The sequence below is a fragment of the Herbidospora yilanensis genome, from assembly GCF_001570565.1.
Lineage (GTDB): Bacteria > Actinomycetota > Actinomycetes > Streptosporangiales > Streptosporangiaceae > Herbidospora > Herbidospora yilanensis.
Window position 1 is genome coordinate 54,433 of sequence record NZ_BBXE01000021.1, and the last position, 57,671, is coordinate 112,103.

Here is a 57,671-nt window from a genome sequence, read left to right on the forward strand (position 1 = left end):
CGGCCGCGTTGCGGGCCGCCCATTCCGGGCCGGGCATGGTGTGGGAGAGGCGTAGCCGGGTGCCCGACTCCGTCGGTTCCAGCTCCCAGCGCAGGAGGTCGCCGCCCCACGTGTATTCGAGCAGGCGGGGGCGGTCGGCCTTGAGGATGGTCTCCTCGGTGCCGGCTCCGTCCATCACCAGGGTGGCGGCGCCGGGTGTGGCGAGGTCGCGGTCGGGCTCGAAGGGGGCCCACTGCTTGAGCCGGCCCGGTTCGGTCAGCGCGGCCCAGACCTTCTCGGGCGGGTGGCGGAGGTCGCGGGTGAAGACGAGGGTCCAGCGGCCGTCGTCCGCCGGATGGGCCGTGACGTCTGCGAGTTCCATGGCCTACTCCTGCCGGTCGAGGTGGGTTTCGAGGGCGTCGAGGCGGTCGTCCCAGAGGCGGCGGTAGGGCGCCAGCCATTCGTCCAGGGCGGCCAGCGGACGCGACTCGACGCGGTAGATGCGCTGCTGCGCCGCCGTACGCGACGAGACCAGCCCGGCCTCCCGGAGCACCTTGAGGTGCTTGGAGACGGCGGGCTGGCCCATCGACAACTCCCGCACGAGCTCTCCGACGCTGCTCTCCGACCGGCGCAACCGGTCGAGTATGCGACGCCGGGCCGGCTCGGCGAGTACGGCGAACACGTCCACCCTCTTATATTCCCCTTCAGGAATATAAGACGTCAATCACAGAGGCAGAAAAGGTGGCCGGCCGGGTCGAGGTAGACGACGAAACCCTGCTCGTTCCCCGGCTGGTGGTGGTGCTTGACGGCCCCGAGGGCGACGACCTTCTCCCCGGCCTCGACCAGGTCGTCGACGACGACGTCGAGGTGGGCCTGCTGCGGATGGTCGGCCTGCGGCCAGACCGGGGGAACGTAGTTGGGGGCGTGCTGGAACGCCAGCTGCACCGGCCCGCCGTCACCGATGGTGACCCAGTCGGTGTCGTTCTTCACGATCTCCCAGCCGAGGAGTTCCGCGTAGAAGCCGGCGAGGGCCTTGGGGTCGGGGCAGTCGTACACGAACGAATGGAGGGTGGCGATGGCCATGGACGTCTCCTGCTTTCCCAGAACGATGTAACCGGCTAAGAACCTATACCGGTGTCGCCGGATAAGCCAGGCAATTACCCCACCCCGCCGAGGCCCCCGCCTCCCCGCCCCTAGCCAGACGTCGGCTCGCCAAACCGACACCCTGGCCGCCTCCGCTCCGGACCGGTTCGGCCCCTTCTCCAGGCGGCCCCGACAACGTCTCCCCGGCCGCCGCGCGCGTGACGTGTTACCTCGCCAAGGCCTCCAGGAGCCGCGCCGGGTCGCCGCCCGCCCAGTCGGCCAGCACCTGCGATTCGCGGTCGCCCGGCTCGAACGCGTCCGGCTTCAGCATCCCGGTCTCACACAGGGCCACGATCAACGGGTCGTCTTCCGGCAGCGTGTCCACATAACAGGCCGCGTCGATGAGCGCGAGGGCCAGGCGGGCGTTGCGGCCCTCGTCAGACGGCTCCACACGGTCGAGGCGGTGCCGGGCGCGGGCGCGGAGATGGTCGGACAGGGGCGCGGTGGTGCTCATGCTCTCGGGTCTCCTCAGACGGTCGGCGACTTTACGTCACGGATAATTACCTAGGGTGACACGAGTTCGGGGGTGCTTCATCGCATTGGTAGACCCCGGGAAAGGTCACGAATGCGGTCTGCGGGAACATTCCGTACATGAACGGTGCCTTCGATGATCTGCTCTCGGCCAACGAGACCTACTCCGCCACGTTCACGGGTTCCGGCCTGACCGGCACGGCGGCCCGCGGACTGGCCGTCGTCACCTGTATGGACTCCCGTATCGACCCCCTCGGCCTGCTGGGCCTCAAGCCCGGCGACGCCAAGATCCTCCGCAACGCGGGCGCCCGCGTGACCGACGACGTGCTGCGTACCCTCGTCGTCGCCGTGTTCGTCCTCGGGGTCAACCGGGTCCTCGTGATGCCGCACACCGACTGCGGCATGACGAAGGTCACCGACGACGACATCCACGACCTGGCCATGGCCCAGGGTGTCGACACCCGGAGCCTCGACTTCCACACGGTGCCCGACCAGAACGCCGCCCTGCGGCACGACCTCATCCGCATCCGCACCAGCCCGTTCCTCGACGGCGTGGTGTCCGTCGGCGGGGCGATCTACGACGTCCGGACCGGCAAGCTGACGCCGATCGAGGAACTCCGCCGGAACGCCGCCGCGTAGATGACCGAGCTCGACCGGATCCTCCGGTTCAAAGAGGATCACATCCGCTCCCAGGCCGACGACGTCCAGGAGCACCTCTTCGGGTTCGCGGTCCGCAATCGCCGGTACGCCGCCTCGCACCACCACAACAAGGTCGTGATCACCGGCCCGGCGGACGCACAGGAGATCCTGGCCTTGGCCGACCACGCCCTCGGCGGGTCGGCCCACCGCCTGGTGGAGATCCACCACGAGCCCACGGCGCGGGCCGTGACCGGCGCGCTGACCGAGGCCGGCTACGACCACGAGTGCAACCTGCTGATGCTCCACCAGGGCGCCCCACCGCCTCCGGCGCCCGGTGTGGTCACCGTGACCCTGGCCGACCTCCACGAGCCCGTACGGGCGAGCTGGGCGGCCGAACTGCCCCATCTCAGCCCGGAGGAGCTCGACCAGCTCACCGAACGCCGCGCCACCCTCCTCCAGGACGGCTACGAGACCACCTTCCTGGCCGTGAAGGACGCGGGGGCCTCCATCGTCTGCCACGGCGACCTCTACATCCACCGGCCCTCGGGCATGGCCCAGTTCGAAGACCTGTCGACCCACCCCGACCACCGGCGCCGGGGCCACGCCCGCGCCGTGGTGACGGAGGCGATCCACCGAGCGGGCGAGCTGACCCTGTTCCTGGAAGCCGACGGGGCCGACTGGCCGAAGGACTTCTACGGCCGCCTGGGCTTCACCCCGGTCGGCCGGACCCACCACTTCCGCAGAATGCTCTGACCCGGGCAGGCCGCCCACCCCGTGGCATCCCCTGAAGGCCTGCCCTACAGGCGACCACGACGGGTGGGCACGCGACTCACACCTCTGCTCAAACATCCGCCCACTTCGGCGCAGGCCCGGTCACCTCGGCACGCCTGATCAGCCCGCCGCCGACCAAGCCACCCCGACGCCGGTCTCTTCTTCGACGCAGGCCCCCTGACATCAGGCAGCGGCCATTCAAAACGAAACCTGGCCGCCGACACAGGCGGCGCCCAATTGGTCAGGCGTCGATGTGGTCGCGGTCGATGTCGGAGGCCGAGCTCACGATGAACTCTCGCCGGGGCGCCACATCGCTGCCCATCAGCAGATCGAAGATGCGCTCACCCTCTTCCACGTCTTCGATCCGGATCCGCCGCAGCACCCGGTGACGCGGGTCCATGGTCGTCTCCGCCAACTGGTCGGCGTCCATCTCGCCGAGACCCTTGTAGCGCTGGGGCGGTTCCTTCCACTTCTTGTTCCGCTTGCGCAGCCCGGCCAGCACCTTGTGCAACTCGGCGTCGGAGTAGCAGTAGATGTACTTCTCCTGGCCCCGCCCCGGATTGGTGAGCTCCACCCGGTGCAGCGGCGGCACGGCCGCGAACACCCGCCCGGCCTCCACCATCGGCCGCATGTAGCGGTGGAACAGGGTCAGCAGCAGGCACCGGATGTGGGCCCCGTCGACGTCGGCGTCGGCCATCAGGATGATCTTGCCGTACCGCGCCTGCTCGATGTCGAACGAGCGGCCCGACCCGGCGCCCACGACCTGGATGATCGCCGCGCACTCGGCGTTCTTCAGCATGTCGCTGACCGACGCCTTCTGCACGTTGAGGATCTTGCCCCGGATGGGCAGCAGCGCCTGGAACTCCGAGTCGCGGGCCAGTTTGGCGGTGCCCAGCGCCGAGTCGCCCTCGACGATGAACAACTCGCTGCGGTCGACGCCGTCGCTGCGGCAGTCGACCAGCTTCGCCGGCAGCGCCGAGCTCTCCAGGGCGGTCTTGCGGCGCTGGTTGTCGCGGTGTTCCCGGGCCGCGATGCGGGCCTTGGCCGCCGCGACGATCTTCTCCAGGACGGCCCTGAGCTGCTGCTTGGCCCCGCGCGGCGGGTTGGTGAAGGTCTCGCGGAGCTCCCGCGAGACGACCGTCGAGACGATGCGGGTCGCCGCGGAGGTGCCGAGCACCTCCTTGGTCTGGCCCTCGAACTGCGGCTCGGCCACCCGCACGGTCACCACGCCGGTCAGACCTTCGAGGATGTCCTCCTTGGTCACACCATCGTCGTTGGCCCTGAGCAGCCGGGACTCACGCAGTAACTCGTTCATGGTCCGGACCAGCGCCCGCTCGAAGCCGAGCACGTGGGTGCCGCCCTTGGGCGTGGCGATCACGTTGACGAACGACCGCACGGTCGAGTCGTAGCCCTTGCCCCAGCGCACCGCGACGTCGACGACCATCTCGCGCTCGACCTTGGTCGGCGTCATGTGGCCCTGCTCGTCGAGCACCGGCACGGTCTCGTGGAAGTGGCCCTGGCCCTGCATGCGCAGCACGTCGCAGACGCCCTCGTCGCGGGCCAGGAACTCGGTGAACTCGCTGATGCCGCCGTCGAACCGGAAGGTCTCCTCGGAGCCCTCCTCAGTGCGGCTGTCGCGCACCGACAACGTCAGGCCGGGCACCAGGAACGCGGTCTGCCGCAGCCGGACGTGGATCTCGTCGAGCGAGACCTCGGCCTCGGGCAGGAAGATCTGCCGGTCGGCCCAGAACCGCACGCGCGTGCCGGTGACACGGGAGCCGAGCGGCCCGCCGTCGCGGAGGCCGGACTTCTTCTTGAACTTGGCCGCGGGGCCCGCGCCGTCGAAGATCCCGGGCACGCCGCGCCGGAAGCTGATCTCGTGGACCCGCCCGTCGCGGTCGACCTCGACGTCGAGCCGGGACGACAGGGCGTTCACCACCGAGGCGCCCACGCCGTGGAGGCCGCCGGAGGCGCCGTAGGACCCGCCGCCGAACTTCCCGCCCGCGTGGAGCTTGGTGTAGACCAGCTCGACGCCCGCGAGCCCGCTCTTGGGCTCGACGTCGACCGGAATGCCGCGGCCGTCGTCACGCACCTCGATCGAACCGTCTGGATGGAGCTCCACCTCGATGAGGGAGCAGTATCCGGCCAGCGCCTCGTCGACACAGTTGTCGACGATCTCCCACAGGCAGTGCATGAGCCCGCGGCTGTCGGTCGACCCGATGTACATACCTGGGCGCTTGCGGACGGCTTCGAGACCTTCCAGAACCGACAGATGACGAGCCGTGTAACCCGTCTCCGCTACCGTCACTCCAGCTCCCACGCTCAACAGTCGAACACGCGTACGCAGCTTAGCGCTAGGCGTGGTTTTACGCCTACCAGCTTGCCAGTTGTCGAGGGCTTCTCGTTACCTGCGGTGTGATCCACGTCACCTTTCGGAACATTCCGCTCTCGGCGTAGTCAGGAGGTGATTGGGAACGCCCTCATCCGGTTAGATGTTGTCCCAAGTGACTGTGACGCCAACATCCCCGGTCAACGGGGTGACCCGAAAGGCGATACGTGACTGGAGCTCTCGCCCCCACCAAGCCGCTGACCGCCCTAGACCGCTGCGACCGATGCGGCGCTCAGGCCTACATTCGCGCGACTCTTCCGGTAGGCGCCGAACTCCTGTTCTGCGCACACCACGGCCGACAGCACGTGGCCGCATTGCGCGACAAGGGCGCTGAGATCCAGGACGAGTCGGCCCGACTCAGTTCAACCCCCGCCTCCGCCGCTCCCGACGAGCGGTGATCCGGCGGCCGAAATCGACGACGACGGCGTGACCAGGCTCTCCCTGGTCACGCCGTCGTCTTTTCCGTCACGGCTCCGCCCACCCCGAGAACCGTCGGCCTGAGAGCAGATGTTCCCCGGCACCGCGTGCCACTGGCCTGGGGTTTCGCCCTAGGCTAGGCGCGTGCTGATCCTCCTGCCGCCCTCGGAGGGCAAGGCGGCCTCCGGCCGGGGTCGTCCCGTCGATCTCGACTCGCTGAGCTTCCCGGAGCTGACCTCCTCCCGCGAGAAGGTCCTCGACGCGCTCATCGACCTCTGCCACACCCCCGAGCAGGCCCGCCAGGTTCTCGGCCTGCCTCCCGGCCTGGCCGGCGAGATCGGCCGCAACCAGGGGCTGCGATCAGCCCGCACCGTCAAGGTCTCCGATCTCTACACCGGCGTCCTCTACGACGCCCTCAGCCTCGCCACGCTCGATTCCAAGGCCAGGGCCCGCGCCACGAAACGGCTCGTCGTGTTCTCGGGGCTCTGGGGGGCGCTCAGGCTCGGCGACCGGGTCCCGCCCTACCGGCTCTCGATGGGGGTCCGCCTGCCGCCGGTCGGCGGCCTGGCCGCGTTCTGGAAGCCGGGCCTCGCCCAGGTCCTCGACGGGGGCGCGGGGCTCGTGGTCGATCTCCGGTCGTCGACCTACGCCGCGGCCTGGAAACCCAGGAGGGAGACGGTCGCGGTCAGGGTTTTGCGGCACGACGGCACCGTCGTCAGCCACATGGCCAAGCTCACCCGGGGTCTGATCGCCCGGTCGCTGGTGGAGAGCCCCGCCCCGGCGAAGGACGCCGGCGAGCTCGCCCACCTGCTGACCAGGCTCGGTCATGCCGTCGAGCTCCACCCCGGCAGGCTCGACGTGGTGCTCAGTTCGTGATGACGTTCAGTTTGTGGCAGGCCCGCTGAAACTGGTTCTCCGGTTCCCCGCCGAGGTGTGACCACGGCAGTCTGCTGAACCGGCCGCCCGTCCGCGTGAGATGTCCCCTCGCCGGACGTCGCAGGTCGGACAGGAAGAAGGCGGCTCCGAAGGCGTTGTGGGCCTCGATGGATCGCGGATGGGCGGGGCCGATCCGGCGCTGCGACCACCGGCCGGCCGCGGCGACGATCTCTCGCTGGGCGTCGAAGCCGAACCAGCCGCCACGTGACATGGGAGTGCGTTCGGCGGCGACGTTCTCGAAGTGGGCCAGGGGGATCAGGGCCGGCAGGGGGCTGCCCTCGGGGGCGTTGGCGACCACCGTACGGGCGAATTCCAGCATTTCGGTCGCGGTGCCGCCCCAGCCGGGCGACAGGGTGATCAGCCGGGCCACGTTGGCCGGATAGAGCGTCGGCCAGCGGCGGGCGCATTCGTACCAGACGGAGTCCTTGTCGCTCCGCGGCCGTTCGAGGCCGACGGCGAGCCAGAGCATCGACTCCCACGGGACCGGGTCGGCGGGCATCAGGCCGGCCGCGGTCACGAGCGGCTGGCGGGCCGACTCCATGGCGGAGTGGTAGGCCTCCAACCGGCGGGCCTGCACGGCCCGCGCCTTCACTTCGGGTTTTATCTCGAAGGCCTCCTCGATTCTGGTCCTGCCGAGCCACAACCATAAATCGGGATTCGACTGATCTCTGGCGATGAGGCTCTCGATGCCGCGGCTCATTCCGATCGCGGCGCGGGAGAGGGCCTCGATACGCAGCGCGCGCACTTCGGGATCGCCTCTGGTGGCGGCCAGGATCGGGACGGCCGCCTCGACGTTACGGCGCTGAACGGCCAGAACCGCCTCGTCCAGCATGATGTCCGCCCATGGGCGGTCCGGGATCACTCGTGGCCCCCGAGCACGTGCTCGATCCACTTCGATTACTCCCATGGGGCGGCAGCATAGAAGTGACGAGTTGGTCACACGCAACTTTCGTGTTACGCCCAAGTAAAACAAGCACGTTAATACGGCCCGGTACGCAATATTGCGTGCCGGGCCGTATTAACGGACATCCGTTAGTCGAGGTAGTCGCGCAGGACCTGCGAACGCGACGGGTGACGCAGCTTGGACATCGTCTTCGACTCGATCTGGCGGATGCGCTCGCGCGTCACGCCGTAGACCTTGCCGATCTCGTCGAGGGTCTTGGGCTGACCGTCGGTCAGACCGAACCGCATCGAGACGACGCCCGCCTCGCGCTCGGACAGGGTGTCCAGAACGCTGTGGAGCTGCTCCTGGAGGAGCGTGAAGCTGACGGCGTCGGCCGGGACGATGGCCTCGGAGTCTTCGATCAGGTCACCGAACTCGCTGTCGCCCTCCTCTCCGAGGGGGGTGTGGAGCGAGATCGGCTCGCGGCCGTACTTCTGGACCTCGATGACCTTCTCGGGGGTCATGTCGAGCTCGCGGGCCAGCTCCTCCGGGGTGGGCTCGCGGCCCAGGTCCTGGAGCATCTGGCGCTGCACGCGGGCCAGCTTGTTGATCACTTCGACCATGTGGACCGGGATGCGGATGGTCCGCGCCTGGTCGGCCATGGCCCGGGTGATCGCCTGCCGGATCCACCACGTGGCGTAGGTCGAGAACTTGTAGCCCTTGGTGTAGTCGAACTTCTCGACGGCGCGGATCAGACCGAGGTTGCCCTCCTGGATCAGGTCCAGGAACAACATGCCGCGGCCGGTGTAGCGCTTGGCCAGCGAGACCACCAGGCGGAGGTTGGCCTCCAGCAGGTGGTTCTTGGCCCGGCGGCCGTCTTCGGCGATCCACTCCAGCTCGGCGCGGACGTCGACGGGGAGCTGGTCACCGTCGGTGCCGAGCTGCTCCTCGGCGAACAGGCCGGCCTCGATGCGCTTGGCGAGCTCGACCTCCTGCTCGGCGTTGAGCAGGGGGACCTTGCCGATCTGCTTCAGATAGTCCTTCACCGGGTCGGCGGTGGCGCCGGCGGCGGCGACCTGCGCCACGGGCGCGTCGTCGTCGTCGTCGGTGAGGATCAGGACCTCTTCTTCGACCTTGGCCACGACCTCGGCGCCCTTGGGCTCGTCGGTCGTCTCCTCTTCGGAGTCGCCCTCGCCCTCGGACTCGTCGGTCTCGACGTCGACCTCGACGTCTTCGATGTCCTCGATGTCGAAGTCTTCGATGTCGACGTCTTCGATGTCGTCGTCGTCTTCGGACAGCTCGGCCGACTTGGGCTTCGGCTCGGCCTTACCCGCGGGGGTGGCGGGACCGGTGGCCGGCGCCTCGCCGGCCTTGGGCTTCGCGGCGGGGACGGTCTTCTTCGCGGACGCGGCGGGCTTCGCAGCCGGGGCGGCCTTCTTGGCGGCCGGCTTCTTCGCGGCCGGAGCGGGCGCCGGATCGGTCACCACGGCGGTGACGGTCTCGGGCTGCGACTCCTTGGCGGCGGCGGCCTTGGTGGACGTCTTCTTGACGGGCGCGGCCTTGGTACGGCTCTTCGCGGGGGGCTTCGCCTTCTTCGGCCCCGCGGAGTCTTCGGCGGTGAGCCTGACGATGATGCCCTCTTTGCTGAGGCTGCGCAGGATTCCAGCGACTTGCGGTACCGGAATGTCCGCTTCCTCGACCGCCCGGCGGACATCCTCGGCTTCGAGGAAACCCTGCGAGCGCCCACGCTCGAGGAGCTGCTGAATCACTGGCTCGTTCAGCTCCGACGGCTTCGAGCGAGTCGAACTTGCAGGCGACACGAACACCTCTCGAACGAACGCATGGCGAGAATGGACCCAGGTGGTTGCTTCTTTTCCGATGGCGAGGCCGCGCGGAGGGCGACAAACCATTCTGGCACGCCGCCACACCCCGTACGGCCACCTCCGGCCGGTTGCCCTCCACCCTAGGCCGACCGAGACACTGGTGCGTACGGAAGCCGGTCACCGATACCCGAAAGCAACCGTTATGACTGATTCATTCAGTCACTCTTCGTGGCAGCGGGGACATGGACCGCAAGCACCGTGACGTCATCATCCTGTTCATACCCGGACAACATCCGGTCCACCAGGAAATCAAGCAACATATGGGGACTTGTCAAGATCTCCTCAGGGGCTTCGGCGACGACCGCGGAGAGCTCCCGCAGACCCGCGTCCAGGCCCCGCTTGCGGTTTTCGACGAGACCGTCGGAGTAGAGCACCGCCGTGTGGCCGGGCGGCACGGCGAACCGGAACTGCTTGCGGCTGGTGGCCCAGCCGAGCGGGGTGCCGGGCTGGTCGCTCTCCTGGAGGATCGCGGTGCCCTGCGGGGAGACCAGCAGGGGCGGCGGGTGACCGGCCAGCGCGAGGGTGCCCTCACCCGTGGTCGGCTCGACGACCATGTAGGCCAGCGTCGTGACCTGCTCTTCTTCTTCGGTCGCCTCGAAGACGCGGTCGAGTCCGGTGAGCACCGCCGCGGGCGGCGGGTTGGTCAGCGCCAGGGCGCGCATCGCGTTGCGGATGCGGCCCATTCCGGCGGCGGCCTTGACACCCTTGCCCATGACGTCGCCGACCACGGCGGCCACCCGGCCGTCTTGGAGCACGAAGGCGTCGTACCAGTCGCCGCCGACCTGGACGTGGCGGGAGCCCGAGCGGAAACGCTGGGCCAGCACGAGGCCGCGCACGACCGGCAGCCGCTCGGGGAGCAGGCTGCGCTGGAGCGTCTCGGCGGTGCGGTGCTCGCGCTCGAACAGGGTGGCCCGCTCGACGGCCAGCGCGCACTGACCGGCCAGGGCCTCCAGGAACACCCCGTCTTCCTGGGAGATCTTCTGGGGGCGGGTGAAGGAGAAGCGGAGCGCTCCCAGCGCGCGTCCCGCGGCCAGCAGCGGGAGGCCCACCCAGGCCCGCTCCTGGGTGTGGGCGAGGAAGCCGTTGATCTGGTCGGTCTCGCCGCCGGCGTCGGTGAGCTGGGCGCGCAGGCTCTCGGGCGACTCGGCGAAGACCGGGCGGCGGCTGTTGACGGCCATGGTCATCACGCTGGAGCGCGACAGTGAGATGTCTTCGCCGGGGGCGCCGCCCGCGTCGGGGATCGCGCCGGAGTTGATCACCTTGAGGGTGCCGCGGTCGGGGTCGAGCAGCGCGACGGCGGAGTGGTCGGCGGCCAGGGCGGTGCGGCCGACGTCGATGATGACCTGGACGACCTGCTCGACCGTGAGCGCCTCGGCCAGTATGGCCGTCGCGCCCTGGAGCCGGGCGGTGCGCAGTGCGGCGGCGCCGAGCTGGTCGGTCAGCCGGCCGCGCATCTCCTCGGCCTCACGCTGGGCGGTGACGTCGGAGTTGGCGCCGACCCACTCGACCACGCGGCCGTGGCGGATGATCGGGACGGCCCGCACCTCGAAGTCGCGGTAGCCGCTGGCGCGGGTGCGGACGCGGTAGCTCCACTCGAACATGGTCCGGCCGCGCAGGGCCTCGCGCCAGGCCTCCTCGGCGGCCGGGCGGTCGTCGGGGTGGACGGCGTCGAGCCAGCCGTGGGCGAGGTATTCCTCCAGGCCCTGGCCGGTGATGGCGCGCCACTGCGGGGCGTCTTCGACGACGGCGCCGCTGGGCGAGGTGATCCAGACGAGCTGCTGCTGCGACTCCACGAGCGAGCGGTAGCGCTCCTCGCTGCGGCGCAGGTCTTCTTCGGTGGTCTGGCGCTCGGTGAGGTCGACGCCGAACAGGGAGGTGCCGATGGCGGCGCCCTCGTCGTCGTGGAGCGGGAAGAACGAGATGGTCCAGTGGCGGGCGTCGCCGTTCTCGGCGCGGGTGCGCAGCCGCTGGTCGGTGACGGGAAGACGGTCGTCGTTGATCCTGCGCAGGGCGGAGTCGATCACGGTGGCCAGGTCGGCCGACAGGATGTCGGCGGGGAGGCGGTCGATATGCCGGTCGACAGCGATCCCGGTCAGCTCGGTAAAGGTGGAGTTGACACGGACAAAACGGCCAGTGGTGTCAAAGAAGGCGAAGGCGTAGGGCGCCTCCGACATGAGGCCCTTGAACAGGGCAGAGTCTGAGATGTCCAAACCCGACTCCCGGGGACGGGGCACGGAGGTTTCGGCGCTCATGGTCGGCACCTCCGTCGCGTGCCAGGGTCTCCCACGAGGCACATCTCCATAACTGTATTGAGTAGCGCAGTTCTGCCCTACATCATCGGCGATGGGCACGCGCGGACGGAAGCCCCGCCCGGCATGCGGTCAACGCATCCTGTCAAAAAAGCGCCACCTCGCGCAGCAAGATCTGACTTACTTTTTGGCGGCCTTCTTCGCTTCCTGCTTGGTCGCCCGCACTTTGGCGAGGCTGCCGGCGTCGACCACGTCGGCGACCGACCGGAACGCCCCCTCCTCGCCGTAAGCCCCCGCGGCCTCGCGCCAGCCCGGCGGCTGCACGCCGAGCTGTTTGCCCAGCAGCGCCAGGAAGATCTGCGCCTTCTGTTTGCCGAACCCCGGAAGGCCGGTCAGGCGGCGCAACAATTCGGCTCCGCTGCCCGCGTCGGCCCAGACCCGCTCGGCGTCGCCATCGTAGTGGTCCACCAGATGGGCCGCCAGTTGCCTGATCCGCCCGGCCATCGAGCCGGGATAACGGTGCACGGCCGGTTTCGCCGAAAGTATCGCGGCGAAGGCCTCCGGGTCCATCGCGGCGATCTCGTGGGCGTCGAGGTCGTGGCCCAGCCGCTCGGAGATCGTGTGGGGACCCTGGAAGGCCCACTCCATCGGGATCTGCTGGTCGAGCAGCATGCCGACGAGCAGGGCCAGGCCACTGCGCCCGAGGAGTTCGTCGGCCTCGGGACGCTGTGTTAGCCGGATGTACATGTTTCCAGCTTCGCACGCGTCACCCTGGTGTGTTTGGCTCATGTAACAAAACCACGCGGAGGGTTGACACCAGCGCGGAAAGTTATGGAATGAGAGACGGCACTTTCGCCCGACAACCGGTGCCCCACCGAGCACCGGAATTCCCACATTCAGCGAGGATGCCTGCCTCTATGCCTACACTCGCCACGAGCTCCACAGCCGCCGGAACACGCGCTGGAACACGTGCGGCCGTCACCGCGCGGCTCGCCGAGGAATTCCTCACCGTCCCCCTGGTCACCGTCGAACGGTGCGTCGACGACGTCCGCGCCTGCACCGAGCATCTCGGCGTCGACGTCACTCCCGCGGGCATCGAACGCATCGCCCGGGAGCACCTTCTCGCCCTGGTCAACTCCGCGCCTCCGAGCAGGAGATAAATAACGGGGTAGTCACCGGGCCGCGTTACGGTGCCTTTTGGCGTCGTAATGCGAGAAGGTAGAACAGTGAGTCGAAGACGGAGACGAGATCCCCGGGAAAATCCGCCGGACGACGTCTTCGCGGAGATGCTCCTCGCGGCCCGTGAACTCCTCGCCGTCAGGAGTCCGCTGGACGCCGAGCTGATGGTGTCCGACATGCTGGGCGCCTGGTGGGGGAAGCGGCTTCGCGGCGGCGACGTGGAGCAGATCCTCGGAGAGGGCCTCGTCGACTACGCCGCCAAGGCGGGCACCCCCGCCGCGCTCACGCTGCTGATCTCGGTCGCCTACCTCGGCACCGCCCGGCAGGCCGCCAAGGCCGAGGGGGCCGCGCTGGCCCTCATGGAGTCCGACGTCGCCCGCCCCGGCTGGGCCGACCGCGTCGGCGCGGTCAAGCCGCAGGGCTGCTACGTCTCCCGCGACGTCTACGGCGACCAGGACACGGTGGTCAGCACCTTCGCCTACAACGGCGACGACACCCACGCGCTGGTGCTGGTGGTCGACTACAACATGCGCGGCATGGCCCGCGACGCCTGGGTCTCCACGCAGGTCGACAAGCTGCTGGAGCAGGCCGGTCTGGAGGCGGCGGGCAACCCGATGTTGCTGTTCGAGGAGATCGAGCCGCAGCAGGCGCGGGCGCTGCTGGAGTTCGCCATGAAGGCGGCCAGGGAAGAGGCCTACGACCGCAAGGCGCCCAAGGTCGTCAGCGACAGCTACTCCGCCTACCACGCCTTCGCGCGCTCCCGGATCAAGGCGCTGCCGCCCGGCCGCAAGCGGCCGGCCCCGGCCCACAGCGAGGCGCCCTACACGAGGGAGCGGCGGGCCATGCTCGCGGCCGAGTTCCTGGCCAGCGACGCCGCCGAGAACCTGAGCGACCCGTCGGCGGCCTCGCGCTGCGCCGACCACATCATCGACTACGGCTGCGACCAGGATTTCGGCCGTCCCCATCGGGTCAGCCCGGCCAAGTGCGAGACGTTCCTGCTCGACTGGCTGCCCCGCAAGATCATGCTGACCCCGGCGCAGCAGGACGCCATGCCCCACGTGCTGGCCGCCTGGGTGCGCTTCGCGGGGTCGCGCATCGGCCTGCCCGACCAGGCGATCCGGGCGACGCTCGACGCGGTCTGGGAGGCGACCGCCCGCTTCGGCGTGGCCTACCGCGACCCGACGTCGTTCGGGCTCGACCGCGAGCTGGTCGAGCGGCTCCTCCCCGACGGCGACCTCTCCGCGCTGGCGCGGCGGGCGTTCGTGTTCCCGGTCCTCCAGGGCACGTACGGCGACGTCGAGCTCGACCGCCTCGATCCGGCCGACGAGGCCGACCGGCGGATCCTGCTGGAGATGGACCACGCCGGGGAGTTGTCGCGCCCCGACTTCGCCGAGCACCTGGCCTGGCACGAGGAGATCGCCAAGCGCCTGTGGGACGGCGACCCGCCCCAGATGTGGGAGGCGGCCCAGCGCCTGATCGACCTCGGCCACGACCGTCACGACGTGTTACACGTGCTGATCGAGATCGCCGAACGCATCGGCGACCACCCCGACGAACTCGCCGCCGCCCTCGACGACATCGCCGACATCCCCGACGAGCCGCCCCTCTAGGCTGGGGATCATGAGGATCGACCTGAACGCCGACCTCGGCGAGGGATTCGGGGCCTGGAAGCTCGGCGACGACGCCGCTCTCCTGGAGATCGTGACCAGCGCCAACGTGGCCTGCGGCTTCCACGCGGGCGACCCGCTGACGATCCGCCGGGTGTGCGAGGCGGCGGTCGCCCGGGGTGTGGCGATCGGCGCGCAGGTCTCCTACCGCGACCTGGCGGGGTTCGGGCGGCGCGAGATGGACGTGCCGGCCGAGGAGCTGCGGGCCGAGGTCCTCTACCAACTGGCGGCGGTCGACGGGATCGCGCGGGCCGTCGGCGGGCGGGTCGCCTATGTGAAGCCGCATGGAGCGCTCTACAACCGGATCGTCTGGGACGAGGTGCAGGCGCGCGCCGTGGCCGACGCGGTCGCCGACTACGGCACGCTGCCGGTGCTGACGGTGCCGGGGTCGGCGTTACAGGAGCTGGGCACGCCGACCGTGACCGAGTACTTCGCCGACCGGGCCTACACCCCCGAGGGCACCCTGGTGTCGCGGCGCGAGCCCGGTTCGGTGCTCCACGACCCCGTCGAGGTGGCCGCGCGGGCGATCCGGATGGCCCGCGAAGGCGTCGTGACCGCCGTCGACGGATCGCAGGTGCGGGTGACGGCGCGGTCGATCTGCGTCCACGGCGACACCCCCGGTGCGGTGCGCCTCGCGCGCGCCGTCCACGACGCGCTGGTCGGCGTGGGTGTGGCAGTGGAGGCGTTCACGTGATCCGGCGGGTGGGCGAGAACGCGCTGCTCGTCGAGACCGGCTCGCTGGCCGCCTCCCACCGGCTCGACGCCCGGCTGCGGCTGCTCACCGACGTGGAGGAGATCGTGCCGGGGCCCGAGACGGTGCTGGTGGTGGGCGGCCGGGCCGATCGGCTCATCCCCCTGATCGAGCAGCTCGACCACGCTCCCCTGCGCGAGGCGGGCGGGGAGACGGTCGAGATCCCGGTCGTGTACGACGGCGCCGACCTCGCCGACGTCGCGGCGCTGGCGGGCATCTCCGTCGACGAGGTGATCGCCCGCCACACGGGCTCGGAGTTCGTGGCCGGGTGGCTCGGCTTCGCGCCGGGGTTCGCCTATCTGGTGGGCCTTGATCCTTCTCTGCACGTCTCCCGGCTGGACCGGCCCCGGACCGCCGTGCCGGCAGGGGCGGTGGCCATCGCCGGGGCCTACTCGGCGGTGTATCCCGCCGCCTCACCCGGGGGTTGGCGTCTGCTGGGACACACCACCCTCTCGGTGTGGGACGTGACGAGCGACTCCCCCGCCTTGCTCAAGCCGGGCACGAGGGTCCGGATGGTCGCCGCATGACGGTGGAGATCATCGCCCCGGGTCCCTACGCCACCGTCCAGGACTTCGGCCGGCGTGGTTACGCCCACCTCGGCGTGCCCCGGTCGGGGGCGGCCGACCTGCCGAGCCTGCGGCTGGCCAACCGGCTGGTGGGGAACGCGGAGGACGCCGCCGCGATCGAGCTCACGTTCGGCGGGGCCACGCTCAGGTTCGGGCGGGGCGGGTGGGTGGCGCTCACCGGAGCGCCGGCGCCCGCGTCGCCCGGCGGGATGTGGGCACCCTTCTGGGTGGCTCCCGGGCGGTCGCTGGAGATCGGCGCGCCCTATGAGGGGTTGCGCACCTATGTGGCGGTCCGGGGCGGGATCCGGGTGCCGCCGGTGCTGGGCAGCATGTCGACCGACTCGCTCTCGGGGCTCGGGCCGCCGCCGCTGACGGCGGGAACGGTCCTGGACCTGGGCGAGCCGATGTTCGGGCTGCACGCCGACGTCGCGCCCCAGCGCCCGATCTCGGCCGGTCCGGTCGTCGAGGTCGTGCGCGGGCCCCGCGACGACTGGTTCACCGACGACGGTTTCGCCACGTTGTGCGCGGGGGCGTACAGGGTGAGCCAGGACAGCAACCGGGTCGGGGTGCGGCTGACCGGGACGGCGCTCAGGCGGGCGCGGGCCGGGGAACTGCCCAGTGAGGGCATGGTCGCGGGCGCGATCCAGGTCCCACCGGACGGGCAGCCCATCGTCTTCCTCGCCGACCACCCGCCGACCGGCGGTTATCCGGTCATCGGCGTCGTCACCACGGCGGACCTGCCGAAGGTCGCCCAGCTCAGGCCGGGCGACCGGCTCGGCTTCCGGCCGCGCCGGGGCGGCTGACCACCACGTCGAGGGGTCTGCCCAGGGCGCCGGCGACCTTCTCGGCCGCCTTCTCCACGCCGGGCGCCTCTTCCAGCATGGTCGCGGTGAGCACGCCGTCGCGGGCGTCCCAGGTGCCGACCACGCGGCCCCGGTGGACCACGACCGGGGAGATCCAGCCGGCCGTTCTGCTGACCGCGGCCTTCGCCGCCGCCGGCAGCAGGGGCTCCAGATCGCGGGGGGCGCCCATCACGTACTGGTCGAAGCCGGGCAGCAGGAAGGTCTCCTCCGACGGGCGGGCCGCCCTCAGGTCGTCGGCGTGTTCGGGCAGGACGAAGAGTTCCTCGCCCTCGACGGTGATCGTCGCGGGCGCCAGGTCGGCGAACCAGCGGCGGAGGACAGCGCGCCGGGTCAGCCCCCGGAACAACCACCCGTCGAAGGCGGCCATGCTCGCCGGGCCGTGGGCGCCCAGGAAGGCCCGCAGCAGTTCGACGCCGCCCTCTTCCGGCGACATCTCCCCCACCCTGGGTGGCGCCGTGAACGTCACCTTGCCGCCGCGCGGCACCCCGTGGCAGAGCTCGCCGAGGAAGCTCAGCGGTTTGAAGAGCTGGCCCCAGCCGGAGGCCAGCTTCTCGCGCAGGTGTTCGTCGCCGGTCACCGCGATCACCGCGTCGACCAGCTCCTCCCTGGTCAGCGGCCCGTTGGCGAGCGCCTCTGGCACCGCGCCGATGATGGCGTCGAGTTCCGCCGCCGACACGCCGCTGCCGCGGTGCCAGGAGGGTTTGTCCCAGTAGCGGAGGGTGCCCAGCACCGCGCGGTAGACCGGCCAGGAGGCGGTCGGCAGCAGGTGCAGGGTGCCCCGGATCGACCACGTCTTGATGAGGGTCTGGTCGGTCCAGAGCGCCTGCTCGATCTCCGCCCCGGCCGCCCGGCCGAGCCGGAGCGAGATCGCCAGCTCGGCCGAGGACGCGACCTGGGCCTGCACCCCGCAGAGCCGTTCGGCCACGGCCACCGCGCCGGGGCCGGGAGCGGTCACGAACTGGCGGCCGAGCCGCCAGGCCAGCACTTGGGGCCATGTCAGGTCCATGGCCCGCACGCTATCGGACGGCTACGACACGAATCCGATGTCGGCGTAGTCGAGGTCGCGGAACCCGCGGGCCCCGACGTTGGCCAGCTTCCCGTCGACGGCCACGGTCTGCGGCCGCTGGTAGAGGGGCAGGACGTTGACCTCGCGCCACACCAGCCGGTCGGCCTCGTTGATCAGCTTCAGCGCCTTGGCGGGGTCGAGTTCGGCCATGGCCGCCCTCAGCTTCGCGTCGATCTCGGCGTTGCCGCTGCGGCCGAGGTTGGCGTTCCACGAGACCTCGTCGCCCTGGGAGCGCACACCGTCGGCGTAGGTGCCGTAGGAGGCCGAGACCGGGAACGGGGTGCCGACGTAGGAGAAGGGCGCGATGTCGTAGTTGCCGGGAATGACGTACTTGGTGAAGAAGTCGTTGCTCGGGACGGTCTCGATGGTCAGCTTGATCCCCAGCTTGGCCAGCATGGCCTGGGTGATCTCGCCCTCCGAACGGGCGAGCTGGAGGCCCGAGGGGATGACGAAGCGCAGGTCGAGCTGCTTGCCGGCCTTCTGGCGGACCGCCCCGTTCAGGCGCCACCCGGCCGCGTCGAGCAGCGCGCCGGCGCGGGCGGCGTCGGGGCCGGCGAGTTCGCCCGCGTTGGGGCGGTAACCCTGCTGGCTGTTCATCAGGAAGTGGTTGTCGAGCAGCGTGACCGGCCAGTTGAGGCCCTTCAGGTCGCTCTTGGCGATGACCGCGCGGTCGACGCCCAGGGCGACGGCCTGGCGGACCCGGATGTCGGACAGGATCGGGCTCTCGCCGTTGAAGGTGAAGTGGCGGAAGTCGGGGCCGGCCGCCTGGCGCACCACCGCGCCCTCGGCCGACTTGACGCGGGAGAGGTCGGCGGCCGACGGGCCGATGTCGAACACGTCGAGCTCGCCGTTGGCGAAGGCGGCGACGCGGGCGTCGGACTCCAGGCCGCGGAACACGATCGAATCGAGCTTGGCGGGCTCGCCCCACCACTTCTCGTCACGGTTCAGGGTGATCGTCTTGGCCCGGGTGTCGAAGGCGCCGAACCGGAACGGGCCGGCCGTGACGGGGATCTTGCCGACCCAGCCCCCGTTGAACGCCTGCGGCGAGGCGGTCGCGCCCTTCGGGTAGAGCGGCGCGAACAACGACCGCCAGTCGCCGAACGGCCGCGCGAAGGTGACCACGACCTGGAAGTCGTTCTTTCCCCTGGCCACCGAGGCGATGTCCTGGTAGCCGGTCACGTTGGCGACGTGGAAGGCCGGGTCCTTGCCGCGCAGCGCCCTCCACTGGGCGTCGTAGTCGGCCCAGGTGATCGGCTGGCCGTTCGACCAGCGGGCCTTCGGGTTCAGCGTGTACGTCACCACCTGCTTCGGCGAGGTCGCCGTCACGTCGGCCGCGGCCACGTAGTCGGGGTCGAGCGCGAGCACCCCGTGTTCGTCGGCGCGGAACGGGCGGGGCATGAGGGCGTCCATGACGGTCTTGACGTTGGTGTGGTTGCCGTCGATGTGGTTCTGGTTCCACTGGGCCGGATATTCGGTCAGACCCCAGCGGAGGGTGCCACCGGTCTTGATCTCGGCGCGCGGTGTCAGGTTGAGGTCGGCGGCGGTGACCGGGGCGGCCTGCTCGCCGGGCGCCCCCGGCTGGGCCGCGCAGGCGGCGGTGGTCAGGGCCAGTAGCAGGGCGCATGCGCGTTTCACGGTGCTTCTCCTGGATGGTGGTGGCAGGCGGCTCCCGAGTCACCGCTGATCTCGGGTTCCTCGGTGACGCAGCGGGATCTCGGGGCGGCGGGGAGCTCGGCGTACAGGGGACAGCGGGGGCGGAAACGGCAGCCCGTGGTGGTCGTCGGCTCGCCGTCGCGCAGGGCGGAGGCGCGCAGCAACGCCCTCGTGTAGGGATGGCCGGGGGTGGTGAAGACCTGGCGGGCCGGGCCGATCTCGGCGATCCGGCCCCGGTACATGACCGCGACGCGGTCGGCGATACGCCGGATCAGCGGCAGGTCGTGGGCGACGAACAGGTAGGACAGGCCGCGTTCCGCGCGCAGGTTCTCCAGCAGCTCGACGATCTCGGCGCGGATGGTCGGATCGAGGGCCGAGACGGGTTCGTCGAGCACCAGCACCTCGGGGTCGAGCGCGATGGCCCTGGCGATGGCCACCCGCTGGCGCTGGCCGCCGGAGAGGTGGACGGGGTGGCGGGCGGCGTAGGAGACCGGCAGCCCGACCTGCGCCAGCAGTTCGGGCACCCGTCCCGGTGAGCGGCCGTGGGTGGTGAGCGGCTCGGCGACGATCGCCCCGACGGTCATGCGCGGGTCGAGCGAGGCCGACGGGTCCTGGAAGACGATCTGGAGGTCGCGCCGGACCCGGCGGCGGTCGCGCCGCGACAGGCGGGCGGTGTCGCGGCCGAGCACGGTGATGCGGCCCCGCTGCGGCCGGGCCAGCGCCATGATCTCCATGAGCAGGGTGGTCTTGCCCGACCCCGACTCGCCGACGAGCCCGAGGGTCTCGCCCGCCCGCAGGTCGAAGCTGACCCCGTCGACCGCCTTGACGCCGGGGTGGTGCCGGACCAGGTCCCGCACTTCGAGGACGGTCCGGACCGGCCGCGCGGCCGCGGGCCGGTCGCCGGCCCGCGTCGCCGCGATCAGGGTCTTCGTGTACGCCTCCCGCGGCGCCCGCAGCACCTCCTCGGCCGTCCCGGTCTCGACGGTCAGGCCGTGCCGCATGACGTGGACGCGGTCGGCGGTCTCGGCCACCACGGACAGGTCGTGGGTGATGAGCAGCAGCGCCGCGCCGGTCTCGCGCCGCGCGGTCGTCAGCACGTCGAGGACCTGGGCCTGGACGGTCACGTCGAGCGCGGTGGTCGGCTCGTCGGCGATGAGCAGGTCGGGGCCGTTGGCGATGGCCATCGCGATGAGCGCGCGCTGCCGCATGCCGCCGGAGAACTCGTGGGGGTAGGACCTGGCCCGCTGGTGGGGGTCGTGGATGCCGACCAAATCGAGCAGTTCCACCGCCCGCCGCGCGGCCACCTTGCGGGACACCCGCTGGTGGGCCCTGATCGCCTCGGCGATCTGCGCCCCGACGCGGTGGACGGGCGTGAACGCCTGCAGCGGATCCTGAAACACGATGGCCATCGCCCGCCCGCGCAGCGTGGTCAGCCGCTTCTCGGAGGCGGTGGTGAGCTCCTCGCCGTTGAGCCTGATCGACCCGGTCGTGGACGCGGTGCGCGGCAGCAGCCCCATGACGGCCAGCGCGGTCGCCGACTTCCCGGAGCCCGACTCCCCGATGAGCCCGAGGACCTCGCCCCGCGCGACGGAGAAGCTCAGGTTCCGCACGGCCGGCGTCGTGCCGAACGAGACGGACAGGTCGGTGACCTCGATCATTCGCACGCTCGCAGGGCCGGGTCGAACCGGTCGCGCAGGTCGTCGCCGACCAGGTTGACCGCGACGATCAGGGCGATGAGCAGCCCGGCCGCCCACCAGAACGTCCAGGGGGCGTAGAGCGCGGTCGGCGCGCCGTCGGCGATCAACGACCCGAGCGACACGTCGGGCGGCACCACCCCGAACCCGAAGTAGGACAACGACGTCTCGGCGAGGATCGCCGCGCCGACGTTCACGGTGGCGTCGGCGACCAGCAGCGACGCCAGGTTCGGCACGACGTGGCGCAGCACGATGCGATGGGACGGCACGCCCATGAACCGGGCCGCCTTCACGTATTCGCGGTCGCGCGTCACGATGGTGACCCCGCGCACCGCCTTCGCCGTCACCATCCACATGAACGCCGTCAGCAGCACGACGAGGGCGATCCAGTCGTCGTGCCCCGACGAGACGACGGCGACGACGAGGAAGGCCGGGATGACGAGCAGCAGGTCGGTGACCCACATCAGGGTGCGGTCGACCCAGCCGAGGAAGTAGCCGGCGAACGCCCCCACGAGCGCCGCCACGGTCGTCGCCGCGACCGCCACGACGAGCCCGATGAGCAGCGACCTGCGCAACCCCAGCAGCGTGAGGACGAGGATGTCGCCGCCGGAGGGCGTCGTGCCGAAGGGGTGGTCGGCCGACGGCGGCTGGAGGAAGGCCTCGAAGTCGCGGTCGGCGGGCGTCCAAGGCACCAGGATCGGGCCGAGGACGGCGAGCGCGGCGAGGAAGCTCAGCATCGCGAGCCCGGCGATGCCGGTGGCCGAGAACATCCTCGGCCGGGTGTGCGGCGGCGCCCCGACCGGGGTGGCGAGGTGGGGCAGCGTCACGCTCATCGGGTCCTCCCGGGGTTGAGCACCCGCTGGAGCACGTCTGCCGCGACGGCCGACAGCAGCAGCGCCGCGGCGGCCACGGCGGTGATCCCGGCGACGGTGTTGACGTCGCCGGTCTGGATGGCGGTGATGAGGCGCTGCCCGAGGCCGTGCCAGCCGAAGACCGTCTCGGTCACGGTCGAGCCGACCAGGAGCGCGCCGAAGGTGAAGGTCAGATAGGTGGTCGTGGGGATCAGCGCGGTCCGCAGGGCGTGCCGGACGACGACCGTGCGCCGGGGCAGCCCCTTGGCGCGGGCGGTGCGGACGTAGTCGGCGTTCAGCACGTCGAGCATCGCGTTGCGCTGGTAGCGGCTGAAGACGGCGGCCAGCGGCAGGGCGAGGGTGAGCGCGGGCAGCACCAGATGCCGGAGCCGGTCGAGCGGGCCTCCGGTGGTGGTCTCGCCGCTGACCATGAGGAACCGGGTTCCGGTCGTGTCGTTGAACCAGATCGCGCCGACGATCAGCACGTTGGCCAGCACGACCGCCGGCACCGCCAGCAGCAGGAACACCACCCCGCCCGACAACCGGTCGAACCAGCGGCGGTGGTGGACGGCGGCGAGCGTGCCCACGGTGAGCCCGAGCAGCGCTCCGGCGACGAGGCCCGCCGTCACCAGCCGGAGCGTCACCCCGGCGCGGTCGGCCAGGTCGGCCCCGACGCTGAGGCCGTCCCAGGTGCGGCCGAAGTCGCCCCGCGCGAGGCCGGAGACCCAGGTGAGGTAGCGGTCGAGCAGCGGGTCGTGGTCGTTGAGGTTCACCTCGGACAGGGCGGCGTCGACCACGGCGACCGGCGGCGCGGGGGTGCGGCCGGCGTAGTTGGCCCGGGGATCGAGGGTCACGGCGGCCAGCAGCCACGCCAGGCTGGAGGCGACGACGATCAACGCCGCGTAGTTCACCAGTCGCACCATGATTCCCACCACCACCTCGTGTCACAGAGTAGTGGCAGAGCGTGATCAAATCAGGCGAGCCGAACGCGTGGATCGAGGAACGAGTACGCCACGTCCACGAGAATGTTGGCGATCACGATGAACGCGGCGGCCAGGATGGCCGCGCCGATGATGACGGGCAGGTCGCCGTCGCGCACCGACCGGATCATGAGCTGCCCGATCCCCTGGAGACCGAAGACCGACTCGGTGACGACGACGCCGCCGAGGAGGGTCCCGACGTCCACGCCGAACTGGGTGATCACCGGCGTCAGCGCGGCCCGCAGGCCGTGCCGGTAGGTGACCGACCGCTCGGGCACGCCCTTGGCCCGCGCCGTACGGATGAAGTCCTCGCCCAGCGTGTCGAGCATCGACCCCCGGGTCAGCCGCACGTAGACCGCCGCCTGGACCACGGCCAGGCAGACCCACGGCATGACCATCGTCGACAGGAACGCCCCGACGTCGATGAACGGCGAGATGTAGGGTCCGGGTTGCAGCCCCGACCCCGGGAACACCGACAGGGCCAGATAGATCATCAGGATGCCGAGCACGAAGGTCGGCAACGAGATCCCGGCCAGGACGAGCACGGTGAGCGTGCGGTCGCGCAGGCTGCGCGGCTTGGTCGCCGAGATCACCCCGCCGCCCACTCCCATGATCATCCACAGCACGGCCGCCCCGAAGACCAGCCACAACGTGCCGGGGAGGCTCTGGAGGATGAGCGTGGAGACGGGCGTCCGGCTGATGAACGAGGTGCCGAGGTCACCGCGCAGCAGGCCGCCGAGGAAGCCGACGTACTGGGTGAACAGCGGCCGGTCGAGCCCGAGTGTGTCCTTGATCTGCTCGACGACCTCGATGGGCGCGCGGGGCCCGGCCAGCCGCCGCGCCACGCTGTCGGCCGGGCCGGCGAAGAACAGCAGGAACACCGTGGTGGCGACCAGCCACAACACGACGATCCCGAAGACGATCCGCCGGATGAGAAAGCGCCACACAGGTCACCTCCTGGGGTCGAGCGCGTCGCGGATGCCGTCCCCGAGGAGGTTGAACGCGAGCGTGGTGAGCAGCAGCAGCACGGCCGGGAAGATCAGCAACCCGGGGGCCACCCGGTAGAAGTCGGTCGAGTCGGCCAGGATCGCGCCCCAGCTCGGGGTGCGGGGGTCGACCCCGAGCCCCAGGAAGCTGAGCGTGGCCTCGAAGACGATCGAGGTCGGGATGAGCAGCGAGGCGAGCACGGTGACCGGCGCGACCAGGTTCGGCAGCACGTCGATGACCATGATCCGCAGCGGCGAGGCGCCGAGCGACCTGACGGCCTCGGTGAACTCCCGCTCCCGGAACCCGATCGTCTGCCCCCGCACCACCCGCGCCATCGCCGCGAACGAGAAGAACGCGATGACGAAGATCGTCAGCGGCACCGACGCCCCCACCGCGGCGACCAGCACGATCGCGACCAGCAGATAGGGAAAACTCAGCACCACGTCGAGCACCCGCGCGAGCACCCCGTCGACCCACCCGCCGTAGAACCCGGCGAGCAGCCCGACGACCACCCCGAACACCGTGGCCAGCACGGTGGCGCTCAGGCCCACGAGCAGCGAGATCCGCGCCCCGTAGGCGAGCCGGACGAACAGGTCCCGCCCGAGGCTGTCGGCCCCGAGCCAGAACTCCGCGCCCGGCCCGACGGGGAGCCCTTCGGGCGTCAGCGCGGTCGACGGATACTGCGTCAGCGGGTCGTGCCCGGTGATCAGCGCGAACAGCGGCGCGAAGATCGCCAGCAGCGCCACCAGCACGATCACGACCATGGACACGACCGCGGCCCTGTCCCGGCGCAGCCGCTCCCAGGCCAGCCGCCACGGCCCCTTGCCGTGCACGACCTCGACGTGCACGGGCTCCGCCTCGAAGGCGGCATCGGTGAGGCTCACCCGGCCCTCCCCTCAACCTTCGGCCGGGCCGGCCGCCCGGATGGACCCGCGCCGCTGCCGCCACGCGAGACCGCCCACCCACCCGGGGCCGCTCCAGCATTCCCCGCCCGGCCGACAGGCGCGGTGCGGGCAACTGCGTGTTGTGGACAACCGTGGCGGCTCATCGGCCCGCCTCCCGGATCTGCGGACGTTCACGACCGGAGACCGCCCACCCACCCGGGGCCGCTCCAGCGTCGCCCGCGCGGCCGACATACCTGGCGACCGCACGCTGTGGAAAACCGTCGCGGCTCATCGGCCCGGCTCCCGGTTCTGCAGGCGTTCGCCCGGTTCCATCGGGAAGTGGCAGGCCCACTTGTGGCCGTCTCCCAGCAGCAGCGGCTCCTCCACGGTGCATCTCTCCTGGGCCTTCGGGCAGCGGGGATGGAAGCGGCAGGCCGGCGGCGGGGAGATCGGCGAAGGCACGTCGCCGCGCAGGACCACCCGGTCCCTCGGCCGGTCGGGGTCGGCGACCGAGGCGGCCGACAGCAGGGCCGCCGTGTAGGGGTGCCGGGGGCGCTCGTAGAGCTCCTCGCCGGGGGCGATCTCAACGATCTTGCCGAGGTACATGACGGCCACGCGGTCGCTCACGTACCGGACGACGGACAGGTCGTGGGCGATGAAGACGTAGGTCAGGCCGAGTTCGGTCTGCAGGTCCTTGAGCAGGTTCACGACCTGGGCCTGGATGGAGACGTCCAGGGCCGAGACGGGCTCGTCGCAGACGACCAGGCGCGGGTTGAGGGCCAGCGCCCGCGCGATGCCCACGCGCTGCCGCTGGCCGCCGGAGAACTCGGCCGGGAAACGGTTGTAGTGCTCGGGGTTGAGGCCCACGAGCGCCATCAGCTCCCTGACCCGTTCGCGCCTGGACGCGGGGGTGCCCTCGCGGTGGATGACCAGCGGGTCGGCGATGATCGACCCGATCCGGCGGCGGGGGTTCAGCGAGCCGTAGGGGTCCTGGAAGACCATCTGCACGTCACGCCGCATGTCGCCGTCGAAGGTGATGGTGCCGGAGGTCACCTCGTACAGGCCGGTGATGCAGCGCGCCAGCGTCGACTTGCCGCAGCCCGACTCCCCCACCACGCCGAGCGTCTCGCCGGCCTCCACCGACAGGCTCACGCCGTCGACTGCGTGCACCCGGCCGACCTCGCGCCGGAAGAAGATCCCCGACTTGATCGGAAAGTACTTCCGCACGTCGGAGACGTCGAGGAGGCTCATCGGCCCTCCTCAAGCCAGCAGGCGTCGGGGTGGTCTTCGGGGCCGAGCATCGGCGGCTCCTCGATCGGGCAGCGTGGGATGCGGACCGGGCAGCGGGGGTGGAAGGGGCAGCCGGTCGGCGGGCTGAGCAGGCTCGGGGGGCGGCCCTCGATGGGCTTCAGGCGTTCCTTGCCCTGGGGCAGCGAGTTGAGCAGGCCTCTGGTGTACGGGTGGCGCGGGTCGCGGAACAACGCCCGGCGGCCGGCCTTCTCGACGAGCTTGCCGGCGTACATGACCATGACCTCGTCGGCCATGTCGGCGATGACGCCCAGGTCGTGGGTGATGACGATCAGCGCGCAGCCCAGCCGCCCGAGGAGTTCGAGGATCTGCGCGCGGACCGTCGCGTCCAGGGCCGTGGTCGGCTCGTCGGCGATGATCAGCTCGGGGTCGAGGGCCATCGCCATGGCGATCATCACCCGCTGGCGCATGCCGCCGGAGAACTGGTGCGGGTAGTCGCGGGCCCGCGCGCCGGGGATGCCGACCTGTTCGAGCCGCTCCCGGGCCACCGACCAGGCCCGCTCCTTGCTGACGCGGCGGTGGACCAGGACCGCCTCGGCGATCTGCCGGCCGACCGGGTACATCGGGTGCAGGCTCGACAGCGGGTCCTGGAAGACCATCCCGATCCGGGCGCCGCGGATGCGCCGCAGCCGCTCGGCCGGCATGCCGATCAACTGCTCGCCGTCGAACAGGGCCGAGCCCTCGACGCGCGCCCCGGGGACCAGCCCCAGGAGGGCCTGGACGCTGACGCTCTTGCCCGAGCCCGACTCGCCGACGACCCCGAGCGTCTGCCCGGCCTGGACCTCGAACGACACGCCGCGCACCGCCCGCAGGTCGCCGTCGGGGGTGGTGAACGTCACGCGCAGGTCCGAGACCTCCAGAAGGCTCATGAGGCCAGCCAGAGCTGGGTGTAGTCGAACTGCTGGGTGAGGGGCGTGTAGAGGGCGTTGCGCACCCGCGCCGAATGGAAGATCGGCACGTTCTGCGAGGTCAGCGGCACGATCGGCGCGTCGGCCATGATGCGGGCGTTGGTCTGCCGCCACAGGCCCTCGGCCTCGCCGACGCCGGGGGCGGTCAGCGCCCGCGAGATGAGGTCGTTGACGGCGGGATCGTTGTAGGCGCCGTAGTTGGTCGAGCCCTCGGTGTAGTTCCGGCCGTCGAACAGGGGCACCACGATCGAGCGGGCGTTGTTGCCGTACCAGTCGGGGATCCAGCCGGGCGCGCCGATGTCCCATTTGCCCTCGCGGCTCTTCTGGACGCTCGACAGGTAGCGGCCGTAGAAGTCGTCGGGGGCCGTCGGGATGAGCTGGGTGGTGATGCCGCACTTGGTCAGGTCGCCGGCGATCGACTGGGCGACCTTCGGGTGGTTGCCGTTGGTGCGGTAGGGGAACTGCAGGTTCAGGTCGGCGACCCCGGCCTCGGCCAGCAGCGCCTTGCACTTGTTCACGTCGCCGCGGCCACCTGGGGTGGCGTAGGGGCGGACCGCGCTGTCGTACCCGATGGAACCCGGCGGGATCGCCCCGTCGAGCACGGTGTTGATCTTCTGGCCGCCGTAGATCTGGGCGATGGCCGCCTTGTTGACGACGTAGTTGATCGCCTGCCGGACCTTCACGTTGGCCAGGGCGCGGTTGTTGTTGGGGCTCTGCATGTTGAACGCCAGGAACGGGTTCAGGGTCGAGCCCTCGTAGACCTTGTAGTCCGGGTTGCCGGTCAGGCGCGGGATGGCCGAGGTGGGCACCGGCTGGTCCCACGACAGGTCGGCGACGCCCGCCTCCAACTGCTGCTGGACGACGTCGGGGCTGTCCTGGCCCAGGGTGACGAGGATGCGGTCGACCCAGCGGTGCCGGACCGGATCACTCGACTGCTTCCACACGGGATTGTGCTCCAGCATGATCTGCCGGCCCGCGAAATAGGTCGTGATCTGGTAGGGGCCGGCGGAAATGGTGTTCTGCCGGAAGTCCGGCCCGTCGGGCACGTATTTCTCGTATTCGACCGGCGCGGCCGAGGCGAAACCGAGCGCCATGATGTTGAGGAAGTCGCTGGCGGGCGCGGTGAGCTGGATCTTCAGCGTGGTCGGGTTCACCGCCTGCACGCCCTTGATGCGGGTGGAATTCATGAACTTCGCCATTCCCGCGGCCGTCTTCGGCTGCTTCTGGAAGGCGGTGAAGAATTCCTGGAAACCCTCGATGGTCTGCGTGTAATAGGAGATGCCGCCCGACGGCTGCACGGGGTTGGCCAGCCGCTTCAGCCCCCGCTCGAAGTCTGCGGCCACGATCGGGCGCGGCGGGCTGGTGTTCCACATGACGTCGGGCCGGAGCGTGAAGGTGTACGTCTTCCCGTCGTCGCTCACCTTCGGCAGCGCGGCGGCGACGTCGGCTACCACCGTCCCGGCGACCGAGATGTCGCTCCCGGCCGGATAGGTGACCAGTTGCCGGGTCCAGGTGCGGCCGAGGTTGTAGGCGACGACCGTGTAGGACGACGACGGGTCGAGGTGGTCGACGTCGCCGGAGCCGACGACCCTGAGCATGCCGCCCCTCTGCGGCCCGCTCCCCGTCGCGGTGGTCTGACCGCCCCCACAGGCCGCGAGAACCATGGCGAGGGCCGGGACCAGCAGACCGGCACGTTTCCTCATGGGACCCCATCATGTGATCACGCCACCGATGGGGCCGCAAAACCCGTGCCAGGTGTCGGTCAGGACAACTCGTCGACCGCCGACCGCACGTCGTCGCCGGTGATGGTGGTCAGCTCGGCCGAGGTCGCGCTGCCCTGCGCGGCCAGCCGGACGTCGCGCCGCATGGCCGCCCGCTCGTAGAGGGACCGGGCGAACCGCCCGTTGCCGAGGCCGTCGATGAGGCGCTCCTGGCAGACGTAGCCGAACACGTCGTTGAGGTCGCGCGTGGCGGCGGCGTCGAACCGGTCTCCGGCGTCGGCGGCGGTCATCTCGGCGATCGCCGAGAGCTCCTCCGGCGAGTAGCTCGGGAACACGACCCGGCTGTTGAACCGGCTGCCCAGCCCGGGGTTGGTGGCCAGCAGCGCGTCCATCTCGCGCTCATAACCCGCCAGGATGATGACGAGCCGGTCGCGGTCGTCCTCGGCCCTCTTCAGAAGGGTCTGTACGGCTTCCGCCCCGAACGCGTCACCACCCGAGTAGCCCGAGTTGATCAGCCCGTAGGCCTCGTCGATGAACAACACCCCGCCGAGGGCCCGGTCGACCAGCTCGTTCGTCTTGATCGCGGTCGCGCCCAGGTGTTGCCCCACGAGATCGGGCCGGGACGCCTCGACCACGTCGGGCCGGGCCAGCAGGCCGAGCGCCGAGAAGATGCGGCCGAGGATGCGGGCCACGCTCGTCTTACCGGTGCCGGGAGGCCCGACGAACACGAAGTGGCGTGTCTGCGACTGCACCGGGAGCCCCTGCTCCTCGCGCATCCGGGCCACCCGTAGCTGCGCGGTGATGGCTCTGACCTGCCGCTTCACCGGTTCGAGCCCGGCCATGCGGTCGAGGTCGGCCAGAGCGTCCTCCAGCGTGGGGGTCGCCTGGTAGCCGCGGAACCGCGCGGTGATCTCGCCGAACGCCTTGGAGACGTCGGAGGCCGTCGTCGTCACCAGGTCTTCGCCCCGGGGCGCTCCCCCGACGCTGATCACCCGCACGTCGCGGGCCTGCGCCGCGGCCTCCACGACGCTGCGCGCGAACCGCGCGTTGCCCAGTTCGTCGACCAGGCCGCGCCGGTGGACGTCGTCGAACAGCCCCAGCAGCACCGGCCGCGCGGCCGGGTCGAGCCGGTCGCCGCGTTTGACCTGGAGCGCCTCGGTGATCTCCAGCAGCTCGGCCGGCTGGTAGCTGGGGAACCGGACGCGGGTGGAGAACCGGCTCGACAGGCCCGGGTTGGAGGCCAGGAACGCGGTCGTCTCCTTCTCGTATCCGGCCAGGATGATGATGAGCCGCTCGCGGTCGTCTTCGGCCCGTTTCAGCAGCGTCTGCACGGCCTCGTGGCCGAACCGGTCGGTCTGCCCGTCGCCGGAGTTGATGAGCGCGTAGGCCTCGTCGATGAACAACACGCCGCCGAGGGCGCGGTCGATGAGCTCGTTGGTCTTGATGGCGGTCGCGCCCAGGAACTCGCCGACCAGGTCGGCCCGCTGCGCCTCGACGACGTAGGGGGTCTCCAGCAGGCCGAAGGCGTAGAAGATCGAGGCGAGGCTGCGGGCGACGCTGGTCTTGCCGGTGCCGGGCGGGCCGACGAAGACGAAGTGGCGCATCGGCGCGTCGGAGGTCAGCCCGGCCTCGCGGCGGAGCCGGGCCGCCTCGATGGAGGCCGCTATCGAACGGACCTGCTCCTTGACGGGTTCGAGGCCGATCATGCCTTCGAGCTGTGCGAGGGCCTGCTCGACCGTTATCTGCGGAGGGCGGGCCTGGTTGTCGCCGTGGGCATGAGGGTGGGGCGGCGTGCCGCCCGCGCGCACCCGCTGCTGGGCGGGCACCTCGGGCGGGGCCTGGCGGGCCTTGGCCTGGCGGGCCAGCACGAACCGCCAGACGAGTACGACGGCGGCGGCGCCGTAGGCGCCGTAGAGCGCGGCCGGGTCGCTGACCAGGCGTAGCAGCATGCCGGTGATCGCGGCCGCGCCCAGCGCGAGGGCGGTCGTCAGCCACGGCGGCACCCAGCGGATCAGGTGGGCGATCCCGGCGACCACGAGGCCGAGCAGCCACAGGGGGAACAGCAGGAAGGTGCCGATCGCCTGGCTGTTGGCCACGACCATGATGAACGGGCAGATCACCGACCAGGCCGCGACCACCAGGAGCGTCGCCGCGCCGCGCGGGAAATGCAGGGCCAGGACCGTGAACGCCAGGATCGTCAACGTGGCGAAAAAGGTATAGAGCATATCCCAGCCGAGTCCGGCGGCCAGTGCCACCGAAGCGACCAGTAACCCGATGAAAACGGCTCTTCGGGCGACCGGAGGAAGAGCGAAATAGCGCTGTCGCGCCTGCTCGAAAGCGTTTCTCGCAGCCACTCGCCCCGTGGGGCGGGCTCGGCCGTCCTCCCGCATCCTGCCTCCCCGGTCCGCCCCCGGTTATACCGCACGGGAAAGACGAATGGGTGGACCTAGCGCGTGCGAGCCTGGTGGCGGCCGGGATATTCCCGGACCAGAACCTCACGTGGGGTGATCCGCAGAACGTCGTTGTCGGCGATCGCCACTCCGCGCACCTCGGCCCAGAAACGGGGGTCGCCGACGAACACCGCCACACGTGGGTCGCGCTCGACGGCCTCCCACGCCTCGTCTCCGGCGATGACCCGCATCTCGCCCGACGGGCTGACCGACGTCACGGCGCTGACCGCGACGGAACGGGGGCCGCCCGGACCGGCGTAGGAGAGGACGACGCTGCGGGAATAGGTGGCGGCGTGGCGCACCTCTTCGGTGAGGCCCGACGAGGGGCCGAGGTCGGCGGGCGGGTGGTCGCGCGGCACGAGCGAGGCGCGGGTCGGCCCCGGGGCCCCGCGCCACCAGGCCGTCGCGGCCCTGATCGCGAACGCGGCGGCGGCCAGGCCGAGCGCGGCCCAGCCGCCCTGCCAGGCCCGCGTCCAGCCGGGGACGGCCCCGGCGGCGACCAGGCAGCCGCCCGCGGCGGCGAGCAGCACGAAGGCGGCGGCCAGCCAGCGGTCACGGCGCAGCACCGGCCCCAGCACCGGCCCCAGCACCGGCCTCGACACCGCCACCGGCCTTACCACCGACCTCGCGCCGTCACCCGGCCCCGCCACCGGCCCCGCACCGTCACCCCGCCCTACCACCGGCCCCGCACCGTCACCCCGCCCTACCACCGGCCCCGCACCGTCACCCCGCCCCGCCACCGGCCCTGCCACCGGTCCCGCGCCGCGGTCCGGCCGGGACCATCGGCCGGCGAGGGCGAACCACAACGGCACAGCGAGTGCGGCGAGCGCCATGCGGGGCCATGGCAGCGCCGCGAGGGTGAGGATCGTCCACCAGGCCCGTCCGGCGATCACCCACAGCGTGACGTCGGTGTCGCGGCAGGCGACCGCGTCGCCGGGCACCTGGGCGAACTCGGCGAGGGCCCGCACCGGGCGGCCCCGCCACGCCTCCACCAGCAGCCGCAGCACGAGAACGGCGGGGGCGTTGAACAACACGAACCCGAGCGCGCCGGCCCACTCTCCCCCGGCGGCCGGGGCGAGGAACGAGCCGGTCAGGGTGATCTCCAGCGCGGGCATCCCGGCCACGCCGATCACGTAGGCGGCCACCGTCATCACCGCGACGGTCACCGAGACGCTCAGCCACAGGTCGCGCCCGAGCATGGCCGGGACCAGCGGCCACACCGTGATCCGGGCGGCCTGCCGCCAGGTGATCACCGGAACCGCCGCCAAAACGGCGTATCCGGCGATTCTGGCCTCCTGATAGAGGTCGAAGCCGAGCCCCGCGACCGAGACGGCCGTCAGGGCGAGGGCCAGGAGCAGCCGGATCCGGCGCGACCAGGTCTCCAGGGCGCGGCGGGCCCGGCCGGTGTCGCGCGGGTCGGCCTCCCAGGCGGGGTCGTGGTGGTCGCGGTGCCGGTCCCAGCGCAGCAGGGTGAGGCCCAGGTTGACGCGGGCCCCCGGCTGGCCGGGGTCGCGGCGCAGCGCCGCGCGGTAGCTCGCGGCCGCGGCGTCGTGCTCTCCCCTGATCAGGGCCAGGTCGCCGGACAGAGCGTGGGGGCCGGGCTCGTCGGGGGCGTAGCGGACCGCGCGGCGGGCCTCCTCCCACGCCTCGCGCCAGCGGGCCGGGAACCGTCGGAGCGCCCCGGCCAGCCGGAGTCGCGCGGCCCAGGAGCCCGGCGCGAGCCGGACGGCCTCCTGGGCCGACGCGACCGCCTCGGAGTCGCGGCCGAGACGTTCCAGAGCGAGGCTCGCCAGGCGATGCCCCCACTCGCCGTGCGGATCACGATCCACCGCCTGACGAGCGGCCTCCAGCGCCTCCTCGGGCCGGTCACGGCGTAGTAGTGCCGCCGCGACCCCACACCAGGCCCGTGGATCGGCGCGGTCGCTCGGGGGCGGCACCTCGGGCCCGGGTTCCCGCCGGGCACGGGAAGGGTGATCCTCGGCGTCGCTCCCCACCCCCGAATGATCTGGTGCCGGGCAGGGCGTGGCTAGGGTCCGGAATACACCTCTATCTCTCTAGAGAGGTCGCCCTGGAGTCAAGCGCGGCGCCAGCCACTTGACCGCCATGACGTAGCGGTGTTCAAGGTTGGCGTGGGTTCCGTCGAAGAGCTCGAAGAACACGTTCGCGGCGGGCACCCCGGCCCTCCGTACCTCCTCGTGGAAGGCGATGGCGCCCATGTCGAGGAAGTATTCGTCGTTTCGCCCGGCGTCGATCCAGACGCTGTGCAGGCTCCGGAGCGCCTCGGCGTGCTTCGGGGCCATGACGACGGGGTCATATTCCAGCCATCTCGACCACACCTCGGGAACCAATCTCCCGAGGTGGTCGAAGGGCATGTCAACCGAGCCGCCGGGGTTGGCGGAGTAGGACGCGGCGTTGCCGTAGAGGATGACGATGTCGCTGCCGGGGCAGCGTCCGCCGGTGGCGTGGAAGCGGTCGAGGAACTTCTCCCACGAGCCGTCGTACTCCTCGCGGAGGATCCGGGCGGCGGGCCCGAACTCCCGGGGGTACAGCACCTCGAACAGGGCGTCGCCCGCGTGGGTGGCCAGGGCGCCGAACAGGCCGGGGCGCAGCATCGGGGTGATCATGGCGCCGTAGCCGCCGCTCGACTTGCCGGTGATCGCGCGGTGCTCGGGCGCGGCCAGGGTGCGGTAGTGCCGGTCGACGTACGGCACCACCTCGTCGCAGAGGTAGGAGTGGTAGGCCCCGTGGCCGTGGGAGTCGACGAACTGGCCGCCGCCGAGGCGGGTCCAGGCGTCGACGTAGACGACGATCGCGGGCGGCGCCTCTCCGTCGGCGAAGACCCGGTCGAGCATCTCGGGCACGGTCCGCCGCCACGGCTGGCGGTTCCCCCACATGACGACCTGGCCCGAGTATCCCTGGATGACGTAGATCGTCGGGTACGCGGTCACGCCGTCGTCGTAGCCGGGCGGGAGGTACACCCACAGGGGGCGTTCGTGGGAGTCGCCGAGAGGGTTGTCGCGCAGGACCTCGCTGACCACGGTGGCTCGATCGACGCGTCCGGACATTTCTGCATTCCAGGGCAGCATGCCCATCACACTATGACGGGACTTATCGGGATATTGGGGCGGAGACCGAGTCTTGGCAACCGCCTGAGTGATCTTCGCTCGATCACCTAAGCTGCGCCTCATGTTCCCGAGGGCCGACCCGAGAGCGGACCGGTGGGCGATCCTCGCGCTGCTGTGCTTCAGTCTGCTCCTGATCGCCGTCGACGCGACCGTGCTGCACATCGCCGTGCCGGCGCTGACGGCCGCGCTCGAACCGACGGGTGTGCAGCTCCTGTGGATCATCGACGTCTACTCGCTCGTCGTCGCGCCGCTGCTGGTCACGTTCGGCACGCTCGGCGACCGCTTCGGGCGGCGGCGGCTGGTGCTGCTCGGTTACGTGGTGTTCGGGATCGCCTCGCTCGCGGCGGCGTTCGCGGCCACGCCCGAGGCGCTGATCGTGGCGCGGGCGTTCCTCGGCGTCGGCGGGGCGATGATCATGCCCGCGACGCTCTCGATCATCCGGCAGGTCTTCACCGACCGGCGCGAACGGGCCGTCGCGCTGGGGATCTGGAGCGCGGTGGCGGCCGGGGGCGCGGCCGTCGGTCCGGTGGTCGGCGGGGTGCTCGTCGAGCACTTCTGGTGGGGCGCGGTGTTCCTGGTCAACGTGCCGCTGCTGCTGGTCGCCCTGCCGCTGGCCGCCCGGCTGATCCCCGACGTCAGCCACCGCCACGGCCACTCGTGGGACTGGCCGAGCGCGTTGTCGTCGGTCGTCGGCGTGCTGGCCGTCGCCTTCGGGCTCAAGGAGGCCGGCTACGGGCACACCGTGGGCCGGGGCGCGGCCGTGCTGATCCTGCTGGGCGGGGTGGCGGTGCTGGCCTGGTTCGTGGCCCGCCAGCGCGCGCTGGCCGCGCCGCTGCTCGACCTCGGGCTGTTCGCCAACCGGGGGTTCGCGACCGGGGTGGCGTGCGTGTTGTTCGCGGTGTTCGCGCTCGTGGGGCTGGAGCTGCTGCTCGCGCAGTATCTCCAGCTCGTCCTGGGGTTGCGGCCGCTCGACGCCGCGCTGCGCATGCTGCCGCTGATGGTCGCGGCGATCTGCGGCGGGCTGGCGGCGGCCCACGTGCTGCGGCGGATCGGGCTGCGGGCCACGATGAGCGGCGGCCTGGCGCTGACCGCGCTGTCGCTCACGCCCACGCTCGGCTGGGGTGTCGAAGACCACCCGGTCACGCTGACGCTCTGCTTCGTCGGCATCGGGTTCGGCATCGAGGTCGCCCTGCTGGCGGCCTCCGACGCCATCATGTCGGCCGCGCCCGAGTCGCGCGCCGGCGGCGCCGCCGCGATCGAGGAGACCGCCTACGAGCTCGGCGCGGGCCTCGGCATCGCCGTCCTGGGCACGGTCACCACCATCGTGTACGCGCCCCGGCTCGCCGCCGTCGCCGGAGTGCCCGAAGGGCTGCTCGCGCAGGCCAGGGGGTCGCTCGCGGCGGCCGCCCACGTGGCCGGGGAGGCGGGCGGCGCGGCCGGAGCGGCCCTGCTCCACGTGGCCCGCTCGGCGTTCGTGTCGGGGCTGCACGCCGCCGTCGGGGTGAGCGTCGTGTTGCTGCTGGCCAACGCGTTCGTGGTGGCGGTGCTGGTGCCGGCACGTGAACGGCGGAGTGAAGAGGAACGTCTCTCTGTCTGACATATGAGGGTTGGTTATGGGGCAATTGCCTCGTAAAGCCATCCCATAACCCCCCAGAATGAGTCCCGTGAAGAAAACCTTCATCGACCTCGCCACGCTCGCGGCCCGCATAGGCGTCGGCGGGATCTTCTTCGCCAACGGCTGGGCCAAGCTGCGGGCCGGCCTGGACGCCACCGAGACACAGTTCCTCCAGCTCGACGCGCCGATCCCGTCGTTCTGGGCGGCCGCCACCATGCTCATCGAGCTGCTGGGCGGCACTCTGCTCATCGCCGGGCTGGCCGTGCCGGTCGTCGGCGTGCTGCTGTTCGCCGAGGCGCTCGCGGTGTTCATCCTGGCGGCCGGCGACACCGGCCTGCCCCTGACGGGCGGCAGCGTGCAGCTCGTCGTGGCGCTGGGCGCCGCCTCGGTGCTGCTGTCGGTGAACGGCGGCGGACGGCTCTCGGTCGACCACATGGTGATCATCAAGCGCCGCGACGCCGAGGCGGCCGACGAGATCGCGGCCGACATGGAGGCCGACACCGTCATCAACGCCCTCCGCGAACCGAAGCCCGATGCGCCCGCGCAGTCGAAGCCGTCGCCGGATTCGGAGCGGACCGACGCGCACAAGGGCCCGGTCACCTTCCCCAACCAGCCCGACGAGCCGACCGCGCCGCATCCCAAGCCGAAGCCCGCGCCGCGCAAGCCCCGCCGCGACACCACGACCGAGAACCGCAGCGAGCCGGCCGCGGGCGGCGAACCGGGCGACACGCTGGTCGCGGGCCGCCGGAGCGGCAAGCCCGAATAGGCTTCGGGTCACCCGGTCGTCGCGGCGCGAGGCGGGCGCGACCGGCCGGCGCCGGGTGCGGCCGGTTCGGAGGCGGCGGGCGGTGCCGGGGTGGGCGGAGCCGTAACGGAGAAAAGATGACGACGCTTCCGGTGATCGACGTGCGCCCGCTGCTCGACGGCGGGCCCGCTGATCGCACGGCCGCCGAGATCGAGGCGGCCTGTGTCGACAGCGGCTTCTTCTACGTCTCCGGGCACGGCGTGCCCGCCGGGCTGATCGGCGCGCTCGACGACTGCGCGCGGCGGTTCTTCGCGCTGCCCGAGGAGACCAAGCTCAAGATCGCCATGTCGCGCGGCGGCCGGGCCTGGCGGGGGTTCTTCCCGGTCGGCGGTGAGCTGACCTCGGGCCGGCCCGACCTCAAGGAGGGCCTCTACTTCGGCGCCGAGCGGGAGCCCGACGGGCGTCCGCTGCACGGGCGCAACCTGTTCCCCGAGGAGGTCCCCGAGATGCGCGGCGTCGTGCTGTGTTATCTCGCCGAGGTCGAACGGGTGGCGCAGGCGGTGCTGGGCGGCGTGGCCCTCAGCCTCGGGCTGCCCCGCGAACACTTCTCGGCCGGGTCGACGGCCGATCCGACCGTGTTGTTCCGGATATTCCACTATCCGCCCGGCGTCGACGACTCCTGGGGCGTCGGCGAGCACACCGACTACGGGCTGCTCACGCTGCTGCTGCAGGACGCCAACGCCGGGTTGCAGGTGCGCACGTCGACGGGCTGGGTGGACGCGCCGCCGATCCCCGGCACGTTCGTGTGCAACATCGGCGACATGCTCGACCGGCTGACCGGCGGGCACTACCGCTCGACGCCGCACCGGGTGTTCAACGCGACCGGCCGCGACCGGTTGTCGTTCCCGTTCTTCTTCGACCCCGGCTGGGACGACGAGCTGCCGCCGCTGCCGCCCACCACCAAGGGCTTCCGGCGGTGGGACGGGCAGGACCTGCGGGCGTTCACCGGCACCTACGGCGACTACCTCCTGGGGAAGGTGTCCAAGGTGTTCCCCGAACTGCGCGACGAGGTCATCTGAACCTTTCACCGGGCCGAAACGGGCCGCAACCGGCCGGGCTCCGGCGGCGTCGCTGCCCACCCGCCCTCTCGCCTCCGCGGATTACGGGCCCGCCGGAACCGGCCGCCGTTGACCTCGGCGGGCGGAAGATGCTGCATTCGCGGTGGCCCGATGTCCCAAGCTGAGGAGAAACGGTGAAAGTCGCCGCGACACTGGCTCGCCGAGTGATGACGCTCGGATCCGTACTGGTCACCACCGGCGCGCTGGCCCTCGTGGGCCTGGCGCAACCCGCCGCCGCGTCCACCATCACCCTGCAGGGGACGGTGGACTGCACCAGTTCCAACAACTACGGGGACACCCGCGACTGGTATCCCTCGGCGGTGAACCTCTACACCTCACCGGCCACGCCGGCGCCCAGCCTGGTCGCGGTGCCCGCCACCCGCGCCTTCTCCTTCACCCAGACGCTGCCGGCCGGGGCCACCGCGGCCGGGGTCACCGCCCTGTGCAGCAGCGGCCACTACCCCTACGGCGACTTCTCGGGGTCGTCGAGCGGCTTCACCATCCCCGCCGGCACGACGAACGTCGTGGCGACCTGGGGCTGCTCGGCCCAGCCGGTCAACCCCGGCCCGTGGCTCACCACCTGCACCGTGACGTCGGTGTCGTTCAGCTAGAGGAGGCCGTTGCGGGCGATCACCTCGCGGTACCAGTGGGCGCTGGACCGCGGGGTGCGCTCCAGGGTGTCGTAGTCGACCCTGACCAGGCCGAAGCGCTTGTGGTAGCCGCGGGCCCACTCGAAGTTGTCGAGCAGCGACCACACCAGGTAGCCGCGCAGGTCGGCGCCGCGTTCGATGGCGTTGGCGGCGGCGCGGAAGTGGCCGTCGAGGAAGGCGATCCGGTCGCGGTCGTCGACGGAGTCGGGGTAGGCGGCGCCGTTCTCGGTGATCATCAGCGGGACGCCCGGGTATTCGACCCACAGCCGGACCAGCAGGTCCTCCAGGCCCTGCGGGATGACCTCCCAGTTCATCTCGGTCGGTTCGCCGCGCGGCGGCAACCAGGCGATGCCCTCGCAGCCGGGGAACTCGTCGTGGCCCTTGGACGCCGGGTCGGCGGCCAGCCGGTTGACGGTGTAGTAGTTCACGCCCAGCAGGTCGATCGGCTCGTAGGGCAGATCGCCCAGGTCGGTGAACTTGGCGATGTGGGCGGCCACGTCGTCGGGGTAGCGGCCGTCCTTCAGCGCCGGGTCGAGGAACAGCCGGTTGGCCAGGCCGTCGGGCAGCGTCGTCACGTCGGGATCGCCGACCATCGGGGTCAGGTTGAGCGTCAGGCTGACCTCGTCGGCGCCGCCAGCGCGCAGGGCCCGCACGCCGAGCATGTGGGCCGTGAGCAGGTGGTGGGCGACCGTGAAGGCGGCGGCCGGGTCGGCGACGCCGGGCGCGTGGCGGCCGGAGCCGTGGCCGACGAAGGCGGAGACCCACGGCTCGTTCAGGGTGGTCCAGGTCCGGACGCGGTCGCCGAGGCGGGCGTGCGTGATCGCGGTGTACTCGGCGAAGCGCTCGGGCGTGGCGGGGTCGCGCCAGTCGAGGGCGGCCGGGAGGTCCCAGTGGTAGAGCGTCGCGACCGGTTCGACGCCGGCGGTGAGCAGGGCGTCGACCAGGCGGTCGTAGAAGTCGAGGCCCGCCGGGTTGGGGTCGCCGCTTCCGGAGGGCTGGACGCGCGGCCAGGCGATCGAGAAGCGGTAGGCCTTCAGGCCGAGATCGGCCATGATCGCGACGTCTTCCGGATAACGGTGGTAGTGGTCGCAGGCGACGTCGCCCGTGTGGCCGTCGGCGGTCTTCCCGGGGGTGTGCGAGAAGACGTCCCAGATGGAAGGTCCTCGGCCGCCTTCGGTGACGGCTCCCTCGATCTGGTACGACGCGGTGGCCGCACCCCAGCGGAAGCCCTCCGGAAACGTGATCAACGTGTGCTCTCCCTGATCGTGAGACGTGGTTCCAGCAGGATCGACCCCGCCGGCAGCCCGTCGAGCTTGGCCATCAGCAGCCGGACCGCCTCCCGGCCGAGTTCCTCGGCCGGGATGAGGACCGAGGTGAGCCGGGCCCGCTCGGCGATGTCGTCGGGGCAGATCGCGACGACCGACACGTCCTCCGGTACGGCCCGGCCCAGGGCGCGCAGCGCCCCCAGCACGTGGCCGACGGCCGCTTCGTTGTGCACGACCAGCCCGGTCAGTCCCGGGTGGGCGTCGAACAGCAGCTTCACCGCCGAGGCGACCTCGTCGTAGGTCTCCTCGCACGGCACCGCGACCGCGTGGAGTTCGCGGCCGGTCGCCTCCGCCAGGAACCCTGCCCTGGTCCGCTCGGCGAAACCCGTGCCGCGTTCGTAGACGACCTCGGGGGCGCCCAGCAGCGCGATCTCACGGTGCCCCCGCTCGGCGAGGTGGGCGGCGCAGCTGGCGCCGGCCCGGTGGAAGTCGAGGTCGACGCAGGTCAGCCCCTCGGCGTCGGCCGGGAAGCCGATGAGCACACTCGGTTCGGCCAGGTCGCGCAGCAGCGGGACCCGGGTGTCGCGGACCTCCACGTCCATCAGCAGCAACCCGTCGACCATGGCGCTGGCGGCCACCCGGCGGATGCCGTCGGGCCCCTCGTCGGCGGTCATCAGCAGGACGTCGTGGTCGTACTGCCGCGCCGTGGCGACCACGGAGGTGGCGAACTGCATCAGCACCGGCAGGTTCATCCCGGCCCGCAGCGGCAGGACCAGGGCGATCACGTTGGCGCGTTTGCTGGCGAGGGCGCGGGCGCCCGCGTTCGGGTGGTAACCGAGCACCCGGACGCTGTCGAGCACCCGCTGCCGGGTGGTGGCCGAGATGGCCCGCTTGCCGCTCAGCACGTACGACACCGTGGAGACCGCCACCCCCGCGTGCCGGGCGACGTCGGCGATCGTCACCGTCCTCACGCGTGGAACCTCAGCGTGGTCACGGTGACTCCCTCGTTCTCGCACACCAGATAAACATCGCGTACTCCGGTCACCGGCGAAAGGTGCACCCGGGTCTCGACTGGATCAAAACGGGAGGTCGTACGCGGCACCGCGACGGTGGCGGCGATCTCGCCGAGGGGGTCGCCGAGCCGGAGGGTGATCATGCCGCCCTCGTCGCCGGCGGCGGTGACGACGGCCGTCGTCTCCCCCGCGAAGGCCACGTCGCGGAACCGCACCCACGCGCCCGGCTCCGCCGACCTGACCGCGTCGCCCCGGTCGCGGGCGGCCTCGCAGAGGGTCATGCCGTCGTACTCGTCGCACGCGGCGGCGGCGAGCACGGACGGGTCGCGCGGCGGGACGGTCTCCCCCGGCAGGTCGAACCGGGCGCACAACCTGATCGCGCCGCTCGACGGGCCCACCTGGGCCTTGCAGGGGGCGTCCTCGACGACGAAGCGGTCGCGGGTGACGTCCCAGAAGGCCAGGTCCCGCAGCGGCACGCCGACGCCGACCCGGCGGGACTCGCCGGGCGCGAGCCGGACCTTCACGAACCCCCGCAGCGACCGCACGGGCTGCTTGACCCGCGAGCGGCACTGGTGGGTGTAGAACTGCACGACCTCCACGCCCGCGCGGTCGCCGGTGTTGGCGACGGTCACCTCCAGGCGCAGCGTCTCCTCCCCCGGTACGGCGGTCAGGTCGGAGTAGCCGAACGTGGTGTAGCTCAGGCCGTGGCCGAACGGGTAGAGCGGGCTGCCGCGGAAGTAGAGGTAGGTGGCGTCGCTCGCGATGATGTCGTAGTCGAGCAGGTCGGGGAGTTCGCACGCCGACCGGTACCACGTCTGGGTGAGCCGCCCGCCGGGGTCGGCGTCGCCGAAGACGACGTCGGCCAGGGCGTGGCCGTACTCCTGGCCGCCGTGCGACGACCACAGGATCGCCGGCACGTGCTCCTGCGCCCAGTTCAGCGCGAACGGGTAGCCGCTGGAGACGACGAGCACGGTGCGCGGGTTGGCGGCGTGCACGGCCTTGAGCAGCTCCTCCTGGAGCGGCGGGAGGGCGAGGTCGGCGCGGTCCTCGGTCTCGCGGCCGTTGACCAGCGGATGGTCGCCCAGCACGACGACGGCGACGTCGGCCTCCGCCGCGAGCCGGGCCGCCGTGGCCGCGCCGCTCTCGACCGTCTCCACGACGAAGACGGCGGCGTTCTCGGGGTCGTCGGCGAGTCCGAGAACGCCCTTGCTGATCCCGACGTAGCGCCCGGTGGAGATGTGGCGGAGGACCACACCCCTGAAGCGGTCCTCCATCCGGAACGTCTGCCGGACCTCCCAGCCGCTCGGCCCCGGCTGGTCGTTGACGAGCACGCCGTCGTCGTCGACGCCGACGTGCCGGCCGTTGGGGACGCTGCGCAGCGCGACCGCGCCGCCGCCCCAGTCGAACAGGTCGAACTCGGCCGACGGCCCGGTGGTCAGCGGCCCGCCGGTGGTCTCGGCGCTCGCCGAGACATAGCCCTCCTCGGCGCGCAGCACGATCCGGTCGACGCCCTCGCACCACACCGTCTCGGCCCGCCCGGCCAGGCCCGCGCGGGCGGTGACCTGGTAGGGCAGGGTGCCGCTGTACCAGTCTTCGAGCAGCACGTCGGACAGCGGCCCGACCACGGCGATCTTCGTGGCCGTCAGCGGCAGCAGGCCGTCGTTCTTCAGCAGCGTCATCGACTCGGTGGCGGCCTCGCGGGCCAGCCTCTGGTGTTCGGGCCGGTTGACCACCGCCTCGGTGATCTCCAGGAAGGGCTCGACCGGGTCGAACTCCCCCAGCCGGACCCTGATCGACAGGGCGTGCCGGACGGCGGTGTCGACGTCGCTCTCGTCGATCAGGCCGCGCCGCAGCGCCTCCCGCAGGTGCCCCAGGGTCGCGGCGGGGGCGGCGTCGTCCTGGGTGAAGCTGTCGAGACCGGCCTTGAGAGCGTGGGCGTAGGCCTCCGCCGGGTCGTCGTAGTAGGCCTGGAGGCCGAAGAGGTTCGCGGGGGCGTAGGCGTCGCTGACCACCAGCAGGTCGTCGCGGGCCCATGTGCGCAGCACGTCGTTGATCAGCGGCGACAGGTGGGCGGGGCGGCCGTTCACCAGGTTGTAGCTGGGCATCACCGCGACCGCCGCGCCCGCCTCTATGGGGGCGCGGAAGGCGCGCAGCTCGTATTCGTGCAGGACACGCGGCGGGAGGTTGCTGCTGGTCGTGCAGCGGTCGGTCTCGTTGTTGTACGCCAGGAAGTGCTTCAGCGTCGGGGCGGTCTTCATCACCCGGCCGTCGCCCTTGAGGCCCGACGCGTAGGCGGTGCCCAGGACGCCGGTCAGCCACGGGTCCTCGCTGTAGCCCTCCTCGTTGCGGCCCCAGCGCGGGTCGCGTAACGGGTTCACCACCGGCGCCCACACGTTGCGGCCGGCGCCCGACCGGTCTTTGCGGTGGAAGGCGACGACCTCGTCGGCGGTGGCCGCGCCGACCCGGCGGACCAGCTCGGGGTTCCAGGTGCTGGCCAGGCCCACGGCCTGCGGGAACACCGTCGCCGGGCCGAGCCAGGCCAGGCCGTGCAGGGCCTCGGTGCCGGTGCGGAACGGCTCCAGGCCGAGCCGGTCGACGGGGGCCTGGTACTGGTGCAGCAGCCCGATCTTCTCGTCGGCGGTGAGCCGGGCCACCAGGTCGGCGACGCGTTCGGCGACCGGGCGCGCGGGGTCGCGGAAGGGTTCGCTCATGGACACGTCCTCGGTCGAAGCGCTTCGAATTACGCCGGAAGAAGCGCTTGGAGGTCAGGTGTCGAAGCGCTTCGAAATCATTTCGTCGGTGTTAAGTCCGACATATCCGAAGGGTGCCGCTTAACCGGTTCGGGGTCAAGACCCAATACGTCACTCCGCCCGCAGCGTGCCCGCCACGTGGAGCCGGGCGGCCCGGCGTCCGGGCAGCGCCGCCAGCGCGAACGCGGTCACCAGTCCGGCGGGCACGGCCAGCACGAGCGCCTCCACCGGCGTCGGCGGCACGTACACCAGCGGCGTGCTCTCGGCCACCAGCCGCCACAACGCGCGACCGGCCGCCACACCGGGCGGCACGCCGAACACGAGGCCCGCCGCCGCCAGCGCGACGGCCTGGGTGCGGGGAATCCACCGCACCTGCCCCGGCGTCATGCCCAGCGCGCGCAGCACCGCGACGTCGTGCCGCCGCCGCCGCGCGGTCGCGCCGACCGCGTGGGCGAGCGTCGCCACGGCGAGCAGCCCGAGGCAGCCCGCCAGCACGACCGGCAGCACCCGCACGTCGCGGACCTCGGCGAACTGCGGCGGGAGCACCGCAGGGATCACGCTGACCCGCGGGCCCGTCACCTCTTGGACGCGGCGCAGCACCACGCCCGGCTCGGCTCCCGGCCGGAGGGCGAGCAACCCGAGGCCGAGGTCGAACGACCGGGAGAGCCGGTCGTAGCCGCCCGAGGTGAGGATCGCGCCGTCGTCGTAGGTGTTGGACACGCCCAGGGGCAGCAGCCCGACGGCCGAGACGCGGAAGTCCCCCGCGCCGTCGGGGCCGGTGAGCCTGACCCGGTCGCCCACTTCCGCGCCCACCTGGCAGGCGGTGCCGACGGCCAGCAGCACCTCGCCGTCGGTCGCGGGAGGCCTCCCCCGCACCACCATCGGCGGCACCCGGCCGGACACCGGCGCGACGCCGTAGGCGACGAAGACCACCTCGCCCGCCGAGACCATCGCGGAGCGGGCGTCCACCACCCCCGTCACATCGGGATCCCGGGCCGCCTTGTCGAGCACCCCCGCCACCCGCTCGCCGCTCTGGCCGTGGAACACCATGGCCTGGTGGGTCTGCCCGAACCGGGCCGGGTCGCCCGACGCGTCGGTCACCCCGGCCGCGAAGGTCAGCGCCGCGACCAGCCCGAAGACCCCGATCACGGTGCCGGAGACCGTGCGGCTCAGCGCGTGGCGCAGGCCGGTGACCACCTGCGCCGGAAGGTTCAGCCGGGCGACGGCGGGCGCGACGACGGACACGGCGGGCGGGCGCGGGGTGCGCCGGGCCCAGGTGAGCACCGCGACCTCCAGCGCGAGCAGCAGCGGGACCACGACGAGGGGCGGCGCCAGGACCAGCACGTCGACGTCGAAGCCGGGCGCGGGTTCGAACCCGGCGGCGGCCCCGATGGGGGTCCAGGCGGAGGCCGCCGCCGCGGCTCCCACGCCGAGGGCGCTCCCGGCCAGACCGGCGACGACCGGGCCGAGCGCGGCGGCGGCCGTCTCCTGCCGCGGAGTCAGCCCGCCCGCCCGCAGCACCCTCAGGTCGGCCTGCGCCGATTCGACCACCCGGGCGACGTACAGGCCGGTCGACACGGCGGCCACGGCCAGCGCCGCCAGGCCGAAGGCGAGCACGGTGAGCGCCTGGTAGGAGGTGAGCCGGTCGTGGTGGCGGTCGGTCGCGCCCAGGTCGTCCACCTGCATGGGCTGCCCGGTCAGGGCCGCCATCTGGGCCCGCAGCCGGGGCACCCCGGCCGCGCCGTCGGTGAGCCGGGCCAGCGCGATCGAGAATCCCAGGCCCGAGGTGCCCATGAGGTTGTCGCGGTAGGTCCGGTAGAGCCCGGAGGAGGGGAGCACGACACCCGGCCCGTCGACGCCGTCGGCGAAACGCGGCGACCGGATGACGCCGACGATTCGCGCGGTGATCCGGGGCCCGTGACCACCCGCGAGCCCGCCGCCGGCGTTCGCCAGGAGGTCGGCCTCCTCGGGGGTGTTGAGCTTGATGGTCACGGTGTCGCCGACGGTCTTGCCGTAGAGCACCGTGAAGCGGTGCTGGACGACCACCTCGTCGGCCCGCGCCGGGTCGGGCAGCCGCCCGGCCAGCAGCACCGGCCGTTCGAGGTCGCGCCACAGGGCGGCGTCGAGGGGCGGGACGCACTGCCAGTTCAGCGGCATGTCGTCGACGTAGAGCGGGGCGATGGCGTAGGGCGCGACCGACTCGACGCCGGGCAGGGCGCGAACCCGCCCCCAGTCGAGGCCGGGATCCTGGTTGGAGATCAGCGCGTGGGCGGGCAGGGTCACCGCGCGCAGCCGGTCGAGGGCGCTCTCGCCGCGCCGCGCGCCCGCCAGCGCGGCCGACACCACGCTCACCCCGGCGGCGACCAGCAGCACCAGCACGCACAACTCCCGCCGCCGGCGGCGGGCCTCGACGCCGAACCAGGCGGTCAGGAATCCCACACCGCCGACTCTCCGCCTCCGGAGGGCCGCCGCGAAGGGTGCTGGCCCCCCGGTTACAGCCCCAGGTCGCTCAGCCCGGGGTGGTCGTCGGGGCGGCGGCCGATGGGCCAGTGGTACTTCCGCTCCGGCTCGGCGATCGGGAGGTCGTTGATGGAGGCGTGCCGGAACGCCATCAGGCCGTCGTCGGCGAACTCCCACTGCTCGTTGCCGTAGGAGCGGTACCACTGGCCGGAGTCGTCGTGGCTCTCGTAGGCGAACCGCACCGCGATCCGGTTGCCGGTGAACGCCCACAGTTCCTTGATGAGGCGGTATTCCAGTTCCCGGCGCCACTTGCGGGTCAGGAAGGCGACGATCGCCTCGCGGCCGGTGAGGAACTCGGCGCGGTTGCGCCAGCGGCTGTCGAGGGAGTAGCCGCGCGCCACCCTCTCGGGGTCGCGGGTGTTCCAGGCGTCCTCCGCCAGGCGGACCCGTTCGAGCGCGTTCTCCCTGGTGAAGGGCGGGCCGGATGTCGTCATGGCGTCGGGCGTACCCGAGATCGCCTCTGTTCCAACCGAAGAGGTTCCCCCGGCGTCGTTAAGGACGTGGATCGATATGAGGGTTTCCGGGAGTTCCTCCGCGCCCGGCAGATGGCGCTGATGCGAACCTCCTACCTGCTCTGCGGCGACGCCCACCAGGCCGAGGAGATGCTGCAGAGCGTGCTCGTCAGGGTGGCCGGGAACTGGCGCGGGATCGCCGCCGACAATCCCGAGGCGTATGTGCGCCGGGCGCTGGTCAACGAGCACATCTCGTGGTGGCGGCGGCAGCGGCGTGTCCTCGCGTTCACCGGGCCGCCGAGGGCGGGCCGCGATCCCGGCGACGAGAGCGTCAGCCGGATCGTGTTGTGGCAGGCGCTGGCCCGGCTGACGCCCCGGCAGCGGGCCGTGCTGGTGTTGCGCTTCTACGAGGACCGCAGCGTCCAGGAGGCCGCCGACCTGCTCGGCTGCTCGGCGGGCACGGTCAAGAGCCAGACCAGTCACGCCCTCGCCCGGCTGCGCGCCCTCGCCCCGGAACTCGCCGATCTGCTGTACGACACCGACACCGCCCCCCAGGAGGCGAAGTGATGAGCCGGCTCCACGACGAACTGGCGCGCATCGCCGAACACGCCCCCGACGTCGATCTGACCGACCGCGTGCTGCGGGCGGCCCGGCGCAGGCGCGCGGGCTTCGCCTCGGCCGCCGCGGCCCTGGCCGTCACGGTCGTCGCGGCGATCACTCTGACCGTGATCGGCGCCGCCCCGAACGGCATGGGCCCGATCGCTGGCGAACCTGCCGCCGCCCCGGGCAAGGGGGAACTTCCCGTCAAGGGCGTGTCACCGGCGGCGTACGCCTACTACGACTGGTGCGGCCAGGAGATCGCCTCAGGGACGTCCCATCTGAGCGGGCGCGACTGTCTCCAGTGGCGGCTGGTCACCCGCACGGGCGAGCGCTACCGCGTGCCGGAGGCGATGGGCCCCCACGCCGGGCCGGCCGACGACGACTACGTGCTCACCGCCCCGCCGGTGCGGATCACCGCGGACGGCCGGAAGATCGCCTATTACAGCGAGAAGGAGCAGCGGTTCGCGGTCCGCGATCTGGAGTCGGGCTCGATCCGGCTCGCGCCGCCCTTCGTCCCGGCCGCCGACGTGCGGAGGAACCTCCCGGACATCGCGCTGTCGCCCGACGGCCGATACCTGGCCATCAGCGTGCCGGGCTCGCTCAACACGCTGGCCGACCTGGAGACCGGCGAGCTGACCGACGTCCCGGCGGGCTGGTCGGTGCGCAGCATCGGCGCCGGCGGCCGGCCGGTCGTCGTGGCCGGCACCATGCGTCTCGGGCTGCTCTCCGGCGGGGAGGTCAGGCCCTTCACCGGCACGGCGTGGCACACCCCCGGCGGGCCGGGCCCCGACGGGACGACCCTCGCCTACCTGACCCGCCCGCTCCCCGAGGACGGCGGCTCCACGGGCTCCGCCGTCGACGCCGAGATCGTGACCGTGGACGCCGTCACCGGCGAGTCCCGGACCAGAACCCCGGTCCGGGACGTACCCCTGGCCCCGTTCCCCATGAGCATGGGGCCCTGGCTCGACGCCACCGAGGTCACCGTGCTGGGCAGGCGGCTCGACGCCCGCCCGGTCGAGGGCGATGCCAAGGTCCTCGGCTGGGACACCTACGCGATCGACGTCACCACGGGGAGCATGCGCAAGCTGGACACCTACTCCTTCCCGGCCTGGGCCGGCGGTGTCGTGCTGCCCGGTTACTAGTTGAACGGGTTGTCGTAGAAGGCGGAGTTGGAGTGATAGGTGCTGTTCGGCGGGTTGAACTTCACGCCGTCGACCGTGATCGTCACGTTGGCGACGGTCCCGCCGGGCGTCACCTCTCCCGAGAGGAGGGAGGCGGGGTTGGAGCACTGCGGGATCGTCACCGAGGTGCCGGGCGTGACGGGCAGCGGGGTGCGCCAGGCTCCGTTGACGGAGGCGTACAGGGTGGGGCGGCTGTAGCTGGACTGCCAGCAGACCGCGATCGTGTAGCGGTATTTGGCGTTCCCGTCGTCGAACGCGATCGACCCGTAGGCCCCGGACAGTTTGACGCCCTGCCCGTACACGTCGATGTTCACCGGGAGGTCGGACCCGTAGGCGGCCCGCGCCGGGACGGCCGGCGTCGCGAGCACGGCCAGCAGGGCGAGGACGAGGAAGCGTGATAAACGACCCATGGGCCGAATATCCGTACGGACCGGACCCGCGTCAATGGGGAATCCACGCCTTAAAACAAGTCTTCAGGGTCGGTGCCGGACGCGAGGTCAGGCGGGCGCGGGCAGCCGCCCCGAGTCGACCGAGTCGAGCACGCGCGCCGCCGCCCCCAGCGCCGCCGCGCCGTAGCCCAGACCCGAGACGACCAGACGGCAGCCGCCTCCCGCGGGGGCGAGGGAGCGGCCGAGCATCTCCCGTTCGGCCCGTGCCAGGATCCACGGGGCGAGCTTCACGTAGTAGCCGCCCAGCACGACGACCTCAGGGTTCAGCAGGTTGGCGACGATCCCGACGCCCCGGCCGAGGTTCCCGGCGAGGGTGTCGAGCAAATCGAGCACGACGGGGTCGCCCGCCTCGGCCCGCTGCACCACCTCGTCGATCTCGGGCTCCAGCTCCGCCGGGGACACCCCGCCCGGGACGGTGCGGTCGAGCAGCGCGCCCAGCCCGGCCACCACCTCAAGGCAGCCCCGCCGCCCGCAGTGGCACGGCGGGCCGCCGGGCACGATCTCGATGTGCCCGATCTCGCCGCTGAACCCGGCGCCCCCGCGCCGCAGCCGCCCGTCGAGCACGATCCCGGCGCCGACCCCGATCTCGCCGGTCAGATAGACGAGGTCGCGTACGCCGCCATGAGGCCCGAACCGCAGTTCGGCCAGCGCGCCCAGGTTCGCGTCGTTGTCGGCCAGGACGGGGAACCCCGGGTCGCGCAGCGCCTTGGCCAGGTCGCCCGCGAGGTCGACGTCGCGCCAGCCCATGTTCGGCGCGAGGCGCACCGAGCCGTTCAGGTCGACGAGCCCGGGAACGGCGACGGTGAGGCCGAGCACCTGCCGGGCCTCCTTGGTCATGCGGGTCACCACACGGCGGGCGACGCCGGCGATCCCGGCGACCGCCTGGCCCGAGGAGGCCGAGCCGCCCGGGAAGGCGCGCCGCCACGACAGCAGCGCCTCGCCCTTGAGGTCGACCGCGACGGCCGTCAGGTAGTCGACGTTCACCTCGATGCCGACCGCGGCGTAGGGGGAACCGTCGAGCACGAGCATCGTGGCCGGACGGCCCACCCGGTTCTCGGTCAGCCCCGTCTCACGCAGCAGCCGCCGGTCGATCAGGTCGGCCACCAAGCTGGACACCGTCGCCTTGTTGAGGCCCGTCGAGGCGGCGATGTCGGCGCGCGAGCAGGGGGCGTTCTCGCGGACGAACCGCAGCACGACGGCCAGGTTGGTGGCCCGCACGTCGGTGAAGTCGGCCGGCTGGGGGCCGGTGCCCGGAGCGCTTCCCTGAGTATTGGTGATCAATTGAGCCCCGTTCCGTGTCGGCCTCATCATGCCGCATAGGCGGCGGCACTTGTGGTGCCCTGCCTTCTGGACTAGTTTGTTTGGTCGTTAGACGAACTAACTCTACCAGGAAGGGGGCGCTCTGTGAGAACCACCACGAGACGGGGATTCCTCGGTCTCGCCGGGCTGACCGTGCTCGCCGCCTGCTCAGCCCCGCCGGGTCCGAAACCCGGCGCCAGGGCCACCGCCGCCGCGATGGACAAACTCGCCGCGCTGGTGCCCAAGTACGTGCCCCGCACGGTGCTGACCCCCGACATCGCGGGCTCGGTGCCCGGCTTCGGACGCGACGGATACCTGTCCTATCCGCCGAGCGAGAAGCTGGTCGACCTGGTCACCACCGCGCCGGGCAAGGGGGGCAGCTACAAGGCGATGGTGCCCACCTGGAGCCCGCTGCCGGCCCCGCTCGGCCAGAACTCCTACTACGACGCCGTGAACAAGGACCTCGGGGCGACCATCGACTTCAACTACCTCGACGGCCTGACCATCAACGACAAGCTGCCGACCCTGCTGGCCGGCGGCGACGTCGCCGACGTGACCACCCTGCCGGGCTGGGCCCTCGCCGCCGTGCCCGACTACGCCCGCGCGGTCGACGGCCTGTTCGAGGACCTCACCCCCTACCTGGCGGGTGACGTCTCGGCGAAGTACCCGGGCCTGTCGGCGATCCCGACCACGGCCTGGCAGTACTCCGTCTTCGGCGGCAAGCTCAAGGCGGTGCCCGCCTGGCCGGCCCCGCAGTTCGGCTGGGTGCTCTTCCACCGCAAGGACCTGTGGGAGGAACTGGGCCAGGGCGCCCCGAAGAACGCCGACGAACTCCTCGCGATGGGCAAGGCCGTCACCGACGCGTCCAAGGACCGCTGGGCGTTCAGCGACATCTTCCCGATGATGGAGGAGATCTTCCGGGCGCCCAGGAAGTGGCGCAAGGAGGGCGGCACCCTCGTCAACCGCTACGAGACCCCCGAGTACGCCGCCGCCGTCGAGTGGATGCGCAAGGCCGTGGACGCCGGGCTGGTGCACCCCAACGTCCTGTCGGCGAAGTCGGCGGCCGACGACAAGGAGCTCTTCAAATCGGGCCAGATCCTGGTGAAGAGCGACGGCTTCACGTTCTGGACCGAGACGCTCATCCAGATCGGCAAGGAGAAGCCCGACTTCTGGATGGAGCCCATGCCCGTGTTCGGGGCCGACGGCGGCAACCCCGAATACCGGATCAACCAGGACCCGTCGTACACGTTCATCAAGAAGGGCACCCCGAAGGAGAAGATCGAGGAACTGCTCGCCATCTTCGACTACCTCTCCGCGCCGTTCGGCAGCCAGGAGCAACTGCTGTTCAACAACGGCGTCGAGGGCGTGCACTTCACCCGCGACGACAAGGGTGCCCCGCAGGTCACCGAGCTCGGCCCCAAGGAGATCGTGGGCAGCTACGTGTGGCTCGGCGGCCGGGTCGATCCCATCTTCGAGTCGCAGGCCCACCCCGACTACGTGCGCGCCGCCACGACCTGGTGGAACACGGCCGTCACGATGCGGCACCAGGACCCGTTCGACGGCATCCGCGTCGAGGAGCCCGGCGACTTCACCGCGGCCGCCAAGCCGTTCGAGGACAAGGTCGTCGACATCATCCGGGGCCGCCGCGGCCTGGACACCCTCCAGGAGGCGATCACCGAGTGGAAGGCGGGCGGCGGCGACGCGGGCCGCGAGTTCTACATGAAGGTCCTCGTCGAGAATGGCCGTGCTTAGGAAGTCTCCGCCGGCGGATGCCCTGACCTCATCCGCCGGCACGAGACCGCCGAGACGCGGGAAGCCGCCGTTACGGGCCAGGCTGCGGCGTGACTGGCAACTGCTGGCCATGACGATCCCGGCCGTCGGCCTGCTGCTGGTGTTCCACTACGTCCCGACGCTCGGCAACGTCATCGCCTTCCAGGACTACTCCCCCTACGACGGCGTCGCCGGCAGCCCGTGGGTCGGCCTCTACAACTTCCAGTGGCTGCTATCGGACCCCGAGTTCTGGACCGCGCTGCGCAACACCGTCACCATCACGGCCTTCCAGCTCGTGTTCTACTTCCCGATCCCGATCGTGCTGGCCGTCCTGCTCGACAGCGTGTTGTCACGGCGGCTGCGGCTGTTCATCCAGGGCGTCGTCTACATGCCGCACTTCTTCTCGTGGGTGCTGGTCGTGGCCCTGTTCCAGCAGATCCTCGGCGGCGCGGGCCTGCTCGCCCAGACCCTCCGCCAGGCCGGGCACGAACCGTGGAACGTGATGACCAACCCCGACGCGTTCATCGTGCTGGTCACCGCGCAGTCGGTCTGGAAGGACGCGGGCTGGGGCACGATCATCTTCCTGGCCGCCCTGGCCGCCATCAACACCAGCCTGTACGAGGCCGCGGCGGTAGACGGCGCCTCCCGATGGCGCCGCCTGTGGCACATCACCCTGCCCGGCCTGCGACCGGTCATCCTGCTGCTGCTGATCCTGCGGCTGGGCGACGCGCTGAACGTCGGCTTCGAGCAGTTCTTCCTCCAGCGCGACGCCGTGGGGGCGGAGGCGGCGGAGGTGCTCGACACCTTCGTCTACTGGCGCACCCTGATGACCGGCGCGTGGAGCTACGGCGCGGCGGCGGGGCTGTTCAAGGGCCTGGTCGGGCTCATCCTCATCGTGGTGGCCAACAAGGTCGCCCACCGGTTCGGCGAACAGGGAATCTACAAAAAGTCATGACTACCCGTCCCGTCTGGCAGGAACGGCCGACCGTCTTCGGGCTGACGCTGAAGACCGTCGTGCTGACGCTGATCGTGCTGGCCATGGTCTATCCGCTCTACGTCGTGGTGCTGACCAGCCTGTCGACCGCGCGGGCCGTCACCGAGGCGGGCGGCCTGGTGACCCTGCCGGGCGAGTTGTCGCTCGACGCCTACCGGGAGCTGTTCGGGGGCGGCGTGGTGACGCGGGCGGTCCTGGTCTCGACCGGGGTGACGGTCGTCGGGACGGCGCTGAGCCTGGGGCTCACGATCCTGGCGGCGTACGGGTTGTCGCGGCCCGGGTCGGTGCTGCACCGGCCGCTGCTGTTCGTGTTCCTGCTGACCTTCCTGTTCACGCCCGGGATGATCCCCAGCTATCTGATCGTGCGGGAGCTCGGGCTGATCGACAGCTACTGGTCGCTGATCCTGCCCACCGCCGTGTCGGCGTTCAACCTGGTCGTCATGCGGGCGTTCTTCATGAACATCCCCGGCGAGGTGCTCGACAGCGCCCGGATCGACGGGGCCTCCGACTTCCGGATCCTGTGGCGGATCGTGTTGCCGATGTCGAAGGGCGTGACCGCCGTCATCGGGCTGTTCTACGCGGTCGGCTACTGGAACGCCTTCTTCAACGCCGTCCTCTACATCAACGACAACACGAAGTGGCCGCTCCAGCTCATCCTGCGGCAGTACGTGCAGCAGGGCATGAACGTGGTGCCGAACCAGCGGGCCGTCGACACGGCCGCCGGGTATGCCCTGCCGCCCAACCTGGCCATCAAGATGGCCATCATCGTGGTCGCGCTGATGCCGGTCCTGCTGATCTATCCGTTCGTCCAGCGGCACTTCACGAAGGGCGTCATCATCGGCGCGGTCAAGGGGTAGGGCCCAGCCGCATGAAGGGCGTTTCGCCGGTGTCGGCCGTGGTCTGTCTGCTCGTGCTGGTCGCCGCGTGCGCCTCCCCGCGAGAACCGGGACCGAGCGAGGTGCGGGTGGTCGCCACCGGGCTCGACGATCCGTACGAGATGGTGTGGGGCCCCGACGCGTTCCTGTGGGTCACGGAGAAGAGCGGCAGGCGGGTCACGCGCGTCGACCCGGCGAACGGGCGCAAGGTCGTGGCGCTCACGGTCGACGACGCCGTGCACACGACGGGCGGCCAGGACGGCGTCCTCGGCCTGGCCCTCCATCCCGACCTGCTGGGCGGCAAGGGCCGCGACTGGGTCTACCTCGCCCACACCTACGAGGCCGGCGACGGCCGCCGCACGAAGATCGTGCGGTACACCTACGACCCGGCCCGGCAGGTTCTGACCAGCCCCTCCGACGTCATCACCGGCCTGGTCTCCAGCGTCGACCACCAGTCGGGCAAGTTGCGGTTCGGTCCCGACGGCAGGCTCTACTACACGATCGGCGACCAGGGGGCCAACCAGTTCGGCCTCTACTGCGAGACCATCGAGGCGCAGACGCTCCCCACCGCGGCGCAGGTGCGCGCGGGCGACTGGAGCGACTACCAGGGCAAGGTCCTGCGGCTCGACCTCGACGGCTCCGTCCCCGGCGACAACCCGGAGTTCGGCGGCGTCCGCAGCCACGTCTACGCCGTCGGCTTCCGCAACGCCCAGGGGCTGGCCTTCGCCCCCTCGGGTCTGCTGTACGGCACCGACCAGGGCCCCAAGACCGACGACGAGGTCAATCTGCTGCGTCCGGGAAAGAACTACGGCTGGCCCCACGTGGCCGGCCACCGCGACGGCAGGGCCTACGTCCACGCCCGGTGGGCCGAGGCGAAGAACGGCTGCGCGGCTGAGACGTTCGACGACTACGAGATCCCGCCGGCCGTTCCCCGCACGGAGGAGACCGACTGGGACGACCCGGCCTTCACCCCGCCGCTCGTCACCTTCGAGACCGTGGACGACGACTTCGACTTCCGCGCCGACACCAGGTGCGACCCCGCGACGGCGTTCGTCTGCTGGCCGACCCCGGCCCTGTCGAGCCTGGAACCGGGGCCCGGCGGGACGCTCCTGGCGACCTCACTCAAGGATGGCGCCGTCTACCGCATCCCGCTCACCTCGGACGGCGAGAAGGCCGGCGCCGCGACCAGGATCGCCGACACCGTCAACCGCTACCGCGACACCGCCGTGGACCCCACGGGCAGGACCCTCTACATCGCCACCGACGGCGCGGGCTTCACCCGTGACGCCGCCGGCACGCCCACGCGGGTTCTGGCGAACCCCGGCACGATCCTTTCGTACGAGCTCTGATCAGTGGGTGAAGCGCTGCACCCTCCTCAGTTTGTTCATCGCGTCCAGGGCGGCGACCTTGTAGCACTCGGACAGGGTCGGGTAGTTGAAGACGGCGTCGACCAGGTAGTCGATGGTGCCGCCGCAGCCCATGACGGCCTGGCCGATGTGCACGAGCTCGGTCGCCTGGGTGCCGAAGACGTGCACGCCGAGGAGGGTGCGGTCTTCGGGCGAGACCAGCAGCTTGAGCATGCCGTGGGTGTCGCCGATGATCTGGCCCCGGGCCAGTTCGCGGTAGCGCGACAGGCCCGTCTCGAACGGGATGTGAGCGTCGGTGAGCTCGTCTTCGGTCGCGCCGACGAAGCTGATCTCGGGGATCGTGTAGATGCCGATCGGCTGCAGGCGGCTCATGTCGGAGACCGGCTCGTCGCACGCGTGGTAGGCGGCGAGCCGGCCCTGCTCCATCGACGTGGCGGCCAGGGCCGGGAAGCCGATGACGTCGCCGACGGCGTAGATGTGGGGGACGCCGGTGCGGTAGTGCTCGTCGACCGTGATCCGGCCGCGCGCGTCGGCCTCCAGGCCGGCCGTGTGCAGGGCGAGCGACTCGGTCATGCCCTGGCGGCCGGCCGAGTACATGACCGTGGCGGCCGGGATCTTCTTGCCGCTTTCGAGGATGGTGAGAGCGCCGCGCTCGTGGCGTTCGACGGCGGCGACGGTCTCCCCGAACCGGAACGTGACGGCCAGGTCGCGCAGGTGGTATTTGAGCGCCTCGATGACCTCCAGGTCGCAGAACTCCAGCATGCGGTCGCGGCGCTCGACCACGGTGACCTTGGTGCCGAGGGCGGCGAACATGGAGGCGTACTCGATGCCGATGACGCCGGCGCCGACCACGACCATGGAGTCGGGCACGTGGTCGAGCTGGAGGATGCCGTCGGAGTCGATGATCGTGGAGCCGTCGAACTCGACGCTGTCGGGCCGCGCGGGGCGGGTGCCCGTGGCGATGATGATCTTGTCGGCGGTGACCTTGGTCTCCCGGCCGCGGTCGTCGATCACCGCGACGGTGTGCGGGTCGAGGAACTGGCCGGATCCGGTCATCGTGGTGATGCGATTGCGGGAGAGCTGGTTGCGGATCACCTCGACCTCGCGGCCCACGACGTGGGTGGTGCGCGCGGTCAGGTCGGCGATGCCGATCTCTTCCTTGACGCGGTAGTTGCGGCCGTACATCTCGCGCTGGCTGAGTCCGGTCAGGTAGAGCACGGCCTCGCGCATGGTCTTGGAGGGGATCGTGCCGGTGTTGATGCACACCCCGCCGATCATGTTGCGCCGCTCGACGATCGCTACACGGCGCTCCAGCTTGGCGGCCGCGATGGCGGCCTTCTGCCCACCCGGCCCGGATCCCAGGACGAGTACATCAAAGTCGCTCACACCTAGCAGTGTGGTCTCTACGACCAGCGACGAGAAGACCTTGACCGGCTTCACCGGACAATTGGCCCGCTTGTGCGACGGCGGCAACGTGACGGCCACCGGACCGGTGCAATCGGGAGACAAGCAGACATCAAGCGGGCTCCGCCACGATCAGGCCCCATGTGGAAGGACACCCCTCAGTACCTCGGCGAGCTGCTCATCTGGGAGATCGAGGACTACCTGATCGCCCAGTCCCAACGGCCCGAGCGGGCCAAGGTCGCCTTCATCCGGCTGGCCGACGCCTGGGCCGCCGCCTCGATCGCGGCCGAACTCGACAACGGCGGCAGCTTCTACTCGGCCGCCAAGCGGGCCGACGCCCTGGGCATGACCCTGCCGGGCGACATGTTCGGTACGGTGACCCGCGAGCAGATGCCGCACGTCTTCTCGGCGGTGCCTGGCACGACGTTCCCGCCGACGCCCGACGGGGACGGGTGGGTCATTGTCCGATTGGTCGCTTTCGAATCCTGATATTTCGGGATTCGACAGTAGGCTGGTCGCCATAATGATCCACCGACGCGTAATCGGAGGATCCACTTGGCAGTGCCCCAGCCGCTCCGCGATCCCCGCCGGCTCGGCGGTCACACCCTCACCGGCGCGTATCCGCCGGGTGATCGGTCCACCTCCTTCGAGACGGGCGACGGCGCCCTGCTGACCCTGTTCCACACCCGCCTGCCCGACCCCGACGCGTTCCTCGAACGGATCGACGAACTCCAGCGCGCGGGCGGCTATCCCTGGCTCTCGCTGCTGGACGCCGGAACCTCCGGCGGCGAGCCCTACGTCGTCGTCGAGAAGGTCGACGGCGCCCACTTACAGGGGGCCCTGCCCGAACGGGACGCCCACCGCCTGGCCCTCGCCTCGATGACGGGCCTGGCCGGGTTGCACCGCGACGGCGTGGCCCACGGATCGTTCACCCCGTGGTCGGTCGTCCTGACCGGCGCCGGCCCTCGGCTCGCCCTCATCGACCTCGACGCGCTGCTGACCTCGGGCGCCCCTTCCCCGGCACCCGAGACCGGCGACCCCGACGAGACCACCCGGGTCGCCGAGAAGGTCGCCACATGGCCCGCGCCGCAACCCGGCGACCCCGACGCGACCGCACGGGTCAGGACGATCGCCCGGCCGGACCTCGCCGACGAGACGCGGCCCGTCGGCACGCTCGCCTACTCACCGCCC

General features: G+C 71.3%; 51 protein-coding genes (2 of these 51 only partly in view). 21 read left to right on the forward strand and 30 right to left on the reverse strand.

Translation table 11 applies throughout. The features are described 5' to 3' along the window. The 4 genes from AW273_RS15465 to AW273_RS15480 all read right to left on the reverse strand — a co-directional run. Positions 1-361, reverse strand: the 5' portion of a protein-coding gene (locus AW273_RS15465) for an SRPBCC family protein (protein ID WP_062349018.1). Its footprint begins 131 nt before the window's first position; the window shows 361 of its 492 coding nt (coding positions 1-361); its start codon is at positions 359-361; the stop codon falls past the left edge of the window. A gap of 3 nt (positions 362-364) precedes the next feature. Beyond that, on the reverse strand, positions 365-667 hold the full coding sequence (locus AW273_RS15470) for an ArsR/SmtB family transcription factor (RefSeq protein WP_062349019.1): 303 nt from the start codon (positions 665-667) through the stop codon (positions 365-367). Between the two features lie 32 nt (positions 668-699). Further along, positions 700-1,062: a VOC family protein gene (locus AW273_RS15475; protein ID WP_062349020.1), complete on the reverse strand. Its 363-nt coding sequence runs from the start codon at positions 1,060-1,062 to the stop codon at positions 700-702. Between the two features lie 226 nt (positions 1,063-1,288). After that, positions 1,289-1,576: a hypothetical protein gene (locus AW273_RS15480; protein ID WP_062349021.1), complete on the reverse strand. Its 288-nt coding sequence runs from the start codon at positions 1,574-1,576 to the stop codon at positions 1,289-1,291. Between the two features lie 137 nt (positions 1,577-1,713). Here AW273_RS15480 and AW273_RS15485 point away from each other — a divergent pair, with 137 nt between their 5' ends. Further along, a complete protein-coding gene (locus AW273_RS15485) occupies positions 1,714-2,232 on the forward strand; it encodes a beta-class carbonic anhydrase (RefSeq protein ID WP_062349022.1) in 519 nt (172 codons plus the stop codon). Next, complete coding sequence (locus tag AW273_RS15490) at positions 2,233-2,985, forward strand: GNAT family N-acetyltransferase (RefSeq protein ID WP_062349023.1); 753 nt, start codon at positions 2,233-2,235, stop codon at positions 2,983-2,985. Between the two features lie 259 nt (positions 2,986-3,244). Here the strand turns inward: AW273_RS15490 and AW273_RS15495 are convergent, their stop codons facing one another. Continuing rightward, the gene (locus AW273_RS15495; RefSeq protein WP_232327437.1) at positions 3,245-5,323 is read right to left on the reverse strand and encodes a DNA gyrase/topoisomerase IV subunit B; all 2,079 of its coding nucleotides are present in this window, start codon (positions 5,321-5,323) and stop codon (positions 3,245-3,247) included. 236 nt (positions 5,324-5,559) lie between these two features. Here AW273_RS15495 and AW273_RS38625 point away from each other — a divergent pair, with 236 nt between their 5' ends. Together AW273_RS38625 and AW273_RS15500 are read left to right on the forward strand one after the other, a co-directional pair. Next, on the forward strand, positions 5,560-5,790 hold the full coding sequence (locus AW273_RS38625; protein ID WP_030454612.1) for a DUF7455 domain-containing protein: 231 nt from the start codon (positions 5,560-5,562) through the stop codon (positions 5,788-5,790). A 163-nt stretch (positions 5,791-5,953) separates the two neighbouring features. After that, positions 5,954-6,685, forward strand: a complete 732-nt coding sequence (locus tag AW273_RS15500; protein ID WP_062349025.1) for a YaaA family protein — start codon at positions 5,954-5,956, stop codon at positions 6,683-6,685. Here AW273_RS15500 and AW273_RS15505 read toward each other — a convergent pair. From AW273_RS15505 to AW273_RS15520, 4 genes are all read right to left on the reverse strand, one after another. Then, positions 6,675-7,577 carry a hypothetical protein gene (locus AW273_RS15505; protein ID WP_232327439.1) on the reverse strand — a complete coding sequence of 301 codons (903 nt, stop codon included), beginning with the start codon at positions 7,575-7,577 and terminating at the stop codon, positions 6,675-6,677. The two genes, AW273_RS15500 and AW273_RS15505, sit on opposite strands and share 11 nt — an antisense overlap. Positions 7,578-7,777: 200 nt before the next feature. Continuing rightward, positions 7,778-9,448 (reverse strand): RNA polymerase sigma factor, encoded by a 1,671-nt coding sequence (locus AW273_RS15510; protein WP_062349170.1) that lies wholly within the window; start codon positions 9,446-9,448, stop codon positions 7,778-7,780. 218 nt (positions 9,449-9,666) lie between these two features. Next, positions 9,667-11,763: a SpoIIE family protein phosphatase gene (locus tag AW273_RS15515; protein WP_062349171.1), complete on the reverse strand. Its 2,097-nt coding sequence runs from the start codon at positions 11,761-11,763 to the stop codon at positions 9,667-9,669. 177 nt (positions 11,764-11,940) lie between these two features. Next, positions 11,941-12,507: an HhH-GPD-type base excision DNA repair protein gene (locus AW273_RS15520; protein ID WP_083949785.1), complete on the reverse strand. Its 567-nt coding sequence runs from the start codon at positions 12,505-12,507 to the stop codon at positions 11,941-11,943. A gap of 170 nt (positions 12,508-12,677) precedes the next feature. Between AW273_RS15520 and AW273_RS15525 the strand changes: the two genes are divergently transcribed. The 5 genes from AW273_RS15525 to AW273_RS15545 all read left to right on the forward strand — a co-directional run bounded on the left by AW273_RS15525 (position 12,678) and on the right by AW273_RS15545 (position 16,726). After that, on the forward strand, positions 12,678-12,920 hold the full coding sequence (locus AW273_RS15525; RefSeq protein ID WP_062349028.1) for a hypothetical protein: 243 nt from the start codon (positions 12,678-12,680) through the stop codon (positions 12,918-12,920). Between the two features lie 126 nt (positions 12,921-13,046). Further along, entirely contained in the window at positions 13,047-14,549 is a 1,503-nt protein-coding gene (locus tag AW273_RS15530) for a hypothetical protein (RefSeq protein WP_062349029.1), read from the forward strand. Positions 14,550-14,559: 10 nt separating this feature from the next. Next, positions 14,560-15,300: a LamB/YcsF family protein gene (locus tag AW273_RS15535; RefSeq protein ID WP_062349030.1), complete on the forward strand. Its 741-nt coding sequence runs from the start codon at positions 14,560-14,562 to the stop codon at positions 15,298-15,300. After that, complete coding sequence (locus AW273_RS15540; protein WP_062349031.1) at positions 15,297-15,884, forward strand: 5-oxoprolinase subunit B family protein; 588 nt, start codon at positions 15,297-15,299, stop codon at positions 15,882-15,884. The genes AW273_RS15535 and AW273_RS15540 overlap by 4 nt, the downstream gene beginning before the upstream one ends. Then, on the forward strand, positions 15,881-16,726 hold the full coding sequence (locus AW273_RS15545; protein WP_062349032.1) for a 5-oxoprolinase subunit C family protein: 846 nt from the start codon (positions 15,881-15,883) through the stop codon (positions 16,724-16,726). The genes AW273_RS15540 and AW273_RS15545 overlap by 4 nt, the downstream gene beginning before the upstream one ends. On the opposite strand, the gene AW273_RS15550 is transcribed toward AW273_RS15545, so the two are convergent. The 13 genes from AW273_RS15550 to AW273_RS15610 form a co-directional block, all read right to left on the reverse strand. Next, positions 16,680-17,792 (reverse strand): DNA glycosylase AlkZ-like family protein, encoded by a 1,113-nt coding sequence (locus AW273_RS15550; RefSeq protein WP_063909971.1) that lies wholly within the window; start codon positions 17,790-17,792, stop codon positions 16,680-16,682. The two genes, AW273_RS15545 and AW273_RS15550, sit on opposite strands and share 47 nt — an antisense overlap. Positions 17,793-17,813: 21 nt before the next feature. After that, entirely contained in the window at positions 17,814-19,487 is a 1,674-nt protein-coding gene (locus AW273_RS15555; protein ID WP_083949786.1) for an ABC transporter family substrate-binding protein, read from the reverse strand. Next, positions 19,484-21,163, reverse strand: a complete 1,680-nt coding sequence (locus AW273_RS15560) for a dipeptide ABC transporter ATP-binding protein (RefSeq protein WP_062349034.1) — start codon at positions 21,161-21,163, stop codon at positions 19,484-19,486. Before AW273_RS15560 ends, AW273_RS15555 begins: the two co-directional genes overlap by 4 nt. After that, the gene (locus tag AW273_RS15565; RefSeq protein WP_062349035.1) at positions 21,160-22,032 is read right to left on the reverse strand and encodes an ABC transporter permease; all 873 of its coding nucleotides are present in this window, start codon (positions 22,030-22,032) and stop codon (positions 21,160-21,162) included. The genes AW273_RS15560 and AW273_RS15565 overlap by 4 nt, the downstream gene beginning before the upstream one ends. Further along, positions 22,029-22,973, reverse strand: coding sequence for an ABC transporter permease (locus AW273_RS15570; RefSeq protein WP_232327441.1), 945 nt, complete (start codon positions 22,971-22,973; stop codon positions 22,029-22,031). Before AW273_RS15570 ends, AW273_RS15565 begins: the two co-directional genes overlap by 4 nt. A 50-nt stretch (positions 22,974-23,023) precedes the next feature. Beyond that, on the reverse strand, positions 23,024-23,977 hold the full coding sequence (locus AW273_RS15575) for an ABC transporter permease (RefSeq protein ID WP_062349036.1): 954 nt from the start codon (positions 23,975-23,977) through the stop codon (positions 23,024-23,026). A 3-nt stretch (positions 23,978-23,980) separates the two neighbouring features. Then, positions 23,981-24,901 carry an ABC transporter permease gene (locus AW273_RS15580; RefSeq protein ID WP_062349037.1) on the reverse strand — a complete coding sequence of 307 codons (921 nt, stop codon included), beginning with the start codon at positions 24,899-24,901 and terminating at the stop codon, positions 23,981-23,983. Between the two features lie 288 nt (positions 24,902-25,189). Further along, positions 25,190-26,152: an ABC transporter ATP-binding protein gene (locus AW273_RS15585; RefSeq protein WP_062349038.1), complete on the reverse strand. Its 963-nt coding sequence runs from the start codon at positions 26,150-26,152 to the stop codon at positions 25,190-25,192. Beyond that, entirely contained in the window at positions 26,149-27,078 is a 930-nt protein-coding gene (locus AW273_RS15590) for an ABC transporter ATP-binding protein (protein ID WP_062349039.1), read from the reverse strand. The genes AW273_RS15585 and AW273_RS15590 overlap by 4 nt, the downstream gene beginning before the upstream one ends. Next, entirely contained in the window at positions 27,075-28,820 is a 1,746-nt protein-coding gene (locus AW273_RS15595) for an ABC transporter substrate-binding protein (RefSeq protein ID WP_062349040.1), read from the reverse strand. The genes AW273_RS15590 and AW273_RS15595 overlap by 4 nt, the downstream gene beginning before the upstream one ends. A gap of 59 nt (positions 28,821-28,879) precedes the next feature. Further along, on the reverse strand, positions 28,880-31,063 hold the full coding sequence (locus AW273_RS15600) for an AAA family ATPase (RefSeq protein WP_439648634.1): 2,184 nt from the start codon (positions 31,061-31,063) through the stop codon (positions 28,880-28,882). A gap of 221 nt (positions 31,064-31,284) precedes the next feature. Then, positions 31,285-33,282: a CHAT domain-containing protein gene (locus AW273_RS39095; RefSeq protein WP_062349042.1), complete on the reverse strand. Its 1,998-nt coding sequence runs from the start codon at positions 33,280-33,282 to the stop codon at positions 31,285-31,287. A 60-nt stretch (positions 33,283-33,342) separates the two neighbouring features. Continuing rightward, entirely contained in the window at positions 33,343-34,353 is a 1,011-nt protein-coding gene (locus AW273_RS15610) for an alpha/beta hydrolase (protein ID WP_232327442.1), read from the reverse strand. 121 nt (positions 34,354-34,474) lie between these two features. On the opposite strand from AW273_RS15610, the gene AW273_RS15615 reads away from it, so the two are divergent. The 4 genes from AW273_RS15615 (at position 34,475) to AW273_RS15630 (ending at position 38,502) form a co-directional block, all read left to right on the forward strand. Continuing rightward, positions 34,475-36,010, forward strand: a complete 1,536-nt coding sequence (locus AW273_RS15615; protein WP_062349043.1) for an MFS transporter — start codon at positions 34,475-34,477, stop codon at positions 36,008-36,010. A 67-nt stretch (positions 36,011-36,077) separates the two neighbouring features. Then, complete coding sequence (locus AW273_RS15620; RefSeq protein ID WP_062349044.1) at positions 36,078-36,794, forward strand: DoxX family protein; 717 nt, start codon at positions 36,078-36,080, stop codon at positions 36,792-36,794. A gap of 116 nt (positions 36,795-36,910) precedes the next feature. Continuing rightward, positions 36,911-37,852 carry an isopenicillin N synthase family dioxygenase gene (locus tag AW273_RS15625; protein WP_062349045.1) on the forward strand — a complete coding sequence of 314 codons (942 nt, stop codon included), beginning with the start codon at positions 36,911-36,913 and terminating at the stop codon, positions 37,850-37,852. Between the two features lie 173 nt (positions 37,853-38,025). Next, positions 38,026-38,502 (forward strand): hypothetical protein, encoded by a 477-nt coding sequence (locus AW273_RS15630; RefSeq protein WP_157555830.1) that lies wholly within the window; start codon positions 38,026-38,028, stop codon positions 38,500-38,502. Here AW273_RS15630 and AW273_RS15635 read toward each other — a convergent pair. From AW273_RS15635 to AW273_RS15655, 5 genes are all read right to left on the reverse strand, one after another. Beyond that, a complete protein-coding gene (locus tag AW273_RS15635) occupies positions 38,499-39,788 on the reverse strand; it encodes a GH1 family beta-glucosidase (RefSeq protein WP_062349047.1) in 1,290 nt (429 codons plus the stop codon). The genes AW273_RS15630 and AW273_RS15635 overlap by 4 nt on opposite strands. Beyond that, a complete protein-coding gene (locus AW273_RS15640; RefSeq protein WP_198168174.1) occupies positions 39,785-40,768 on the reverse strand; it encodes a LacI family DNA-binding transcriptional regulator in 984 nt (327 codons plus the stop codon). Before AW273_RS15640 ends, AW273_RS15635 begins: the two co-directional genes overlap by 4 nt. Positions 40,769-40,773: 5 nt before the next feature. Next, positions 40,774-43,530 (reverse strand): glycoside hydrolase family 3 protein, encoded by a 2,757-nt coding sequence (locus AW273_RS15645; RefSeq protein ID WP_062349049.1) that lies wholly within the window; start codon positions 43,528-43,530, stop codon positions 40,774-40,776. Between the two features lie 150 nt (positions 43,531-43,680). Then, on the reverse strand, positions 43,681-46,008 hold the full coding sequence (locus tag AW273_RS15650; RefSeq protein ID WP_062349050.1) for an ABC transporter permease: 2,328 nt from the start codon (positions 46,006-46,008) through the stop codon (positions 43,681-43,683). Positions 46,009-46,061: 53 nt separating this feature from the next. Beyond that, positions 46,062-46,523, reverse strand: coding sequence for a nuclear transport factor 2 family protein (locus AW273_RS15655; protein ID WP_062349051.1), 462 nt, complete (start codon positions 46,521-46,523; stop codon positions 46,062-46,064). 66 nt (positions 46,524-46,589) lie between these two features. On the opposite strand from AW273_RS15655, the gene AW273_RS15660 reads away from it, so the two are divergent. Next, complete coding sequence (locus AW273_RS15660; protein WP_062349052.1) at positions 46,590-47,108, forward strand: SigE family RNA polymerase sigma factor; 519 nt, start codon at positions 46,590-46,592, stop codon at positions 47,106-47,108. Continuing rightward, complete coding sequence (locus AW273_RS15665; protein ID WP_062349053.1) at positions 47,108-48,283, forward strand: hypothetical protein; 1,176 nt, start codon at positions 47,108-47,110, stop codon at positions 48,281-48,283. Before AW273_RS15660 ends, AW273_RS15665 begins: the two co-directional genes overlap by 1 nt. On the opposite strand, the gene AW273_RS15670 is transcribed toward AW273_RS15665, so the two are convergent. Together AW273_RS15670 and AW273_RS15675 are read right to left on the reverse strand one after the other, a co-directional pair. Further along, a complete protein-coding gene (locus AW273_RS15670; protein WP_062349054.1) occupies positions 48,280-48,732 on the reverse strand; it encodes a hypothetical protein in 453 nt (150 codons plus the stop codon). The two genes, AW273_RS15665 and AW273_RS15670, sit on opposite strands and share 4 nt — an antisense overlap. A gap of 87 nt (positions 48,733-48,819) precedes the next feature. Beyond that, the gene (locus AW273_RS15675) at positions 48,820-50,052 is read right to left on the reverse strand and encodes an ROK family protein (protein WP_062349055.1); all 1,233 of its coding nucleotides are present in this window, start codon (positions 50,050-50,052) and stop codon (positions 48,820-48,822) included. 123 nt (positions 50,053-50,175) lie between these two features. Between AW273_RS15675 and AW273_RS15680 the strand changes: the two genes are divergently transcribed. Genes AW273_RS15680 through AW273_RS15695 form a run of 4 tightly spaced genes read left to right on the forward strand, consistent with a single transcriptional unit; the run spans position 50,176 to position 55,058 of the window. Then, positions 50,176-51,822: a type 2 periplasmic-binding domain-containing protein gene (locus tag AW273_RS15680; RefSeq protein ID WP_063909973.1), complete on the forward strand. Its 1,647-nt coding sequence runs from the start codon at positions 50,176-50,178 to the stop codon at positions 51,820-51,822. Then, a complete protein-coding gene (locus AW273_RS15685; RefSeq protein WP_062349057.1) occupies positions 51,809-52,795 on the forward strand; it encodes an ABC transporter permease in 987 nt (328 codons plus the stop codon). The genes AW273_RS15680 and AW273_RS15685 overlap by 14 nt, the downstream gene beginning before the upstream one ends. Then, positions 52,792-53,691, forward strand: coding sequence for a carbohydrate ABC transporter permease (locus AW273_RS15690; RefSeq protein ID WP_062349058.1), 900 nt, complete (start codon positions 52,792-52,794; stop codon positions 53,689-53,691). Before AW273_RS15685 ends, AW273_RS15690 begins: the two co-directional genes overlap by 4 nt. 11 nt (positions 53,692-53,702) lie before the next feature. Then, positions 53,703-55,058, forward strand: a complete 1,356-nt coding sequence (locus tag AW273_RS15695) for a glucose/sorbosone family PQQ-dependent dehydrogenase (RefSeq protein ID WP_063909974.1) — start codon at positions 53,703-53,705, stop codon at positions 55,056-55,058. On the opposite strand, the gene sthA is transcribed toward AW273_RS15695, so the two are convergent. Next, positions 55,059-56,462 carry a Si-specific NAD(P)(+) transhydrogenase gene (sthA, locus tag AW273_RS15700; RefSeq protein WP_062349176.1) on the reverse strand — a complete coding sequence of 468 codons (1,404 nt, stop codon included), beginning with the start codon at positions 56,460-56,462 and terminating at the stop codon, positions 55,059-55,061. A 159-nt stretch (positions 56,463-56,621) separates the two neighbouring features. Between sthA and AW273_RS15705 the strand changes: the two genes are divergently transcribed. Together AW273_RS15705 and AW273_RS15710 are read left to right on the forward strand one after the other, a co-directional pair. Beyond that, entirely contained in the window at positions 56,622-56,969 is a 348-nt protein-coding gene (locus AW273_RS15705; RefSeq protein ID WP_062349059.1) for a hypothetical protein, read from the forward strand. A 66-nt stretch (positions 56,970-57,035) separates the two neighbouring features. Further along, positions 57,036-57,671: the 5' portion of a serine/threonine-protein kinase gene (locus tag AW273_RS15710; RefSeq protein WP_157555831.1), read on the forward strand. Its footprint extends 1,383 nt past the window's final position; 636 of the gene's 2,019 nt are visible here — the first part of the coding sequence; the start codon lies at positions 57,036-57,038; its stop codon lies beyond the right edge, outside the window.

Coding starts and splice junctions, on each gene's coding strand:
- AW273_RS15475 (WP_062349020.1), bottom strand. CDS start 1,062: ATGGCCATCGCCACCCTCCATTCGTTCGTGTACGACTGCCCCGACCCC.
- AW273_RS15480 (WP_062349021.1), bottom strand. CDS start 1,576: ATGAGCACCACCGCGCCCCTGTCCGACCATCTCCGCGCCCGCGCCCGG.
- AW273_RS15485 (WP_062349022.1), top strand. CDS start 1,714: ATGAACGGTGCCTTCGATGATCTGCTCTCGGCCAACGAGACCTACTCC.
- AW273_RS15490 (WP_062349023.1), top strand. CDS start 2,233: ATGACCGAGCTCGACCGGATCCTCCGGTTCAAAGAGGATCACATCCGC.
- AW273_RS15505 (WP_232327439.1), bottom strand. CDS start 7,577: ATGCTGGACGAGGCGGTTCTGGCCGTTCAGCGCCGTAACGTCGAGGCG.
- AW273_RS15515 (WP_062349171.1), bottom strand. CDS start 11,763: ATGAGCGCCGAAACCTCCGTGCCCCGTCCCCGGGAGTCGGGTTTGGAC.
- AW273_RS15520 (WP_083949785.1), bottom strand. CDS start 12,507: ATGTACATCCGGCTAACACAGCGTCCCGAGGCCGACGAACTCCTCGGG.
- AW273_RS15525 (WP_062349028.1), top strand. CDS start 12,678: ATGCCTACACTCGCCACGAGCTCCACAGCCGCCGGAACACGCGCTGGA.
- AW273_RS15530 (WP_062349029.1), top strand. CDS start 13,047: ATGCTCCTCGCGGCCCGTGAACTCCTCGCCGTCAGGAGTCCGCTGGAC.
- AW273_RS15535 (WP_062349030.1), top strand. CDS start 14,560: ATGAGGATCGACCTGAACGCCGACCTCGGCGAGGGATTCGGGGCCTGG.
- AW273_RS15545 (WP_062349032.1), top strand. CDS start 15,881: ATGACGGTGGAGATCATCGCCCCGGGTCCCTACGCCACCGTCCAGGAC.
- AW273_RS15550 (WP_063909971.1), bottom strand. CDS start 17,792: ATGGACCTGACATGGCCCCAAGTGCTGGCCTGGCGGCTCGGCCGCCAG.
- AW273_RS15560 (WP_062349034.1), bottom strand. CDS start 21,163: ATGATCGAGGTCACCGACCTGTCCGTCTCGTTCGGCACGACGCCGGCC.
- AW273_RS15565 (WP_062349035.1), bottom strand. CDS start 22,032: ATGAGCGTGACGCTGCCCCACCTCGCCACCCCGGTCGGGGCGCCGCCG.
- AW273_RS15570 (WP_232327441.1), bottom strand. CDS start 22,973: ATGGTGCGACTGGTGAACTACGCGGCGTTGATCGTCGTCGCCTCCAGC.
- AW273_RS15585 (WP_062349038.1), bottom strand. CDS start 26,152: ATGAGCCTCCTCGACGTCTCCGACGTGCGGAAGTACTTTCCGATCAAG.
- AW273_RS15590 (WP_062349039.1), bottom strand. CDS start 27,078: ATGAGCCTTCTGGAGGTCTCGGACCTGCGCGTGACGTTCACCACCCCC.
- AW273_RS15595 (WP_062349040.1), bottom strand. CDS start 28,820: ATGAGGAAACGTGCCGGTCTGCTGGTCCCGGCCCTCGCCATGGTTCTC.
- AW273_RS15600 (WP_439648634.1), bottom strand. CDS start 31,063: ATGCTCTATACCTTTTTCGCCACGTTGACGATCCTGGCGTTCACGGTC.
- AW273_RS15610 (WP_232327442.1), bottom strand. CDS start 34,353: ATGTCCGGACGCGTCGATCGAGCCACCGTGGTCAGCGAGGTCCTGCGC.
- AW273_RS15615 (WP_062349043.1), top strand. CDS start 34,475: ATGTTCCCGAGGGCCGACCCGAGAGCGGACCGGTGGGCGATCCTCGCG.
- AW273_RS15625 (WP_062349045.1), top strand. CDS start 36,911: ATGACGACGCTTCCGGTGATCGACGTGCGCCCGCTGCTCGACGGCGGG.
- AW273_RS15645 (WP_062349049.1), bottom strand. CDS start 43,530: ATGAGCGAACCCTTCCGCGACCCCGCGCGCCCGGTCGCCGAACGCGTC.
- AW273_RS15655 (WP_062349051.1), bottom strand. CDS start 46,523: ATGACGACATCCGGCCCGCCCTTCACCAGGGAGAACGCGCTCGAACGG.
- AW273_RS15665 (WP_062349053.1), top strand. CDS start 47,108: ATGAGCCGGCTCCACGACGAACTGGCGCGCATCGCCGAACACGCCCCC.
- AW273_RS15670 (WP_062349054.1), bottom strand. CDS start 48,732: ATGGGTCGTTTATCACGCTTCCTCGTCCTCGCCCTGCTGGCCGTGCTC.
- AW273_RS15685 (WP_062349057.1), top strand. CDS start 51,809: ATGGCCGTGCTTAGGAAGTCTCCGCCGGCGGATGCCCTGACCTCATCC.
- AW273_RS15690 (WP_062349058.1), top strand. CDS start 52,792: ATGACTACCCGTCCCGTCTGGCAGGAACGGCCGACCGTCTTCGGGCTG.
- AW273_RS15695 (WP_063909974.1), top strand. CDS start 53,703: ATGAAGGGCGTTTCGCCGGTGTCGGCCGTGGTCTGTCTGCTCGTGCTG.
- AW273_RS15705 (WP_062349059.1), top strand. CDS start 56,622: ATGTGGAAGGACACCCCTCAGTACCTCGGCGAGCTGCTCATCTGGGAG.